The 56103-nt window shown below is 68.3% G+C and carries 55 protein-coding genes (2 of these 55 running past the window's edge); 28 read left to right on the top strand and 27 right to left on the bottom strand.

Annotated features, from left to right (window positions below; genetic code table 11):
- Positions 1-229, top strand: the end of a protein-coding gene (locus HWX08_RS18365) for a helix-turn-helix domain-containing protein (RefSeq protein ID WP_069257784.1). Its footprint begins 539 nt before the window's first position; the window shows 229 of its 768 coding nt (coding positions 540-768); its start codon lies beyond the left edge, outside the window; it ends in the stop codon at positions 227-229.
- Between the two features lie 46 nt (positions 230-275).
- On the opposite strand, the gene HWX08_RS18360 is transcribed toward HWX08_RS18365, so the two are convergent.
- The 4 genes from HWX08_RS18360 to HWX08_RS18345 form a co-directional block, all read right to left on the bottom strand.
- Positions 276-1517, bottom strand: a complete 1242-nt coding sequence (locus tag HWX08_RS18360; RefSeq protein WP_174922834.1) for a multifunctional CCA addition/repair protein — start codon at positions 1515-1517, stop codon at positions 276-278.
- A complete protein-coding gene (locus tag HWX08_RS18355) occupies positions 1514-2161 on the bottom strand; it encodes a glutathione S-transferase family protein (protein ID WP_069257786.1) in 648 nt (215 codons plus the stop codon). The genes HWX08_RS18360 and HWX08_RS18355 overlap by 4 nt, the downstream gene beginning before the upstream one ends.
- Positions 2162-2208: 47 nt before the next feature.
- Positions 2209-3168 (bottom strand): complex I NDUFA9 subunit family protein, encoded by a 960-nt coding sequence (locus tag HWX08_RS18350; protein WP_174922833.1) that lies wholly within the window; start codon positions 3166-3168, stop codon positions 2209-2211.
- A 146-nt stretch (positions 3169-3314) separates the two neighbouring features.
- The gene (locus HWX08_RS18345; protein ID WP_174922832.1) at positions 3315-5267 is read right to left on the bottom strand and encodes a lytic transglycosylase domain-containing protein; all 1953 of its coding nucleotides are present in this window, start codon (positions 5265-5267) and stop codon (positions 3315-3317) included.
- 47 nt (positions 5268-5314) lie between these two features.
- Between HWX08_RS18345 and HWX08_RS18340 the strand changes: the two genes are divergently transcribed.
- A complete protein-coding gene (locus HWX08_RS18340) occupies positions 5315-5884 on the top strand; it encodes a 5-formyltetrahydrofolate cyclo-ligase (RefSeq protein ID WP_174922837.1) in 570 nt (189 codons plus the stop codon).
- A gap of 71 nt (positions 5885-5955) precedes the next feature.
- Here HWX08_RS18340 and HWX08_RS18335 read toward each other — a convergent pair whose 3' ends face one another.
- On the bottom strand, positions 5956-6468 hold the full coding sequence (locus tag HWX08_RS18335; protein ID WP_006483173.1) for a winged helix DNA-binding protein: 513 nt from the start codon (positions 6466-6468) through the stop codon (positions 5956-5958).
- A gap of 148 nt (positions 6469-6616) precedes the next feature.
- Between HWX08_RS18335 and pxpB the strand changes: the two genes are divergently transcribed.
- From pxpB to pxpA, 3 genes are all read left to right on the top strand, one after another.
- On the top strand, positions 6617-7273 hold the full coding sequence (gene pxpB, locus HWX08_RS18330) for a 5-oxoprolinase subunit PxpB (RefSeq protein WP_069257790.1): 657 nt from the start codon (positions 6617-6619) through the stop codon (positions 7271-7273).
- Complete coding sequence (locus tag HWX08_RS18325; protein ID WP_069257791.1) at positions 7270-8337, top strand: 5-oxoprolinase subunit C family protein; 1068 nt, start codon at positions 7270-7272, stop codon at positions 8335-8337. The genes pxpB and HWX08_RS18325 overlap by 4 nt, the downstream gene beginning before the upstream one ends.
- A gap of 73 nt (positions 8338-8410) precedes the next feature.
- Positions 8411-9175, top strand: a complete 765-nt coding sequence (gene pxpA, locus HWX08_RS18320) for a 5-oxoprolinase subunit PxpA (protein ID WP_069257792.1) — start codon at positions 8411-8413, stop codon at positions 9173-9175.
- A 556-nt stretch (positions 9176-9731) separates the two neighbouring features.
- Here pxpA and HWX08_RS18315 read toward each other — a convergent pair.
- The 7 genes from HWX08_RS18315 to HWX08_RS18285 all read right to left on the bottom strand — a co-directional run bounded on the left by HWX08_RS18315 (position 9732) and on the right by HWX08_RS18285 (position 18186).
- Positions 9732-10877, bottom strand: coding sequence for a TraB/GumN family protein (locus HWX08_RS18315; protein WP_174922831.1), 1146 nt, complete (start codon positions 10875-10877; stop codon positions 9732-9734).
- Positions 10870-11886 carry a peptide ABC transporter ATP-binding protein gene (locus HWX08_RS18310; RefSeq protein WP_174922830.1) on the bottom strand — a complete coding sequence of 339 codons (1017 nt, stop codon included), beginning with the start codon at positions 11884-11886 and terminating at the stop codon, positions 10870-10872. Before HWX08_RS18310 ends, HWX08_RS18315 begins: the two co-directional genes overlap by 8 nt.
- A complete protein-coding gene (locus HWX08_RS18305) occupies positions 11883-12878 on the bottom strand; it encodes an ABC transporter ATP-binding protein (RefSeq protein WP_069257795.1) in 996 nt (331 codons plus the stop codon). Before HWX08_RS18305 ends, HWX08_RS18310 begins: the two co-directional genes overlap by 4 nt.
- A gap of 2 nt (positions 12879-12880) precedes the next feature.
- Positions 12881-13798, bottom strand: coding sequence for an ABC transporter permease subunit (locus HWX08_RS18300; RefSeq protein ID WP_069257796.1), 918 nt, complete (start codon positions 13796-13798; stop codon positions 12881-12883).
- Positions 13799-13802: 4 nt separating this feature from the next.
- The gene (locus HWX08_RS18295) at positions 13803-14813 is read right to left on the bottom strand and encodes an ABC transporter permease subunit (RefSeq protein ID WP_174922829.1); all 1011 of its coding nucleotides are present in this window, start codon (positions 14811-14813) and stop codon (positions 13803-13805) included.
- Between the two features lie 110 nt (positions 14814-14923).
- Complete coding sequence (locus HWX08_RS18290) at positions 14924-16552, bottom strand: ABC transporter substrate-binding protein (protein ID WP_069257798.1); 1629 nt, start codon at positions 16550-16552, stop codon at positions 14924-14926.
- A gap of 326 nt (positions 16553-16878) precedes the next feature.
- Positions 16879-18186: an MFS transporter gene (locus tag HWX08_RS18285; RefSeq protein WP_069257799.1), complete on the bottom strand. Its 1308-nt coding sequence runs from the start codon at positions 18184-18186 to the stop codon at positions 16879-16881.
- Between the two features lie 407 nt (positions 18187-18593).
- On the opposite strand from HWX08_RS18285, the gene HWX08_RS18280 reads away from it, so the two are divergent.
- Positions 18594-19802 (top strand): DUF6402 family protein, encoded by a 1209-nt coding sequence (locus HWX08_RS18280; protein ID WP_244122773.1) that lies wholly within the window; start codon positions 18594-18596, stop codon positions 19800-19802.
- Positions 19799-20314, top strand: coding sequence for a hypothetical protein (locus tag HWX08_RS18275; RefSeq protein ID WP_069257800.1), 516 nt, complete (start codon positions 19799-19801; stop codon positions 20312-20314). The genes HWX08_RS18280 and HWX08_RS18275 overlap by 4 nt, the downstream gene beginning before the upstream one ends.
- A 206-nt stretch (positions 20315-20520) precedes the next feature.
- On the opposite strand, the gene HWX08_RS18270 is transcribed toward HWX08_RS18275, so the two are convergent.
- The 3 genes from HWX08_RS18270 to HWX08_RS18260 form a co-directional block, all read right to left on the bottom strand.
- Positions 20521-20832 (bottom strand): high-potential iron-sulfur protein, encoded by a 312-nt coding sequence (locus HWX08_RS18270; RefSeq protein ID WP_069257801.1) that lies wholly within the window; start codon positions 20830-20832, stop codon positions 20521-20523.
- Between the two features lie 160 nt (positions 20833-20992).
- Positions 20993-22102: an NAD(P)/FAD-dependent oxidoreductase gene (locus HWX08_RS18265; protein WP_174922828.1), complete on the bottom strand. Its 1110-nt coding sequence runs from the start codon at positions 22100-22102 to the stop codon at positions 20993-20995.
- Positions 22103-22256: 154 nt separating this feature from the next.
- Positions 22257-23237, bottom strand: coding sequence for an AAA family ATPase (locus HWX08_RS18260; RefSeq protein ID WP_069257803.1), 981 nt, complete (start codon positions 23235-23237; stop codon positions 22257-22259).
- A 228-nt stretch (positions 23238-23465) separates the two neighbouring features.
- Between HWX08_RS18260 and HWX08_RS18255 the strand changes: the two genes are divergently transcribed.
- From HWX08_RS18255 to HWX08_RS18215, 9 genes are all read left to right on the top strand, one after another.
- Complete coding sequence (locus tag HWX08_RS18255) at positions 23466-24185, top strand: nitroreductase (RefSeq protein WP_174922827.1); 720 nt, start codon at positions 23466-23468, stop codon at positions 24183-24185.
- 146 nt (positions 24186-24331) lie between these two features.
- The gene (locus HWX08_RS18250; RefSeq protein ID WP_069257804.1) at positions 24332-24820 is read left to right on the top strand and encodes a hypothetical protein; all 489 of its coding nucleotides are present in this window, start codon (positions 24332-24334) and stop codon (positions 24818-24820) included.
- Positions 24821-24825: 5 nt separating this feature from the next.
- Positions 24826-25641: an endonuclease/exonuclease/phosphatase family protein gene (locus HWX08_RS18245; RefSeq protein WP_069257805.1), complete on the top strand. Its 816-nt coding sequence runs from the start codon at positions 24826-24828 to the stop codon at positions 25639-25641.
- A gap of 141 nt (positions 25642-25782) precedes the next feature.
- Positions 25783-26430, top strand: a complete 648-nt coding sequence (locus tag HWX08_RS18240; protein WP_174922826.1) for a LysE family translocator — start codon at positions 25783-25785, stop codon at positions 26428-26430.
- Positions 26431-26664: 234 nt separating this feature from the next.
- Positions 26665-27435, top strand: a complete 771-nt coding sequence (locus HWX08_RS18235; protein ID WP_069257807.1) for a ferredoxin--NADP reductase — start codon at positions 26665-26667, stop codon at positions 27433-27435.
- A gap of 415 nt (positions 27436-27850) precedes the next feature.
- Positions 27851-28666: a quorum system sensor histidine kinase RqpS gene (gene rqpS, locus HWX08_RS18230; protein ID WP_069257808.1), complete on the top strand. Its 816-nt coding sequence runs from the start codon at positions 27851-27853 to the stop codon at positions 28664-28666.
- 7 nt (positions 28667-28673) lie between these two features.
- Entirely contained in the window at positions 28674-29330 is a 657-nt protein-coding gene (gene rqpR / locus HWX08_RS18225; protein ID WP_107312671.1) for a response regulator transcription factor RqpR, read from the top strand.
- A 252-nt stretch (positions 29331-29582) separates the two neighbouring features.
- Entirely contained in the window at positions 29583-30989 is a 1407-nt protein-coding gene (gene bcaP, locus HWX08_RS18220; RefSeq protein ID WP_174922825.1) for a branched-chain amino acid transporter BcaP, read from the top strand.
- 166 nt (positions 30990-31155) lie between these two features.
- Positions 31156-32181 carry an XdhC family protein gene (locus HWX08_RS18215; RefSeq protein ID WP_174922824.1) on the top strand — a complete coding sequence of 342 codons (1026 nt, stop codon included), beginning with the start codon at positions 31156-31158 and terminating at the stop codon, positions 32179-32181.
- A gap of 102 nt (positions 32182-32283) precedes the next feature.
- Here the strand turns inward: HWX08_RS18215 and HWX08_RS18210 are convergent, their stop codons facing one another.
- The 6 genes from HWX08_RS18210 to fliE all read right to left on the bottom strand — a co-directional run bounded on the left by HWX08_RS18210 (position 32284) and on the right by fliE (position 36770).
- Complete coding sequence (locus tag HWX08_RS18210; RefSeq protein WP_174922823.1) at positions 32284-33018, bottom strand: PepSY-associated TM helix domain-containing protein; 735 nt, start codon at positions 33016-33018, stop codon at positions 32284-32286.
- Positions 33019-33287: 269 nt separating this feature from the next.
- Positions 33288-33605 (bottom strand): EscU/YscU/HrcU family type III secretion system export apparatus switch protein, encoded by a 318-nt coding sequence (locus tag HWX08_RS18205; RefSeq protein WP_006477526.1) that lies wholly within the window; start codon positions 33603-33605, stop codon positions 33288-33290.
- Complete coding sequence (fliK, locus tag HWX08_RS18200) at positions 33602-34963, bottom strand: flagellar hook-length control protein FliK (RefSeq protein WP_175807104.1); 1362 nt, start codon at positions 34961-34963, stop codon at positions 33602-33604. The genes HWX08_RS18205 and fliK overlap by 4 nt, the downstream gene beginning before the upstream one ends.
- Positions 34964-35398: 435 nt before the next feature.
- Positions 35399-35731: a flagellar protein FliT gene (locus HWX08_RS18195; RefSeq protein WP_069257814.1), complete on the bottom strand. Its 333-nt coding sequence runs from the start codon at positions 35729-35731 to the stop codon at positions 35399-35401.
- On the bottom strand, positions 35728-36162 hold the full coding sequence (gene fliS / locus HWX08_RS18190; RefSeq protein ID WP_069257815.1) for a flagellar export chaperone FliS: 435 nt from the start codon (positions 36160-36162) through the stop codon (positions 35728-35730). Before fliS ends, HWX08_RS18195 begins: the two co-directional genes overlap by 4 nt.
- Before the next feature lie 263 nt (positions 36163-36425).
- Positions 36426-36770 (bottom strand): flagellar hook-basal body complex protein FliE, encoded by a 345-nt coding sequence (fliE, locus tag HWX08_RS18185; protein WP_069257816.1) that lies wholly within the window; start codon positions 36768-36770, stop codon positions 36426-36428.
- A gap of 249 nt (positions 36771-37019) precedes the next feature.
- On the opposite strand from fliE, the gene fliF reads away from it, so the two are divergent.
- From fliF to HWX08_RS18155, 6 genes are read left to right on the top strand one after another with little or no spacing between them, the layout of a single operon-like run.
- Positions 37020-38783 (top strand): flagellar basal-body MS-ring/collar protein FliF, encoded by a 1764-nt coding sequence (gene fliF / locus HWX08_RS18180; protein ID WP_069257817.1) that lies wholly within the window; start codon positions 37020-37022, stop codon positions 38781-38783.
- On the top strand, positions 38773-39768 hold the full coding sequence (gene fliG, locus HWX08_RS18175) for a flagellar motor switch protein FliG (protein ID WP_107313688.1): 996 nt from the start codon (positions 38773-38775) through the stop codon (positions 39766-39768). Before fliF ends, fliG begins: the two co-directional genes overlap by 11 nt.
- On the top strand, positions 39761-40444 hold the full coding sequence (fliH, locus tag HWX08_RS18170) for a flagellar assembly protein FliH (RefSeq protein ID WP_069257819.1): 684 nt from the start codon (positions 39761-39763) through the stop codon (positions 40442-40444). The genes fliG and fliH overlap by 8 nt, the downstream gene beginning before the upstream one ends.
- On the top strand, positions 40438-41985 hold the full coding sequence (fliI, locus tag HWX08_RS18165; protein WP_069257820.1) for a flagellar protein export ATPase FliI: 1548 nt from the start codon (positions 40438-40440) through the stop codon (positions 41983-41985). Before fliH ends, fliI begins: the two co-directional genes overlap by 7 nt.
- A 5-nt stretch (positions 41986-41990) precedes the next feature.
- Complete coding sequence (fliJ, locus tag HWX08_RS18160; RefSeq protein WP_174923252.1) at positions 41991-42449, top strand: flagellar export protein FliJ; 459 nt, start codon at positions 41991-41993, stop codon at positions 42447-42449.
- Positions 42450-42480: 31 nt separating this feature from the next.
- Entirely contained in the window at positions 42481-43839 is a 1359-nt protein-coding gene (locus tag HWX08_RS18155) for a flagellar hook-length control protein FliK (RefSeq protein ID WP_175807105.1), read from the top strand.
- Positions 43840-43866: 27 nt separating this feature from the next.
- Here HWX08_RS18155 and HWX08_RS18150 read toward each other — a convergent pair whose 3' ends face one another.
- Positions 43867-45507 (bottom strand): GMC family oxidoreductase, encoded by a 1641-nt coding sequence (locus HWX08_RS18150; protein WP_174923011.1) that lies wholly within the window; start codon positions 45505-45507, stop codon positions 43867-43869.
- A gap of 729 nt (positions 45508-46236) precedes the next feature.
- Here HWX08_RS18150 and HWX08_RS18145 point away from each other — a divergent pair.
- Entirely contained in the window at positions 46237-47679 is a 1443-nt protein-coding gene (locus tag HWX08_RS18145; RefSeq protein WP_174923010.1) for a coniferyl aldehyde dehydrogenase, read from the top strand.
- Positions 47680-47749: 70 nt separating this feature from the next.
- On the opposite strand, the gene HWX08_RS18140 is transcribed toward HWX08_RS18145, so the two are convergent.
- Both HWX08_RS18140 and HWX08_RS18135 read right to left on the bottom strand, forming a co-directional pair.
- Positions 47750-48772 carry a serine/threonine protein kinase gene (locus HWX08_RS18140; protein WP_157126768.1) on the bottom strand — a complete coding sequence of 341 codons (1023 nt, stop codon included), beginning with the start codon at positions 48770-48772 and terminating at the stop codon, positions 47750-47752.
- Positions 48773-48830: 58 nt separating this feature from the next.
- A complete protein-coding gene (locus HWX08_RS18135) occupies positions 48831-49043 on the bottom strand; it encodes a hypothetical protein (protein WP_004198969.1) in 213 nt (70 codons plus the stop codon).
- Positions 49044-49832: 789 nt separating this feature from the next.
- Here HWX08_RS18135 and HWX08_RS18130 point away from each other — a divergent pair.
- Positions 49833-50714, top strand: coding sequence for a DMT family transporter (locus HWX08_RS18130; protein ID WP_069258094.1), 882 nt, complete (start codon positions 49833-49835; stop codon positions 50712-50714).
- Positions 50715-51017: 303 nt separating this feature from the next.
- Entirely contained in the window at positions 51018-51203 is a 186-nt protein-coding gene (locus HWX08_RS18125) for a hypothetical protein (RefSeq protein ID WP_011353526.1), read from the top strand.
- Between the two features lie 109 nt (positions 51204-51312).
- Here HWX08_RS18125 and mgrA read toward each other — a convergent pair whose 3' ends face one another.
- Positions 51313-52356 (bottom strand): L-glyceraldehyde 3-phosphate reductase, encoded by a 1044-nt coding sequence (mgrA, locus tag HWX08_RS18120; protein ID WP_174923009.1) that lies wholly within the window; start codon positions 52354-52356, stop codon positions 51313-51315.
- 193 nt (positions 52357-52549) lie between these two features.
- Between mgrA and HWX08_RS18115 the strand changes: the two genes are divergently transcribed.
- Positions 52550-52756 carry a DUF3185 family protein gene (locus HWX08_RS18115; protein WP_107312557.1) on the top strand — a complete coding sequence of 69 codons (207 nt, stop codon included), beginning with the start codon at positions 52550-52552 and terminating at the stop codon, positions 52754-52756.
- A 148-nt stretch (positions 52757-52904) separates the two neighbouring features.
- Here the strand turns inward: HWX08_RS18115 and HWX08_RS18110 are convergent, their stop codons facing one another.
- On the bottom strand, positions 52905-53678 hold the full coding sequence (locus HWX08_RS18110; protein ID WP_069257828.1) for a phytanoyl-CoA dioxygenase family protein: 774 nt from the start codon (positions 53676-53678) through the stop codon (positions 52905-52907).
- A 353-nt stretch (positions 53679-54031) separates the two neighbouring features.
- Between HWX08_RS18110 and HWX08_RS18105 the strand changes: the two genes are divergently transcribed.
- Positions 54032-54370 (top strand): hypothetical protein, encoded by a 339-nt coding sequence (locus HWX08_RS18105; RefSeq protein WP_069257829.1) that lies wholly within the window; start codon positions 54032-54034, stop codon positions 54368-54370.
- Between the two features lie 123 nt (positions 54371-54493).
- Here the strand turns inward: HWX08_RS18105 and metK are convergent, their stop codons facing one another.
- Positions 54494-55681, bottom strand: coding sequence for a methionine adenosyltransferase (gene metK / locus HWX08_RS18100; protein ID WP_006482984.1), 1188 nt, complete (start codon positions 55679-55681; stop codon positions 54494-54496).
- 266 nt (positions 55682-55947) lie between these two features.
- Here metK and lpxL point away from each other — a divergent pair, with 266 nt between their 5' ends.
- Positions 55948-56103, top strand: the start of a protein-coding gene (gene lpxL, locus HWX08_RS18095) for a lauroyl acyltransferase LpxL (RefSeq protein WP_069257830.1). 729 nt of this gene lie beyond the right edge of the window; the window shows 156 of its 885 coding nt (coding positions 1-156); it begins with the start codon at positions 55948-55950; its stop codon lies beyond the right edge, outside the window.

Genomic DNA, 56103 nt, shown 5'->3' with positions numbered 1-56103 from the left:
GCCGCTGTTCGACGACCGCAGCGCCAGGTTCGTGTCCGCGACGATGGATCCCGGGAAAGCGGCGCCGGGCGAACCGCGCGCGAAGCGCCGCGTGCCGGCGCCCAAACGGGCGGATCGCGATCGCGCCGCCACCGCAGCCGGAAAAGGAAAGAAAGCCGCGGCCAGGCCGCGCTCGTCCGCCGGCAAACGCCCGGCGGCCGCGAAGCCGGCGCGCAAGAAGAAGTCGTAACGATCGTCCGGCGGCAGGCGCGCGGCGCGCGCCCTCCCCGTCGACCCTATTCGCCGATCGCGAGCGCCTGCGCGACGGCTTCGATCCGTGCGCGATGCACGGCTTCCCGGATTTTCTCCGAATCGTTGCCGACGCCGCGCGCGATCGCGCCGGCGTCGACGCTGCGCGCGGCCGCGAGCGCGACGCGCAGCCGCTCGGCCTGCGGATACGGCTGCGCATCGAGCCCGAGCCGCCCGCGCGCATCCGACTCGCACGCCTGCAGCATCTCGGCGAAACGCGCCGGCTTGCGCAGCGCGTCGCTGCGCTCGAAGAGCCGCACCAGCGCGGCCGCGCCCATCTCCATCACGCGATGCAGGTTGCCGTGTTCGCGCGCGACCACCAGCGCGAGATCGCGGCATTCGTTCGGCACGCGCAGCCGCTCGCACAACGGCTTGAGCAGGTCGACGCTGCGCCCCTCGTGGCCGACGTGGCGCGGCAGCACGTCGGCCGGCGTCGTCGCCTTGCCGAGATCGTGCGTGAGCGCCGCGAAGCGCACCGGCAGCGAGTAGCCCTGCTTCGCCGCATAGTCGACGACCATCATCACGTGCACGCCGGTATCGACTTCCGGGTGGTAATCGGCGCGCTGCGGCACGCCCCACAGCGCATCGACTTCGGGCAGGATGCGCGCGAGCGCGCCGCATTCGCGCAGCACCGCGAACATCCGCGACGGCTTCGCCTCCATCAGCCCGCGCGCGACTTCCTGCCATACGCGTTCGGGCACGAGCGCGTCGACTTCGCCCGCGTCGACCATCCGCCGCATCAGCGCGAGCGTTTCGTCCGCGATCGTGAAATCCGCGAAGCGCGCGGCGAAGCGCGCAATCCGCAGAATCCGCACCGGGTCCTCGACGAACGCGTCGCTCACGTGCCGGAACACGCGTGCGCGCAGGTCGGCCTGCCCGTCGAACGGATCGATCACGGGCCCGACGAGCGCGCCCTCCGGGCTCACTTCGCGCGCCATCGCGTTGATCGTCAGGTCGCGCCGCGCGAGATCCTCGTCGAGCGTCACGTCCGGCGCGTAGTGGAACTGGAAGCCGTGATAGCCGGCCGCCGTCTTGCGCTCGGTGCGCGCGAGCGCGTACTCCTCCTGCGTGCGCGGATGCAGGAACACCGGAAAATCCTTGCCGACCGGCCGGAAGCCCTGCGCGGCCATCTGCTCGGGCGTCGCGCCCACCACCACGTAGTCGCGGTCCTGCACGGGCACGCCAAGCAATTCGTCGCGGATCGCGCCGCCTACTGCGTAGATGTTCATGGCGTCGGCTCGTATTCGGCGATCACGTTCGTTTCGCGGCGCGCGCCGTCGATCCAGCGCTGCACGGCCGGCAGCGCCGTCACGCGGGCCGCATAGCCGGCCGCTTCCGTCGACAGGCCCGGCGCGTACGTGTTGAAGCGCATCACGACGGGCGCGTACATCGCATCGGCGATCCCGAATTCGCCGAACAGGAACGGGCCGCCCGACGCTTCGAGACACTCGCTCCACAGCGCATCGATGCGCGCGACGTCGGCGAGCGCATCGGGCGTCGCGCCGCGCCCCGGCATCGACGCGCGCACGTTCATGCCCATCTGCGTGCGCAGCGCCGCGAAGCCCGAATGCATCTCGGCCGCGACGCAGCGCGCATGCGCGCGCTCGAGCGGATCGGCGGGCCACATCGGGAACTGCGGATAGCGCTCGGCGAGCGTCTCGGCGATCGCGAGCGAATCCCAGATCGCGACGCCGTGGTCGTCGATCAGGCACGGCACCTTGCCGGACGGCGAATACTCGCGGATGCGCGCGTCCGTGTCGTCGCGGCGCAGCTCTATCGCGATCTCGTCGAACGGGATGCCGAAATGCGCGAGCAGCAGCCACGGGCGCATCGACCACGACGAGTAGTTCTTGTCTCCAATGACGAGTTTCATGACGGTGTTCCGGAAAACGCGAAGGTGAAAAGGAAGACGCTGCCGGCCTAGCGGCGCGAGCGGAACCAGTCGAACCGGGAGCGCTGCGCGGCGTGGCCGAGATACGCGGGCGCGATGCTTTCGAGACTCGCGGGCGTGATCCCGAGTTCCGGCACGAGCGGCCCCGACAGCACGTTCGGCACCGACATCGACGCGAGATTGTCGCGCGTGAGCACCGGCTCGCCGGGCAGGCACTCGAACACGCTCGCCTGCACCCGCGCGAGCGCGTCGGGCAGCCGCACGATGCGCGCCTGCCGGCCGACCAGCGTGCCGCAATAGCGCACCAGTTGCTCGAGCGTGTAGACGGTCGGGCCGCCCAGCTCGTAGGTCTTGCCGTGCGCGGCCGCGAGATCGAGCGTGTTGACGAACGCGCGCACGACGTCGCCGACGAACACCGGCTGGAAGCGCGCGTCGGGCATCGCGAGCGGCAGCACGGGCGCCGTGCGCTGCAGGTTCGCGAACGTGTTGAGAAATGCATCGCCGGGGCCGAACACGACCGACGGGCGGAAGATCGTCAGCGCGAGCGAGTCGGTCGCCGCGATCGCATGCAGCGCGGCCTCGCCGTCGCCCTTCGAACGCTGGTACATGCTCGCGCCGTGCGAATCGGCGCCGAGCGCGCTCATGTGCAGCACGCGCTGCACGCCCACCTGGGTGCAGGCGGTCGCGAGCGCGGCCGGCAGCGCGACGTGCGCGCGCTCGAAGCCGGGCCCGTACGGCGTGCCGCGGCCGCCGTGCAGCACGCCGACCAGGTTGATCGCCGCATGCGCGCCCGCGACGAAGCGCGCGAGCGTGCGCGTGTCGAGCGCGTCGAGTTCGACGATTTCGACTGGCAGCATCTGCAGGTGGCGCGCGTGGTCGCGCCGCCGCGTGGCGATCCGTACCTGCTTGCCGGCATCGATCAGCGCATTGACGAGCCGGCTGCCGATGAAGCCGGTGCCGCCCAGCAGCGCGACGGTCTGGCGATCCATGATTCGAGGCTCCTGGGGCCTGTTCACGCTAATGACACACGCTCGCCCGACCACGAAGAAATCACAACCGGGGTCTGGCCGTTATCAGCGTGAACGGGCCCTTAAGCGCACTGCCGCGTCTCGCGCGGCAGTGTGAAGATTGCGGATCAGGGCGAGATCATGCCTAGACGCTTCTTCAACGACTGCGGTTTGCCCTCGAAGAGCGCCGCATAGTAGACGGTGTTCGACAGCACGTTCTTCACGTAGTCGCGCGTCTCGTTGAACGGAATCGTCTCCGCGAAGATCGCGCCTTCAACCGGTTGCGTCAAGACCTGGCGCCACTGGCGCGGCCGGCCCGGGCCCGCGTTGTAGCCGGCCGTGGCGAGCACCGGCGAGCTGTCGAAGTTGTTGTAGATGTCCGCCAGATACCAGGTGCCGAGCTGGATGTTGGTATCGATGTCGTGCATCTGCGCGCGCGAGATCGTGCCCATGCCGAGCTTCTTCGCGACCATCTGCGCGGTGGCCGGCATCAGCTGCATCAGGCCGCCCGCGCCCACCGACGAACGCGCGCTGATGATGAAGCGCGATTCCTGGCGGATCAGCCCGTACGCCCATTCGACGTCGAGGCCGGTCGACTGCGCATAGCGCTCGACGGTGCTGCGATACGGCGACGGGTAGCGCAGCGTGAAGTCGTGCTCGGCCTTCGTGCGATCGGCCGTGTTGACCGTGCGGTCGAGCAGCTCGACGCGCTTGCCGTATTCGGCTGCGGCCAGCAACTGGCGATCGGTCATCCCGCGCAGCGGCCAGTTCCATTCGCGGTTGCCCTCGAGGCGCAGGTTCAGCGCATAGAAACGCTGCGCGAGCGCGAAGCCGGGAATCTTGCTCATCGCATCGATCTCGGCGTCGCTCACCTTCGTGCGCGGCGGGATCGCCGTGCGCTGGCCGAGCTCTTCGCCGGCGAGCTGCCCGTAGAAGTTGAACTGGCCGGCGACCTGCTCGAATTCCTGGTTCGCCTGCAGCGTGTCGCCGCTCTGCTTGAGCGCGCGCGCATGCCAGTAGATCCAGGCCGGATCGTCGCGCAGCGACGGCGGCATCTGCTCGATCGACCAGCGCACCATCGGCCAGTTGCCGGCGAGCAGCGCGGCGCGCGTGCGCCATTCGTAGCCCGGGTTCGACAGCGGCGCATTCGCGGATTTCGCATACCAGACCGAGGCGAGCGGCGAGCGCTTGATCGCGCCCTGGTAACCGATCGCACCCCACGCGATCGCCTGCTCCTGTTTGGTCAGCGACGGCGCGACCGTCGACAGCATCCCGGCCGCGGCGTCCGGATCGTTGCGCGCCATGCGGCCGAGCGCGATCAGCGCGAGCTGGTGCGACGCGGCATCCGCGCCGACGCCGCGCGCGAGGTACAGCGGTGGCGCGCTCGTCGCCTGGTCGAAGCCGACCGGGCGCGCGCCGAGCGCGTCGACGATCTTGCCGCCGAGCGTCGTGTAGTTCTGTTCGTACGCGAGGCGCGCCTGCTGCCACACGTCGTCGCTCCTGAACTGCTGGTTGACGGTGAGCGCGGTGATCAGGTCGACGCACGCGTCGCCGTAGTTCTTCGGCTCGACGAGCAGCGCACGTGCGGCGTCGGCGACGTTCTCGCCGCGCGACGCGCGCGATTCGAGCGCGTAGCACTTCACCTGCGTGTCGTCGTCGAGCACGAAGCGCTTGTACTGATCGTCGAAGTTGCGCCAGTCGTGGCGCGCGCCGAGTACGAGCAGGTAGTCGTTGCGCATGCGGTCGGCGATCGCCTGGCCGTCGTAGCGCTGCAGGAACGACTGCACGGGCGCGTCCGGCGCGTCCACGCGCGCGCGGCCCGTCGAATCGAACAGCTGCGGCTTGATCTGGAAATACTCGACGTAGGACGGGACCGGATAGTTCGGGATCATCGACGCGAGCTGCGCGGCTTTCGCGGCGTCGTTGCGGCGTGCGGCTTCGCGAAGCTGCACGAAGATCTGGTCATCCCCGGGGAGCGTGTCGTCGTTCGGTGCGGCGCACGCGGCCGTGCCCGCGACGAGCGCGGTGGCGGAAAGTGCCAGCGCGACCGCGCGATATACTCGGAAAAGGCTGTTCGACATCGTATTGACTGGAGCACGAAGTGAGCGAAAGCATAGCACGCAACCCTGTGCCGAACCCGAAGGTTGCGCTGCGCAAAACGCTGTCCGGCGCGCGTCGCGACGCCGCGTCGCAACCCGCCGCGAACGCCGCGCTCGACGCGCGGCTGCGCTCGCTGCTCGACCGGCTCGCGCCGCGCACGGTCGGGTTCTACTGGCCGCTGCCGGGCGAATTCGATGCGCGCGACGCGGTGCTCGCCTGGTGCGCGGCCGGTGCCGGCAGGCAGGCCGCGCTGCCCGTGATCGGCGAGCCGCACACGCCGCTCGCGTTCCATGCATGGGATGCGCACACGCCGATGCGCGAAGGTCATCACCGGATTCCGGAACCGGCGTCGGGCCTCGTCGTCGTCCCTGATTTGTTGCTGATTCCGTGCGTGGGATTCGATGCGCAGCGCTACCGGCTCGGCTACGGCGGCGGCTATTACGACCGCACGCTCGCCGCGTGGCCGGGCAGCGCATTGCCCGTGACGGTCGGCATCGCGTATGAAGCGTGCCGCGTCGACGCGCTGCCGGCCGAAGCGCACGATCTCGCGCTGCAATGGATCGTGACCGACGGCACGCTGTACCCGGCCGCCGGATGACGCGGCGGGCCGCGCCGCATCCGCCGTCCCGCGCCCGTCAGCGCAGTGCCGCGCGCCGCCGGCGCAACCGTTTACAGCGACGCCGCCGCGCGCGCAGCCGTGTCGTACAGGCCCGATGCGTGGCGCAGCAACTGCGCGGCGTCGCCGATCTGCTCGTTGGTGAGCCCGCTGTCCTTCAGCGTCTCGATCAGGCAGTGCTCGCGCACCTCGCGGTACTTCAGGCACAGGTCGCGGCCCGCGTCGGTCGCGAAGAAGAACACTTCCTTGCCGTTCTTCTCGCTCTTCACATAGCCGCGGGCGATCAGTTTTTTCAGCGCATAGGTCGCGACATGCGTATCCTCGATATTGAGCACGAAGCAGATGTCGGCGAGCTTCTTCTTGCGTTCGCGATGGCTGACGTGATGCAGCAGCGACACCTCGACCGCCGTCATGTCCTTCGCGCCGGCCGCCGACATGCAGCGCACCATCCACCGGTTGAACGCGTTGCCTGCCATGATGAGCCCGTATTCGAGCTCCGAGAGCTCCGCGCTCGAATCGGAAACGAGGTGTTCGGATGACACGATCTTGGTCGCAGGACGCTTCATGGAAAGGCGGAGCAAGCCGGTTGACAGGGTGTGCCGAGTGTACGCCAGAAGCCCCGCCATACGGGCTAGGCGAAAACGCTTATTGGGAAGTTGTCGATATTTTATTGACAATGTGCGCTAACATTGCCGTCCGAACCGTGCCAGTCCGATGACGCAACCCCGCTTTTATCCGCTCGGCGATGCCGCCCTCGTCTGCGAGGTGCCGCCGCCCGCCACGCTCGATTGCCAGCGCCGCGTCTGGGCCGTTGCCGAGGCCGCGCGCGCGTGGCCCGACGTGATCGACGTCGTGCCCGGGATGAACAACCTGACGATCGTGTTCGACGCGCTCGCGACGACCGCCGATTCGCTCACGCCGGCGCTGCGCGACGCGTGGGAGACGGCCGACGTCGAACACGCGGACGGCCGCGAAGTCGAGATTCCGGTCGAGTACGGCGGCGCCGCCGGCCCCGACCTGCCGGCCGTCGCCGCGCATACCGGCCTGTCGGCCGACGAGGTCGTCGCGCGCCATGCGGCCGGCGCCTACGTCGTGTTCTTCGTCGGCTTCCAGCCGGGTTTCGCGTATCTCGGCGGCCTCGACGCCACGCTGCACACGCCGCGCCGCGCGGCGCCGCGCCTGGAGGTGCCTGCCGGCTCGGTCGGCATCGGCGGCGCGCAGACGGGCATCTACCCGGCCACGTCGCCCGGCGGCTGGCAGCTGATCGGCCGCACGTCGCACGTGCTGTTCGATCCGGCGCGGCCGCAGCCGACGCTGCTGCTGCCCGGCGACCGCGTGCGCTTCACCATTGCGGGAGTCGACGCACGATGACCCAGAGCAACGCACCGGGCACCATCGAAGTGGTGCGGGCCGGCCCGCTGTCTACCGTGCAGGATCTCGGGCGCCGCGGCGCACGCCATCTCGGCGTCGCGCAGGGCGGCGCGCTCGACGGCCTCGCGCTCGAGGTCGGCAACCGGCTGGTCGGCAACCGCGCCGACGCGGCGGCCGTCGAAATCACGATCGGCCCGGCCGCGTTCCGCTTCACGCGCGCGACCCGCATCGCGATCACCGGCACCGAGTTCGGCGCGACGCTCGACGGCCGGCGCGTCTTTTCATGGTGGAGCCTGCCGGTCGAGGCCGGGCAGACGCTCGTGCTGCCGGCCGCGAAACGCGGAATGCGCGGCTACCTGTGCATCGCCGGCGGCATCGACGTGCTGCCGATGCTCGGCTCGCGCAGCACCGATCTCGCGTCGCGCTTCGGCGGCCTTGGCGGCCGCGCGCTGCGCGACGGCGATCGCCTCCCGGTCGGCGTGCCGCCGGCCGGCATCGGCTGCCTCGCGGCCGATGCGCCGGAATTCGGCGTGAAGGCGCCGGCGTGGTGCGCGTTCGTGCGCGTCGACGAGCCGCCGCGCCGCCACCGACCCGCGCATGCGCCGTGGGCGATGCCCGTGCGCGTGCTGCCGGGCCCCGACTACGCGTCGTTCGCCGCCGATTCGCAGCAGGCGTTCTGGGATGAGGAATGGCTCGTCACGGCGAACAGCAACCGCATGGGCTACCGGCTTGCCGGCGTCGAACTCGTGCGCGAAAAGCCGGCCGAGCTGCTGTCGCATGCGGTGCTGCCCGGCACGATCCAGGTGCCGCCGAACGGCCAGCCGATCGTGCTGATGCACGATGCGCAGACCACCGGCGGCTACCCGAAGATCGGCACGGTGATCCGGGCCGACCTGTGGAAACTCGCGCAGGCGCGGCTCAACCTGCCGATCCGCTTCGTGCGCACGACGCCCGACGCCGCGCGTGCCGCCCTCGCCGCGGAGCGTGCGTATCTACGGCAGATCGACGTGGCGATCGACATGCGCGAGGAAGCGCGCCGCCGCGCGCAGTCGCAAGCGGCGTGACAATGACGGTGGACGTACCGAAGTCAGTAGCAGGAGCCAAGACGCGCCACGCAATCAGTGGACGAGGAACATCATGGAAATCGATCTGAATGCCGATCTCGGCGAAGGATGCGGTTCGGACGAGGCGCTGCTCGACCTCGTGACGTCCGCGAACATCGCATGCGGGTGGCATGCGGGCGGCGCGAACGCGATGCGCGACTGCGTGCGCTGGGCCGTGCAGAAAGGCGTGGCGATCGGCGCGCACCCGAGCTTTCACGATCCGGAGAATTTCGGCCGCAAGGAAATGCAGCTGCCGGCCGGCGACATCTACGCGGGCGTGCTGTACCAGCTCGGCGCGCTGTCGGCGATCGCGCAGGCGGAAGGCGGGCGCATCGCGCACGTGAAGCCGCACGGCGCGCTGTACAACCAGGCCGCGCGCGACCCGATGATCGCCGATGCGGTGGTGTCCGCGATCCGCGATTTCGATCCGTCGCTCGCGGTGTTCGGGCTCGCGAACAGCGTGTTCGTCGCGGCCGCGCGGCACGCGGGGCTCGCCGCGGTGGAAGAAGTGTTCGCCGACCGCGGCTACCGCGCCGACGGCTCGCTCGTGCCGCGCAACCAGCCCGGCGCGCTGATCGACGACGAGGACGCGATGATCGCGCGCACGCTGGACATGGTGCGCAGCCGCCAGGTGCGGGCGATCGGCGGCGAATGGGTGATGCTCAATGCGCAGACGGTCTGCCTGCACGGCGACGGGCCGCACGCGCTGGCGTTCGCGAAACGGATTCGCGCGGCGCTCGAGTCGGTGGGCGTCGACGTGGTCGCGCCCGGCGTGCTGCAGGCCGACGAACGCACGTAATCCGGCCGGCCGCGCAAGCGGATACAAATCCGTCGCACCAAAGAAAAAAGCGCCCTCGTGGCGCTTTTCCGTTGGCGCAATCGCCGCGGCTTCGCCGTCTGTCGATTCGCCCCCCGAAACCGTCTTGCGACGGTGACCGGAAAAACATTCCGGATTAAAAAACGTCCGCCGCCGCCCGTTTACTGCCTTTCCCCGGTTGGACGACGGAACGTCGCTTATTCGCAAGTCGGCCTGCATGCATTGTTGTTGTCCGACGATGATTGGCCCCGCCGTACATGCAGACACTTCCGCGGCCGGCACGTGCATCACGTGCCGGCAACGCGCTCACCCCGCGCTTTTTTCTGCTACCCCGTAGAACTTATCTATTCTTTTCATTTTTTCAACTTGTGGATCGAAGAATAGAGATTGGCAGATCGGGATGTCAATCGTTTGAAACGCTATTTTCTGACGATTCGAGGGTTTTCCTTATCGAATAGCCTGCCCATACAGGCGTTTGACGCCGCCGGCGCGACGTCGATCAAACAGGGGAGGATCGGTTCGAACGCGCTGACGGCGATCAGTTCGCGTCGACGTTGTAACCTTGTTGACGCAACAATTCGAGCACGCCGCGCGGGCCGCCCAGGTGCAGCGCGCCGATCGCGACGAACAGCGGCCGGTTCGGTGCGGCGATTGCCGTCATCCGTGCAACGAAGCGCCGGTTGCGCTCGTACACGATCTTGTTGTCGAGCGACGCCGACAACGCCTTCGAACGCGCGAGCCGTTCGCTCTTCGCGACCGCCCAGGCCGAGATCGCATCGGCGTCGCCAATTCGCCACAGTCGATGCAGCGCCTTGATGTCGTCGGCGTTCTGCGCCGGGGTCTGCACCATGTCCTGCGCAAGCATCTCGCGTTGCTCGGCCAGCGTGAGCCCGGTGAACGCGCGCATCTGTTCGGCGGGCGTCTCCAGCCCGATCACGCGGCCGCCCTTCTTCTTCAGGAAGACGTTCTGCAGCTGCGCCTCGGTGCCGTACTCGGTCTGCAGGCCGGCCGACAGCGAATCGTAGGTCTCGACGACGAGCGCCGCGAGCCACGGCCGCATCTTGCGGATCTCCGCGAGCGCGGCCGGGTTGCCGCGCAGACGCGCAGCGAGCCGCTGCCACAGCGGCTCCGGCAGCAGGCGCTGCAGGCACGGATAGCGGCAGACGCCGTACTTCGACACGTCGTCCTGCGATTCGAGCAGGTCGTCGGGCGACAGCTCGAGCGCGAGCGTCGGCGACGCGGCGAGCGCCGCGAGTATGCGCGGCCGGAACGGCTGCGCGCTCGGGTAATCGGACGGATCGCCCGTATGCAGCGTGCCGAGCACGTACAGCGTGACCTTGCCCTTGGTCGCGACGTAGAACGGCATGCGCGCGGGCTGCACGCGCACGGTGCCGCGCGATACCGTGCCGTCGGTCACGGCGGGCGCATGAAAGCCCGGCAGGCTCATGCCGGGCGGCGGGACTTGCGACGGGCGAATCGGTGAAGTGGCCGGCGCGCGCCCTTCGGCGCGCGCGGATTCGACGGGAACCACGAGGCTGGCCGCCACGCACGCGCCGGCCAGCGCCGCGCCCGTGACGGTACGCACGCTCCAGCGCCGCGCGTAGCGGTACGCGCGCATCACGCGCGCACCGCCGGCCCCCGCACGGCGCACGCCACACGCGCGCGCCGCCAACGCTTCAGGCATTCGCCTCCCCTACGTCCTCGGCCCGATGGCAGGCCACGCGCCGGCCATCGACCTCGCGCAGCTGCGGCTCCTCCGCACGGCAGCGCTCGACCGCATACGGGCAGCGCTGGTGGAACGCGCAGCCCGACGGCGGATTGAGCGGCGACGGCAGTTCGCCCTGCAGCTTGATCTGCACGCGGCGGTCTTCCTCGAAGATCGCCGGCGTCGCCGACATCAGCGCGCGCGTGTACGGATGGCGCGGCCGCGCGTAGATCGTCTCCTTGTCGCCGAGCTCGGCGACGCTGCCGAAGTACATCACCATCACGTCGTCCGCGACGTGCTCGACCACCGACAGGTTGTGCGAGATGAACACGTAGCTCGTCTTGAACTGCTCCTGCAGATCCATGAACAGGTTCAGGATCTGCGCCTGGATCGACACGTCGAGCGCCGACACCGGCTCGTCGGCGACGACGATGCGCGGATCGAGGATCATCGCGCGCGCGATCGCGACCCGCTGGCGCTGGCCACCCGAGAACATGTGCGGATAGCGCTTCGCGTGCTCGGGCCGCAGGCCGACCGTGCGCATGATCTGCGCGATGCGCGCCGCGCGCTCCGCGGCGGTCAGGTTCGCGTTGATCTCGAGCGGCTCGGCGAGCGTCTGCTCGACGGTCTTGCGCGGGTTCAGCGACGCGAACGGGTTCTGGAACACCATCTGCACGCGGCGGCGCAGGTCGGCGACCGTCTCGCGGCTCGCCCCGGCGACGTTCTTGCCGTCGATCGTCAGGCTTCCCGCGGTGGGCGTCTCGATCATCGTCAGCTGGCGGGCGAGCGTCGACTTCCCGCAGCCCGATTCGCCGACGACGGCGAGCGTCTTGCCGCGCTTGAGCGAGAACGACACGCCGTTCAGCGCCTTCACCGTGCCCTGCCCGAACATCCCGCGCTTCACCGAATAGTGTTTCGCGAGTCCGTCGGCCACCAGCACGGCTTCCTCGTCGTGCGGCGTGGCACGCGTTTGATTGACTGCATTCATCGTGCGCCTCCCGTCAGGTCGAGGTTGGAAACGTTGAGCGGCTTGATGCAGCGTGCGCGCATCGCATCGTTGCCGGACACCAGCGTGTCGAGCGCCGGCCGCGCCTTGCGGCAGTCGTCGACGACGTACTTGCAGCGCGGCGCGAACAGGCACCCGGACGGGCGATCGTCGCGCCCCGGCACCATGCCGGGCAATGCGGCAAGGCGACGCGCCCCCTTATTGTGCTCGGGAATCGCCGCGAGCAGCGCTTCGGTGTACGGATGATGCGGCGCGCGGAAGATGTCGGGCACGCGGTTGGTCTCGATCACCTCGCCCGCGTACATCACCGCCACGCGCTGCGCGACCTCGGACACCACGGCCAGGTCGTGCGAGATCAGCACGAGCGCCATCCCGCGCTCCTTCTGCAGCTTCACGAGCAGATCCATGATCTGCGCCTGGATCGTCACGTCGAGCGCGGTGGTCGGCTCGTCGGCGATCAGCAGCTTCGGGTTGCATGCGACGGCCATCGCGATCATCACGCGCTGGTTCATCCCGCCCGACATCTGGTGCGGGAACGACGCAATGCGGTTCTTCGCATCGGGAATGCCGACCTGGTCGAGCAGTTCGAGCGCGCGCCGGTGCAGCGCGTCGCCGCGCAGGCCCTCGTGCAGCTTCAGCACCTCCTTGATCTGGTAGCCGACCGTGTAGCTCGGGTTCAGGCTCGTCAGCGCGTCCTGGAACACCATCGCGATGTCCTTGCCGACGATCTTGCGGCGCGCCTTCGGCGACGCCTTCAGCAGATCGACGCCGTTGAACGTCACTTCGTCGGCCGTCACCTTGCCCGGCGCGTCGATCAGGCCCATCAGCGCCATCATCGTCACGCTCTTGCCCGAGCCCGATTCGCCGACGACGCCCACCACCTCGCCCGGCGCGATCGACAGGTTGATCCGGTCGACGGCGGGCAGGCCGTTGAAGTTCACCGCGAGATTGCGGATGGTCAGAAGATTGTTCATGGTCACGCCATCCGTTTCAGCTTGGGATCGAGCGCGTCGCGCAGCCCGTCGCCGAGCAGGTTGATCGCGAGCACCGAAATCAGGATCGACAGGCCGGGCATCGTCACGATCCACCACGCGTTGTCGATGTAGTCGCGCGCGGACGCCAGCATCGCGCCCCACTCCGCGGTCGGCGGTTGCACGCCGAGGCCGAGGAAGCCGAGCGCGGCCGCGTCGAGAATCGCCGACGAGAAGCCGAGCGTCGCCTGCACGATCAGCGGCGCCGTGCAGTTCGGCAGCACCTGCGAGAACATCAGGCGCAGCGTGCCGGCGCCGGCCACGCGCGACGCCGTCACGTACTCCTTCTGCAGTTCGCCGAGCGCCGACGCGCGCGTGAGGCGCACGTAGGCCGGCAGCGCGACGATCGCGATCGCGAACATCGTGTTGGTGAGGCCCGGGCCGATGATCGCGACGACCGCGACCGCGAGCAGCAGCGACGGCAGCGCGAGCAGCACGTCCATGATGCGCATCACCGGCGTGTCGGCCCACTTCTGGAAGAACGCGGCGACGAGCCCGAGCACGATGCCGGGGATCAGCGCGAGCACGACCGACACGAAGCCGATCCAGAACGACATCCGCGCGCCGTACATCAGGCGCGAGAGGATGTCGCGGCCCGCTTCGTCGGTGCCGAGGATGAATTTCCAGTTGCCGCCGTCCAGCCACGCGGGCGGGATCTTCACGAAGTCGCGGTATTGCTCGACCGGGCTGTGCGGCGCGAGCAGCGGGGCGAACAGCGCGACCAGGATCAGCACGAGCACGACGATGCCGGCGCCGACGGCGCCGCGGTTGCGCGAGAAGTTGGCCCAGAACTCGCGCAGCGCGAGCGCACGGCCGCCGGCCGGCGCGGATTCGCTCGGCAGGGTGTTTTGCAGGTTGCTCATGGGATTACCTCGTGTGGCGGATGCGCGGATTCAGCACGCCGTACAGCAGGTCGACGACCAGGTTCACGACGATCACGAGCGTCGCGATCAGCAGGATGCCGCCCTGGACGACCGGATAGTCGCGGCGGCCGATCGCATCGATCAGCCACTTGCCGACGCCGGGCCACGAAAAGAGCGTCTCGGTCAGCACGGCGCCCGCGAGCAGCGTGCCGATCTGCAGGCCGATCACGGTGACGACCGGGATCAGCGCATTGCGCAGCGCATGCACGACCACCACGCGCGCGGGCGACAGCCCCTTCGCGCGGGCGGTGCGGATGTAGTCCTCGCGCAGCACTTCGAGCATCGACGAGCGCGTCATCCGCGCGATCACCGCGAGCGGGATCGTGCCGAGCACGATCGAGGGCAGGATCAGGTGGCTCACCGCCGACTTGAACGAGCCTTCGTCCGGCGCGAGCAGCGCGTCGATCAGCATGAAGCCCGTCGGGTGCGGAAAGTCGTATTCGACGGCGATGCGCCCCGACACGGGCGTCCAGCCGAGGTATGACGAAAACACCATGATGAGGATCAGCCCCCACCAGAAGATCGGCATCGAATAGCCGGTGAGCGCGGTGCCCATCACGCCGTGATCGATGACCGAGCCGCGCCGCAGCGCGGCGATCACGCCGGCCGGCAGCCCGACCGCGAGCGCGAACACGAGCGCGCACAGCGACAGCTCGACCGTCGCCGGGAAGCGCGCGAAGAACTCGCCCGCGACGCTCGTGTTGGTGATGATCGACGTGCCGAGGTCGCCGTGCAGCGCACGGCCGATGTAGTGCAGGTACTGCATGGGCAGCGGCTGGTCGAGCCCGAGGCGTTTCATCGCCTCCGCATGCATCGCGGGATCGACGCCGCGCTCGCCCATCATCACTTCGATGGGGTCGCCCGGTATCAGGTGAATCAGCGCAAACGCCAGGATGGTGATGCCGATGAAAGTCGGGATCACCATGCCCACGCGGCGCAACACGAATGTGAACATGATGCGTCTCGGATTTTCTTGTGGGAAATGTGCGACCGGCGACGGGAAGCTTTTGGCCTCCCGCCGCCGGATGAATTGGCCGGTCTTCTCGACAGCTTACGACAGGCGCGTTACTTCACGCTAACACCGTCGAAACGGGCATAGCCGAGCGGCTCGATACGCATGTCGACCACGTTCTTGCGAACCGGCTGGTAGACCGTCGAGTTCGCGATCGGCGAGAACGGCAGCTGTTGCGCGAAGATCTGCTGGGCCTGCGTGTAGAGCTTCGTGCGCGCATCCTGGCCCGTCGTCGTGCGGCCCTTCTGGACCAGCTCGTCGAACGGCTTGTAGCACCAGTGCGAGAAGTTGTTGCCCTTGATCGCCTCGCAGCCGAGCAGCGTGCCGAGCCAGTTGTCCGGATCGCCGTTGTCGCCCGTCCAGCCGATCAGCATCGTGTCCTGCTCGCCCGTGTGCGCACGCTTGATGTACTCGCCCCACTCGTACGTGACGATCTTCGCCTTCACGCCGATCTTCGCCCAGTCGGCCTGGATCATCTCGGCCATCAGACGCGCGTTCGGGTTGTATGCGCGCTGCACGGGCATCGCCCACAGCGTGATATCGAAACCGTTCGGATAGCCGGCCTTCGCGAGCAGCGCCTTCGCCTTCGCGGTGTCGTACGCGGCCATCTTCAGGTTCCTGTCGTACGACCATTGGGTCGGCGGCATCGGCGCGTTCGCAGCCTGGCCGGCGCCCTGGTAGACGGACTCGAGGATCGCCTTCTTGTTGATCGCCATGTCGAGCGCCTGACGCACTTCGAGCTTGTCGACCGGCTTGTGCTCGACGTTGTACGCGAGGTAGCCGAGGTTGAAGCCGGCCTGCGACGGCATGTCGACGCCCGAATCGGCCTTCAGCGTCGCGATGTCGGCCGGACGCGGATAGCTCATCACCTGGCATTCGTTGCGCTTGATCTTCTGCACGCGCACGCCCGGGTCGGGCGTGATCGAGAAGATCAGCTTCGAGATCTTCACTTCGCCCTTCTTCCAGTAATCAGGATTGCCGTCGAACCGGATCGTCGCGTCCTTCGTGTAGCTGCGGAAGATGAACGGGCCCGTGCCGACCGGCTTCTGGTTGATGTCGGCGGCCTTGCCTGCCTTCATCAACTGGTCGCCGTATTCGGCCGACAGGATCGACGCGAATTCCATCGCCATGTTCTGGATGAACGGCGCATTCGGCTCGGCGAGCGTGAATTTCACGGTGTACGGATCGACCTTCTCGACCTTCGTGATCAGCTTGTCGAGGCCCATGTCGGTGAAGTACGGGAACGACACCGGGTACGCCTTGCGGAACGCCTGGTTCGGATCGAGCATGCGCTGGAACGTGAACAGCACGTCGTCCGCATTGAATTCACGCGTCGGCTTGAAGAAGTCGGTCGTGTGGAACTTCACGCCGTGGCGCAGGTGGAACGTGTACACCTTGCCGTCCGACGACACGTCCCACTTCTCGGCGAGGCCCGGCTCGACCTTCGTGCCGCCGCGCTCGAATTCGACGAGACGGTTGTAGACGGTGAACGTGGCCGCGGTGAAATCGACACCGGTCGTAAATTGCGCGGAATCGAAACCCGCCGGGCTGCCTTCTGAGCAGTAGACGAGCGTTTTGTTCGGGATCTGTGCGAATGCAGAACCCGCGATGCCGAGCGATGCCGCTGCCACGCCTGCAATGGCGGTAACACGCAGGGTGTGCAACAGACGGTTGTATTCCATGTTTCCTCCAGGTCTCCAGATCGGAACCGGCCCGCCCGGGGCCGGCGTACGCGGATATTACTTGAGCTAACGATGTGGCAACAAGCTGGAGAAAAAACTCTTCTAGACCCCCGCGCGGGTTTTTGCCGATGTTTAGTGTGGGTAAAAAATGCGACAACGCGCGCGAGCGACAATTTCGTTCATCTCGCGCAAGTTTCGTTCGACAACTAAACAATTCGGGCGCGAACACGAAGGCGCGATGCGCCGCTTTCCCGTGTTCTGCAGCACATCATTGCGTTTTGCGAAACGATCCGTCGATCGTCGTCGAATCGTCATGGGGCGCGTCGTCACGCCGGCGCGTCGAGATCGGCGCTGCGCGCGGGCACGAACGCGACCGCGACGATCGACAGCGCGATGCCGGCCATCACGTAGTAGGTCGGCGCGAGCGGCGTGCCGGTGACCTTGATCAGCCACGTGACGATGAACTGCCCGAAGCCGCCGAACAGCATCACCGCGACGTTGTACGCGATCGACAGCCCGGTCGAGCGCACGTTGGCCGGAAACAGCTCGGCGATCATCGCGCCGAACGGCCCGTAGTAGCCCGCGAGCGTGACCGACAGCACGGCCTGCACCGCGATCAGCCGCGCGATGCTCGGCGCCGCATCGAGCCACGCGAACAGCGGATACATCAGCGCGAGCGTCAGCACCAGCGACCACAGCGACAGCCCCTTGCGGCCGATGCGGTCGGACCACGCGCCCGCGATCGGCGACAGCACCATCAGCAGCAGGTTGCCGACGATCACCGCGTAGAACGATTCCGCGTAGGGCAGCTTCAGCTGCTTCACCGCGAAGGTCGGCAGATAGCTGATCAGCACGTAGATCGTCACCGTCAGCGCGATCACCGAGCCGAGCCCGCACAGCACTTCGCGCGGGTGGCGCGTGAACACTTCGCCGAGCGTCGCGCGGCGCGCGCTTTGCTGCGCATGCAGGAACGCTTCGGAATCGGCGAGATGGCGGCGGATGTAGAAGCCGATCGGGCCGATCACGAGCCCGAGGATGAACGGCACACGCCAGCCCCAGCTGCGCAGCGCATCGTGCGACAGCCCGCGCGTGACGGCTGCGCCGACGAGCGCGCCGATCAGCAGCGCGGCCGCCTGGCTCGCCATCTGCCAGCTGCCGTAGAAGCCGCGTTTCGAGAACGGCGCGGCCTCGATCAGCAGCGCGGTCGCGCTGCCGAATTCGCCGCCCGCCGAGAAGCCCTGCAGCAGCCGGCCGAGCACGATCAGGATCGGCCCGCCGATGCCGATCGCCGCATACGGCGGCGCGATCGCGAGCAGGAAGATGCCGGCCGTCATCAGCAGGATCACGAGCGACAGCGCGGCCTTGCGGCCCGCGCGATCCGCGTACAGCCCGAACACGATGCCGCCGATCGGGCGCATGAAGAACGCGACGCCGAACGTCGCGGTGGTCAGCAGCAGCGACGAGTATTCGCTCGAGGTCGGGAAGAACAGCTCGGCGATCACGACCGTCATGAAGCCGAACACCGTGAAGTCGTACCACTCGAGCGCGTTGCCGATCACGGCCGCCACCACCGCGCGCCGGTTCAGCGCACGCTCGGGCCGGACCGTTTTGGTTGAATTCGCAATCGTCGCCATGCGTGCCTCGTCCTCGTCAGTTCGCCGTGTCGGGCGGCGCGGCATGCGGGGGCCCCGCGGCGCGCTGGTTTGCAGCGAGTGTAGAAAGCGACGGAACCGTTTTCAAGCAATAAAAAACGCCCGCCATCTTTCGACGGCGGGCGTGTTGCGGTTTGCGCCGCAATGCGGCATCGCACGATCGCGTGTGAGCGCGACACCTGGGGACACGGGCCCAGCGATACCCCCACCCGTTCGCCTTGCACGTCATTCGCGTTGTGACGGCTGAACCTTCGACTTTGTCTGATTTCCCGCCTTATTTCTTTCCATTAACTTTCATCCGATGCCGTTCCGCCTCGTCAGATCGCATGGCATCCGGCCGAGGCGCCGGAACGTTGGTCTGTCGCAACATATCTTTCTCGGACACCGCCGTGGGCAATAACAAGATTCCCTATTACAAGGCAAATAGGCTGCTGTGGAAATGGGCTCGATGCGAAGGCATCGACGGCTGCGAAATCGTTCGCGAAACCAAGCTGTCGATGGACCAGGCACCACCGCCTTTGCCGGCCACGCCGAACCCCCCCGAACCCGCCAGGCAGTCCGTCAAACGCCTGACTCACAAGGATCGTGTGAACAAATCGCTCGACGATCTTCTGGCCGTTGCAGAAGCGCTCGCGCGATTCAAAAAGTGGCTCGACACGCCGGACACGCCGAAACATTCCGAACCCACACCGACAGCAGAGCGCGAAAAGAAACAAGCAATCGCACCGCTGGATATCCAGGAGATCCCCGGGGCGATGCGGAAACTCTCGATGCCGGTATCCGCGCGGCTGATGGAACGATGGTTTGCCGGAGCGCTGAACTATTCACCGACCGACAAGGACGAGGCACTATGCATCAATCAGGACGGTCAGCCCTATCCAGCCGACATGTACGACATGAGATCCATCAAGCTCGAATGGATTCTCAACTACCCTCGTGCAAAGGTGCAATATTTGGCACTTCAACAAAGGCAGCGGTTGATCACACCCAGAGCCGTCGAAGCGCTTCGCAAGTGCCTGTCTCGTGTCCGAACCCCGGACGCGACGATCGATGCGTTGTCGCTTTGCAATGGAAACCTCGTGGAATTGCACAACCGCTTCCAGTTCCAGTTCGCAGGCGTTGAAAGTACGTTCGGTCAAAAACTCGACGAGTTCATCCTGAAGCGCCTGACCAACAGTGGAATCCCAGATGACCTGACGGGAGCGCTGGGGTCGTTCAATATCTATGCGGCAGTCGCGTATGCCGAATTCAACCGGGAGGCACGTCGCGCAACGGTCACATCGATTTACCTTTACGTGCGCGACAACTATACATTTTCCGACAGGAGCGACAATCAGTCGCAATATCTCGGGCATTGGAACCACAAGCGTGTCGTCCTCGTCCCCGCAGCGGGCGCAGCCGGAATTGCCGGCATTCCCTGGCTGGACTATCCCGTTGTCGTCGAAGGCAAACGATCTCGAGACAACATCTACTATCCGGTCAGAAACAAGTCGTTTCGCGAGTGGCAGCGACGGCATCGGCGCGGCGGCGACTTCATTATCTTCTCTGACTATCGCTGCGTAACCCTCCCCCAACCTATCGAGATCGTGTTTTCGTGAGTACCGCCGGAGAATCCACAAGTATCGGTACGCTCGTCCTGTTATTGGCGAGCATGGTTATCGTGATTGCATCGATCTCGATGATTCGCGTGCTACGTTTCATCTGGTCGGGTCACGATGGCCGACCGCAGCGGGCCAGGCAAATGCTCTGCGTCTCGATCCGACGCATCGTCGTCACGCTCGCTGCCCTGATCATGCTCGGTATTGCATGGCGCTACTGGCAGGACGCGCGACTGCGTGCGGCCTGCAGCCCGCGAGACCAGGTGACCGAATACTCGCCTGACGGTCGCTATGTCGCGAAATACTGCTACTTCAGAGATACGATCATTCTGAGGCTGTATGGCAAAGACAATATGCGGCTTCGTGCCGAGCGAACCTACCGGGACACGTCGGGGGTCCTCGTCAGCCTGACTTGGACAGAGAACTCATTGACCTATCCCGACGGCGATGTCCTCAAGACGATCAATCTCCCGCCTTCTCTTTACGATCGAATCCTGACGCAACTTCCATAAGTCACGCGAGACACGCCAAAGAGACGGTCACATCACCCTCGCCCCTGGCAAAGCGCTTCGGGCCGGCATCGACCTGCCCTGTGTACACGTAACGAGGCCGCCCGCACAGAAACCGTTTTCAAGCAATAAAAACGCCCGCCGTCTTTCGACGGCGGGCGTGTTGCGGTTTGCGCCGCAATGCGGCATCGCACGATGCCGCACGGGGCTCAACCCATCTTCGAGAAGGCGCTGCACCAGCCCTTCGCCGACACCTGCTTGCCGGGGAATGCGCCGCACGGGCCCGAGGCCGAGCCCTTCTTGCCCTGGTACAGCATGCAGGCCGCGCAATCCTGGCCGGCTGCGTATTTCGGGTACTTCGTCTTGTCGACCTTCGTGGCGTCGGCCTTGTAGCCGAGTGCCGTCGCGGTCGGATCGCTCTCCGCGAGCATCGGCGCATCGGCCAGCGCTTCGCGCGACAGCGCCAGCGCGGACACCGCACCAATGCTCGTAATCAGGAAACTCCGACGGGTTGTTTTCATGGGGGACTCGCTCCAACGTTATCGATTTGAAAGCTGTTCTGGCGACAGCCGTTCGACAGAATAACGCTGCGGCGAATAAATGTGCGCGCAGAAATTCCGGAGATAAGGAATTTCGCACGGCGTCTCGTGCGGCCCGCCGTGCCGGCGCGAGCCGCACGCGTCACGCATGCGACGCCATGTCGCCCACGCGCTGCGCGAGCGCGAGCGACGCGGTGAGCCCCGGCGATTCGATGCCGAACAGGTTCACGAGCCCGCGCACGCCATGCTGCGCGGCGCCTTGCACGACGAAATCGGCCGGCGGCTCGCCCGGCCCCGCGACCTTCGGCCGGATGCCCGCGTACGCCGGCTGCAGCGCATCGTCGGGCAGGCCCGGCCAGAAGGCGCGAATCGACGTATAGAACGCGCTCCCGCGCGCGGGATCGACTTCGTAGCGCAGCGCATCGATCCATTCGACGTCCGGGCCGAAGCGCGCCTGCCCGCCGAGATCGAACGTCAGGTGCACGCCCAGGCCCGCGCGGTCGGGCATCGGGTAGATCAGGTGCGAGAACGGTGCGCGGCCCGACAGGCTGAAGTAGTTGCCGCGCGCGAGATAGAGCGGCGGCACCCAGCGCGGGTCGAGGCCATGCGTGCGGCGCGCCAGCGCCTGGGCGCCGAGGCCCGCGCTGTTGATCACGCACGCGGCCTCGATCTCGGTCGGCGCGTCGCCGCCCGTGCGCACGATGAAGCGGCCGCCGCGCAGCACGTCGATCGACTCGACCGGGGATTTCAGCGCGCACACGGCGCCGTCGCGTTCCGCGTCGCCGAGCAGCGCGAGCATCAGCTGGTGGCTGTCGACGATGCCGGTGGACGGCGAAAACAGCGCCTCGACGCATTCGAGCGCGGGCTCGAGCGTCTGCGCCTCGGCACGCGTGAGCGGCATCAGGTCGAGCACGCCGTTTTCGGCCGCGCGCGCGGCGATCGCCTTCAGTTGCTTCACCTGCGCGGCGCTGGTGGCGACGAGCAGCTTGCCGACACGCCGGTGCGGCACGTGATGCGTGTCGCAGAATTCGTACAGCAGGTCGCGCCCGTGTACGCACGACGTCGCCTTCAGCGACCCGCGCGGATAGTAGAGCCCCGCGTGGATCACTTCGCTGTTGCGCGAACTCGTACCGGTGCCGATCGCGTCGGCCGCCTCGAGCACGAGCGTTTCACGCCCGCGCGCGGCCAGTTCGCGCGCAATCGCCAGACCGACGACGCCCGCACCGATCACGACACAATCCATCTGCTCCATGACGTTTCGCGCCGCTAGCGCGTCGAGGGGAGAGAAAACGATTGTACGTCCCGGTTCACCCGCGTGCCGAAGGTCGTGCCGCCGATGGCGGCGACGCCGTGCATCACGCGGGACGCACGGCCTGCCCGGCCGCCGTCGGGCGCGCACCGCCGCTTCAGAAGCCGATCGGCCGGCGCTTCGCGGCGCCCTCGTCGGCCCGGATGTCGCCCGGCCCGATCGCATCGCGGCCGTCGAGCCGCGCGGCGCCGAATGCGTGCAGCAGCGCGCGGCGCATCGTGCGCGGCGGCGTCGCGGCCAGCACGTCGAGCGCGTCGTCGCCGAGGAGGTCGGGGAAGCGCCGCCCCCACGCATGCGACGTGCGGATCTCGTCGTAGATCGTCTGCGCGATCCGGCGCGCGCCGGCCGCATCCGGCGGCTCGATCTCGTACACGTTCATCCGGTTGAGCAGCGGCTCCGGAATCGCGTGCGCATCGTTCGCGGTCGCGACCCAGATCACGTTGCCCGCATCGATCGGCACTTCCGCGAATTCGTCGATGAACGCGCGCGCGGTGTCGTGCTCGAGCAACGCATACAGCGCGCCGAGCGGATCGTACTGCGCATCGCTGCCGGCCTTGTCGATTTCGTCGACCGCGATCACCGGGTTCGCATAGCTGCCGTTCACGAGCGCGTCGAACACCTTGCCGGGCTTCGCGTTCTTCCATTGCGACGACGCGCCCGACAGGATCCAGCCGGCCGTCAGCGAACTCATCGGCACATAGTGGTAGGCGGTGCCGAGCAGTTGCGCGAGCGCCTTCGCGAAGTGCGTCTTGCCGATGCCGGGCGGCCCGAGCAGCAGGATCGGCATCAGTTCGAGCCGGTCGTCCGTTTCGAGGCACAGCGCGACCTGCTTGCGCACGTCGTCGAGCGGTTCGGCGAAATTGGGCAACGTCTCGCCGAGCGCGTCGAACGACGGCATCCGGTTCGGCTTCACGCAGAAACGCAGATTCCCCGTCTTGAGCATTTTTTCGTAGGTGGCGCGCAGTGCGTCGCTCGCGCTCTCGTTCAGGTCGCCCAGCGCCGCCTCGACCTGCTCGAGGTCGTACACCGTGCTGAAGGATGCCACCGCCAGTTCCTGTTTCACCATCGCCGTCGTCATACCAACCTCGCTGCTGCTTGCCGTCACACGATCATCAGACCCTTACGATTTCAGTGTAGCGATCCCGCATCCCCGCGCAAGCAAGCAGCCGCGTGCGTCTGCTGCTAACACCCGCGCGCGCTGCACGCCGGCGCGCCGCGGCGTATGATCGTCGGTTCAACCCGCCCGCCGCACCGGCCTGGCCGGCCGCGCGCGCGGCGCTGTCGCACCCGTCCCGAAGGTATGCCGATGTCCGTCCCCACTGCCTTGCCGCGCGTCGATGCCGATGCGGCCGCCGCCGTCGACGCGGCGCTCACGTCGCGCCGCGCGATTCGCGCGTTCCTGCCGACGCCCGTGCCGCTCGACACGATCGAGGCAATCCTCGAAGCCGCGAGCCGCGCGCCGTCGGGCACCAACATCCAGCCGTGGCGCGTGTACGTCGCGACGGGCGCCACGCGCGATGCGCTCGCCGCCGCGCTCACCGCTGCCCACGACGATCCCGCACGCGACGAGAAATACGTCGCCGAGTACGACTACTACCCGCGCGAATGGGTGTCGCCGTACATCGACCGGCGCCGCAAGGTCGGCTGGGACCTGTACGGGCTGTTGAACATCGGCCGCGACGAGAAGGCGCGCATGCATGCGCAGCACGCGCGCAACTTCCGTTTCTTCGATGCGCCCGTCGCGCTGTTCTTCACGCTCGATCGCGTGATGAGCTACGGTGCGTGGCTCGATTGCGGGATGTTCCTGCAGGGCGTGATGACGGCCGCGCGCGCACGCGGGCTCGATACCTGCCCGCAGGCCGCGTTCGTGCCGTTTCACCGGATCATCACCGAGCACCTCGGCATTCCCGCCAACGAACGGTTCGTCTGCGGGATGGCGCTCGGCCATGCGGACCCGGCCGCGATCGAGAACCGCCTCGTCACCGAGCGCGCGCCGGTCGCCGAGTTCACGCGCTTTTTCGCTTGAAAACGCATGACGCGACCCTACCTTTCGGACAGGAACGCATCGTGCGCCGAACCTGCCGCGTCGCGTCCCGTCACATCGCGACCGAAATCGATCGGGCGTAAGATGTGCGTCCGTTCCCCGCTATTGCGCGTTTCCGGAGACGTTTCATGCTGAAACACGGCCTGGCCGTCCTGCTCGCGAGCGTCGCGCTCGCCGCCCATGCGCAGAGCCCCGCGCCGGCTTCCGTCGCATGGGAGATCCAGGTGGTACGCGACGGTCAGACCATCGACACGTTCCAGCAACGCACCACCGTGGGTCAGTCCCGTACCGACACCCATCGCTACCCGTCCGCGGTGCCGGTCGGCTGCGGCAACGCCGCGCGCGTCGTGCCCACCGAGCGCTCGCGCTCGGTGACGGTCGCGCCGCTCACCGTCGATGCGGGCGCGAACACCGTGTCGCTCGCGCTCGACGTGCAGGAAACGCTCGACGACGAAAACGCGAAGCCGGCCGATCCGTGCGTGCCCGCGTCGCCGCGGCAAATCGTCGCAAGCCACCCCGGGCTGACGGTCGGCGCCGACGCATGGACCGACTGGACGCTCGTCGAGCAGCATCCGCACCTCGTGTACCGCGTGCGGGCGCACGTCGCGAAGGATTGAGCGTCATGTCCGCCGACGCCCTGTCCCTGCCGTTCGCCGAACCGCACGCCGCTCCCGACGAAATCACCGCGGTGAGCTGGAATCTGCACAAGGGCCGCTCGCCGCTCGGCTTCACCGCGTGGAACGCGATGCGCAACTGGATGCAGTCGACGCACGCCGACGTGTATTTCCTGCAGGAAGCGATGGCGCGCCGCATGCCGCGCCCGGTGCTCGCGACCGGCTTCGGTGCGCCGATGGACGACGCGGTCGACGACGTATGGCACTGCCAGGCCACCGAGATCGCGCATGCGCTCGACTGGCAGATCGCGCTCGGGCCGAACGTGTTCAAGCCGTCGTGGCGGCATGGCAACGCGATCCTGTCGCCGCATCCGCTCGACCTCGGCGGCCGCTGGGACATCTCCGCACACCGCTTCGAACGGCGCGGGCTGCTGGTCGCGCGCGCGACGCTCGCGGGTGCACGCCCGGTCACGCTGCTGTGCGCGCACCTCGCGCTCACGCGCGCCGCGCGGCTACGCCAGATGCACTGGATCGCGCACTGGATCGTGCGCAACGCGGGCGACGGCCCGCTGATGCTCGCCGGCGACTTCAACGACTGGCGCAACGATTCGGTCGCGCTGTTCGGCGAGATCGGGCTGTCCGAGGTCGCGACGCTGCTCGGTGAATCGGGCCGCACGTTTCCCGCGTTCTCGCCGGCGCTCGCGCTCGACAAGATGTTCGTGCGCGGGCTGACGCCGCTCGAATGGCGCGCCCCGTCCGGCGAAGCCGCGTGGCTGTCGGACCATCTGCCGTACATCGCGCGGCTGCGCCTCGACCCGCAATAACGTTCCGGCAATCGGTCGCTTTCGGTCCGCAATCGGCCCGACGTGGGCGCGATAGCGGCCCGGTTGCGGCCCGGTTGCGCGGCGCGCGCTACATTAACGGCTTGCCCATTCCGCCAGCGCCCGCCGCCGGGCCGCGCCGCCATGACCTGCCTGCCGATCCTGCTGCAAATCGCCGTCGTCTATCTCGTCGCGGCGATCACCCCCGGCCCGAATTTCTTCATGATTTCGCAACTGTCGCTCGCGGGTCGGCGCAGCCTCGGCGCCGCATCGGCGCTCGGCGTCGGCACCGCGTCGGTCGCGTGGGCGACGCTCGCGATGCTCGGCCTCGCGGCCGTGCTGCACCAGGTGGAATGGCTGTACGAGGCGATCCGGATCGGCGGCGCCGCGTATCTCGTGTATTTCGGCTTCAAGCTGCTGCGCGCGGGCGTGCGCCGCGACGCGGCGCCGGCCGACGCGCCCGACACCCGCGCACCGGCTGCCGCGCCGCACGCGCGCGACTACCTGCGCGCGTATCGCAGCGGCCTGTTCACGTGCCTGACGAACCCGAAATCGTGCGCGTTCTGGACCAGCGTGTTCGCGGCGATGCTGCCCGCGCACGTGCCGCTGTGGTTCAACGGCGCGGTGCTGGTGACGATCGGCGTGCTGTCGGCCGGCTGGTACTCGTGCGTCGCCTGCCTGTTCGCGAGCCCGCGCGCGCAGCGCGGCTACCGGCGCGTGCGGCGCCCGCTCGACGCGCTGTGCGGCGTGGCGCTCGTCGGCCTCGGCGCGAAACTCGCGGCCGAGCGCTGAAAACCGAAAGTTTATTGAAAGGATTCGTTGCGCCAAATCCGCGCGGCCACGGGGGTCAAGCCCGCGATCCGCGCCAACAGGGTAAAATAACCAGTTCCTCAAACGTCTGTCATCGAGAAGGCGCGTGTCCGACGCGCCGGCCGGCCGATCCGCGATCGGGCCGACGCACTCGGTTTTTTTGCCCGTTTTTGGGCCCGTTACTCGCGTTCGCCACGCGCGTCCGTTTTCAAAGCCATGAGCAAATACGACACCGCCACCGTCCAATCCGTCCATCACTGGACCGACACGCTGTTCAGCTTCACCTGCACCCGTGAGGCGAGCCTGCGCTTCAACAACGGCGAATTCACGATGGTCGGCCTCGAGGTCGACGGCAAGCCGCTCGCGCGCGCCTACTCGATCGTCAGCCCGAACTACGAAGAGCATCTCGAATTCTTCAGCATCAAGGTGCAGAACGGCCCGCTGACGTCGCGCCTGCAGCACCTGAAGGTGGGCGACACGGTGCTGATCGGCAAGAAGCCGACGGGCACGCTGGTTGCCGACAACCTGCTGCCGGGCAAGACGCTGTGGATGCTGTCGACGGGCACGGGCCTCGCGCCGTTCATGTCGATCATCCGCGATCCGGACATCTACGACCGCTTCGACAAGGTGATCCTCACGCACACGTGCCGCCTGAAGGGCGAGCTGGCGTACATGGACTACATCAAGCACGACCTGCCGGGCCACGAGTACCTCGGCGACATCATCAAGGAAAAGCTCGTCTACTACCCGACGGTCACGCGCGAAGCGTTCGACAACGAAGGCCGGATCACCGACCTGATCGCCACGGGCAAGCTGTTCACGGATCTCGGCGTCGCGCCGTTCTCGCCGGAAAACGACCGCGTGATGCTGTGCGGCAGCACCGCGATGCTGAAGGACACGACCGACCTGCTGAAGCAGGCCGGCCTCGTCGAAGGCAAGAACAGCGCGCCGGGCCACTACGTGATCGAGCGCGCGTTCGTGGACTGATCGATCCCCGAATTTGCGCGTCATCAAGGACCGGAGCGAAAGCTCCGGTTTTTTTTCGTCCACACTTGGCGAATTCGTAACAAATTGGGATCATCCCACATCAAATAGTTACATTTGGATACGCCATCGGACGGTGCTTGGGCGTCAGTGTTTTTCCTACAACAGGTTCATTCGGATTATTCACATTTACCCTTAAATGTCCGCCCGACATGACCTTTTCGGAATTTTTGAGATATTATTCGCCGCGCGTGGTTGCCGTTCGGATGAGGGTGGAAGGGTCGGATGCAAGTGTTACAGAATGTAACTTTTGTTACCTCGGCAGAGGGCGATTCTCTGGCGGCGACCGTCATCGAAACGGCAGCCGATCCACGCAGCCAGCCGGTGTCTGAACCGCTTTCTGACAGCAGGGAGAGTCATGGATACGTCGCTTAACGCGCCTTCGAGCGCCCACGCCCCGTTCCCGTCGCAACAGCTCGTGCCGGGCTGCGCCGCGACTCCGCCCATTGCCGGCGCCGCGTCGAAACGCGACGCCTCCGCCGCGCGGATCGCCGTGCTGTCCGCCCAGTTGCTCGCCGCCGACGAAGCGGCTCGCCGCCATCTGGCCGGCGAGTTGCACGACGGGCTCGGCGCCGAACTCACCGCTGCGCGGTTCGCACTCGCAAACGTTCAAACGTGGCTGCCGGCCGATGCGCCGGACGGCTGCTTGCGCGCGCTGGCGCTAGCGCAGCAGGCGCTCGACGCCGCGACCGACGCGAATCGCCGGCTGATCGACGAGCGCGCCGCGCCGGCGCTCGACGCGGGCGTGGTCGGTGCGCTGTCGTCGTGGGTCGACGCCCATGCGGCCCGCACGGGCCTGCGCACCAGCTTCGTGTGCGCGGCCGACGCGCGCCTGACGCAGCTCGCCGGCGCCGGTGCGCTTGCGGTGTTCCGCGTCGCGCAGGAAGCCTTGTCGAACGTCGCGAAGCACGCGCGCGCGACGTCGGCCGACGTGCGGATCGCCACCGACCGCACGCATCTGTCACTGATCGTCTCCGACGATGGGACCGGTTTCTCGCGCAGCCGCCGCGCCGGCTACGGGCTGGCCGGCATGCGCGCGCGCTGCGAGGCGTTCGGCGGCCGCTTCGAGACGGCCACGCCCGAAACCGGCCGCGGCACGCGCGTCACCGCGCGCTTCGCGTGGGATTCGCTGCTCGCGGTGCCCGTCGCGGCCCGCCGCGCGTCGCTTTCGTGAGGTCGTCATGAGCCTGAACATCCTGCTCGTGGACGATCACGCGATCGTCCGGCAAGGGATCCGCCAGTTGCTGATCGACCGGGGCGTCGCACGCGACGTCACCGAGGCCGAGAACGGCGGCGACGCGATGGCCGCTGTCGACAAACAGGAATTCGACGTGATCCTGCTCGACATTTCGCTGCCGGACACGAACGGCATCGAGGTGCTCAAGCGCCTCAAGCGCAAGCTGCCGCGCACGCCGGTGCTGATGTTCTCGATGTACCGCGAGGATCAGTACGCGGTGCGCGCGCTGAAGGCCGGCGCCGCCGGCTACCTGTCGAAGACGGTCAACGCCGCGCAGATGATCGGTGCGATCCAGCAGGTGGCGGCCGGCCGCAAGTACGTGAGCCCCGCGATGGCCGAGGCGCTCGCCGAATACGTGTCGTTCGAGAACGAGCCGCTGCCGCACGAGAAGCTGTCCGACCGCGAATACCAGACGCTCTGCATGCTCGCGTCGGGCAAGCGCCTCACCGACATCGCGAACACGCTGTCGCTGTCCGTGAAGACGGTGAGCGTGTACCGGTCGCGGCTGCTCGAGAAGATGCGGCTGTCGAACAACGCGGAGCTCACGTTCTACGTGATGAGCAACCGGCTCGTCGACATGGCGCCCACCGCCGGCGCGTGATGTTCCCGCCGGGCCCGAATCGTCCGGTTCGGCCCGGTTCGCCCCGTTCGTCCGATTCGTCCGCGCCCGCGGCGCGGCGCCTGCCGCGTCGCCGTCCGTGGCGCCCGCCGCGCGCGCAAGCGCTTGTTTTATCGGACGATTTCGCAGCATTGCGCTGCGCCGCAGCAGGTTTTACTCGTCAAATCGGCTAAAATTGCGGGTTTTCACTCAGTCAGCGCTACCGCGCCCGCGCGCGCCGGCGATTCCTCCTCAATGTCTCTCTTCCGCAAGAAAAACGTCGATCGCATGATCGCCGGCGCACATGCCGCCGGGCTCAAGAAAGCGCTCGGCGCGATCGATCTCACCTTCCTCGGCATCGGCGCGATCATCGGCACCGGCATCTTCGTGCTGACCGGCACCGGCGCCGTGCAGGCCGGCCCCGCGCTGATGCTGTCGTTCGTGATTGCCGCGATCGCGTGCGGCCTCGCCGCGTTGTCGTACGCGGAATTCGCGTCGACGATCCCCGTCGCCGGCTCGATCTACACGTATTCGTACGCCACCCTCGGCGAGCTCGTCGCGTGGATCATCGGCTGGGACCTGATGCTCGAATACGGCCTCGCGTCGTCGGCCGTGTCGGTCGGCTGGTCGGGCTACCTGCAGTCGCTGCTGCAGGGCTTCGGGCTGACGCTGCCCACCGTGCTGACGGCCGCGCCCGGCGCGGTGCCCGGCGTCGTCACGTGGTTCAACCTGCCCGCGTTCCTCGTGATGATCGTGATCACGACGCTGCTGTCGATCGGCATCCGCGAGTCGACCCGCATCAACAACATCATGGTGTTCATCAAGGTGTCGGTCGTGCTGCTGGTGATCGCGGTCGGCCTGTTCCACGTGACGCCGGCGAACTGGAAGCCGTTCATGCCGCACGGCTGGAACGGCGTGTTCGGCGCGGCGGCCGTGATGTTCTTCGCGTTCATCGGCTTCGACGCGGTGTCGTCGGCCGCCGAGGAAGTGAAGAATCCGAAGCGCGACCTGCCGATCGGCATCATCGCGTCGCTCGCGGTGTGCGCGGTGCTGTACGTGACGGTCGCCGCGGTCGCGACCGGCATCGTGCCGTCGGCCCGGTACGCGAACATCTCGCACCCGATCTCGTATGCGCTGCAGATGGCCGGCGAGACGTGGGTGGCCAGCTTCATCGATCTCGGCGCGGTGCTCGGCATGCTGACCGTGATTCTCGTGATGAGTTACGGCCAGACGCGCGTGATCTTCGCGATGTCGCGCGACGGGCTGCTGCCGGCGACGCTGTCGCGCGTGCATCCGCGCTACGCGACGCCGTTCCTGACCACCTGGCTCGTCGGCCTGTTCTTCGGGCTGATCGCCGCGCTCGTGCCGCTCAACGTGCTCGCCGAGCTGATCAACATCGGCACGCTCGCGGCGTTCTCGATGGTGTCGATCGCGGTGCTCGTGCTGCGTCGTACGCACCCCGACCTGCCGCGCGCGTTCCGCTGCCCGGGCGTGCCCGTGGTGCCGATCCTCGCGGTCGCCGCGTGCCTGTTCCTGATGCTGAACCTGCAGCCCGTCACGTGGGCCGCATTCGGCATCTGGCTCGTGATCGGCCTCGTGATCTACTTCCTGTACTCGCGTCACCACTCGAAGCTCGCGCACGGTCACCACGACGCGCACTGAGCGCCGCCGTGCCGCATGCGGCACGGTGCGCATCCGCGGGGCCGTGCATCGGCCCCGCGCCCTCTTCCGCCTTCCAGCCCCCTGCACGCTTGCCGCGGCCGGTTCATAATCGCGCCATCGAACGGCGGCCCCGCATCGGCGGGCGCCCGGCAACAGGAAGAAGATGATGGAAAGCGTCGATCTCGATGTATTGAAATCCAGCGCGCGCTGGCTCGAAGAAGGCCGCCGCGTGCTGCTCGTGACGGTCGTGAAGACGTGGGGCTCGTCGCCGCGCCCCGAAGGCGCGATGCTCGCGGTGCGAGAGGACGGGCTCGTGGTCGGCTCCGTGTCCGGCGGATGCATCGAGGACGACCTGATCGCCCGCGTGCACGCGAGCGGCATCGCGGCCGATGCGCGCCCGGAAGCGCTCAAGTACGGCGTGACGGCCGAGGAAGCGCACCGCCTCGGGCTGCCTTGCGGCGGCACGATCCAGCTCGTGCTCGAACCGCTCACGCGCGACAGCGGGATTGCCGCGCTGTGCGCGGAAGTCGAGGCCGGCCGCCTCGTCACGCGCACGATGACGCTCGCGACGGGCCGTGCGTCGCTGTCGCCCGCGCAGGCGGCCGACGGACTCGCGTTCGACGGCGAGCGGCTCGTGACGATCCACGGGCCGCGCTACCGGATGCTCGTGATCGGCGCCGGCCAGTTGTCGCGCTATCTGTGCCAGATCGCGGTCGGGCTCGACTACCAGGTGACGGTGTGCGATCCGCGCGACGAATACACGGATGCGTGGGACGTGCCGGGCACGCGCGTCGTGCACACGATGCCCGACGATACGGTGCTCGACATGAAGCTCGACGCGCGTTCGGCCGTGATCGCGCTCACGCACGATCCGAAGCTCGACGATCTCGCGCTGATGGAAGCGCTGAAGACGCCCGCGTTCTACGTGGGCGCGCTCGGCTCGCGGCGCAACAACGCGGCACGACGCGAGCGGCTGCGCGAATTCGATCTGAACGAAGCGGAACTGGCCCGGCTGCACGGGCCGGCCGGCATCTACATCGGCAGCAGGACGCCGCCGGAAATCGCGATCTCGATCCTCGCCGAGATCACCGCCGCGAAGAACAACGTGTCGCTGCCGACGATCCTGCAGGTCGAGGGCGCGAAGGCCGCGCGCGAGATCGCCGCGAACAGCGGCGCGGCCTGCGGGCTCTGAGCCGCACCCGCGCGGGGGCGCCCGGTCTGCGGGCGCCACGCGCAAAGCGGGCGATGCCGACCGGCCGCCTCGCGCCGGCGTGAGGCCGGCGCGAGGCGTCGATCAGGTCAACCCGGCGGCGAGCGCCGCGGCGACCGAACCGACCACCAGCACGACGCCGACCGTCCGGCGCTTGTTCAGCTCGGTCCACAGCAGCACGCCGGTCAGCGACAGCAGGATCAGCGAACCCGCGATCGTGTCCATCAGCAGCACCCAGCCGAGATTCATCCCGACGCCGCGATGCAGGTTGTTCAGCGTCGTCAGGAACGTGTTGCCCGTGCGCTTCACCGCGACGTAGCCGTTGCCGACCCAGTATTCGGCCTGCAGGTTCTGGTGCGGGCCGAACAGGCCCATCTGCCAGTGTTCCGGCTGCATCACGCGCTTGTCGCCCCACGCGACGGGCTGCGCGGGCTCCTTGCGCACGCGGCCCGGCTTGCCGTCGAAATGGAGTTCGTGCTGCAGCCATTTCGTCATCGCGGCGGGCGTCTTCGGCGCCGGGTCCGGCAACGCGATCTGCATCTCCTCGACCTGCGGCTCGCCGGTCGAAATCTTCAGCGGCGGCGCGCGGTGATTGAGCAGCACGCCCGTCACGCCGAACAGCAGCCCGAGCACCGCGCCCCACAGCCCGACCCAGCCATGCACCTTGCGCAGCCACTTGATGAAGGTCGCGCGGCGCGAACGCTGGCGGCGCGCGGCCAGTTCGTCGTCGCTCAGCGGGCGGGCCGCCGGGTGCAGCACGGTGACGCCCGCGCGGGCAATACCCGCATCGGGCGGATTGATTGTTTCGGGCGCGTTCACGCGAGAGGTTCCATTCGTTCAAAACAACGGGCGGCACGCAGGGAGTGCGCGCCGCCCGGCAACATGAAAATGAGAATGGATATCATTACATAAATCAATCGGTGGCTCAATCCGCCGGCGTACGCAGCGGCAGGCACGATCAGCGGAGAAATTCGGACGAAGTGCGCAGGTTGCGCAACGATGCCGACCGATGAACGGAAAATGCCGACGAAATACCGTTGCAAGACAAGGACAGCATTTCGTAAGAAGTCGCGCGTCGCCGGCGCCGCTCAGCGCAGCGGCGGCAACGGAAAGCGCGGTGCGGCGTCGTCCGGCGCGGGCTCGGTGCGGTCGAGCGCGTACAGCCACGCGAGCAGGTCCGCGACCGCCTGGTAAAGCTGCGGCGGAATCCGGTCGTCGAGGTCGACCTGCATCAGCAGCGACACCATCTCCGGCGCCGTATGCACGTACAACCCCGCATCGTGCGCGCGCGCGACGATCATCTCGGCGAGTACGCCATACCCCTTCGCGACCACGCGCGGCGCCGCATCGCCGCCTTTCGGATCGTAGACGAGCGCGGCCGCGCGCTTGCGGGACGTCATGCTCATTGCAGCGCCTCGTCGTCGGTGTCCCGCGCATGCGTCGCCGGGCCGCCGGCCGGGGCCGCACCGCGCGCATACGCGGCAGCGGCCGCCTGCGCAGCAAACAGGTCGAAGCTATCCGGGCCGTCGTCGACCGCGCGGATAGACAGCCCGCCCACCCGCAGCCCCGACACCTCGAGCCGCTGTCGCAACGCCGCCTCGTGCCGCGTGAGGCGCTCGGCGCCCGTCTGGTTCGCCCGCAGGCGCGCGACGAGCTGCGTGCCGTTCAGCACCAGGTCCGCATCGACCGTGCCGAGCGACGGCAACGTCAACGTGAGACGCGTGCGCCACGCGATGCCGTCGCCTGCACCGTCGTCGCCGCGCGGCGCGCGGCTGCCCGGATCGTCGGGCTCGATCGTCCAGTCGAGCCGGGCGCCGGGCCACGCCTCGCCCGTCCAGCGGAACTGGTCGGTCGCGAGCGCGTCGAGCTGCTGCCTGACGAGCGGCACGGCGGCCGGGTGCACGGGCGCGAGCGTCTGCGCCGGCGTATCCGGCGCGGCGGCGGCCGGTTCGGCCCGCGCGGGCGTCCAGCGCGGATCGGAACGCTCGCCGAGCAGATCGGCCGTATCGGGCGGTAGCGACGCGCCCTGCCGTGCGCCTGCCGGCAACGCCTGCGCGGGGTCGCGGGTCGGCGCGCCGCCCTGGGCCGGCGTACCCGGCTGCGCGGTGGCGCGCGCGCCCGCCGGCAGCGGCGGACGCTGCGCGAGCAGCTCGTCGAGCACGTCGGTCGCGACGTGCTGCGCGGCCTCCGGGTCGGCCGGCGCGAGCGCGGCCGCGAGGCGCGCCTGCGGCTCGCGCAGCAGCGCCGCGAGCGGACGCTGGCCGGCCAGCCACTGCGCCAGATGGGATTCGTAGAAGAGGCCGCTTTCGCTCACGGCCTGCGCGAGCGCCGCGCGCAGCGCCGCGACCGGCAACGCGGCGGCCGCTTCACGCGCCGCCGCCGCGGACGACGCCGCAGCGGACGCCGGCGTGGAAGGCGCCGCCGGATCGGCGGCGGCCGGCGCGCGGGCCGGCACGGCGGTGTCGGTCAGCAGCACGGTGGGATCGGCGAGCAGCGGCACGCGTCCGGCGATCGCCGGCGTCGTATCGCCGCCCGCGCGCGAGATCGCGTCGAGCACGCGCCCGACATCCGACAGCGCGGTCTGGGTGGACGCCGGCGGCGCGGCGGGCGGGCTGCCGGCCGACGGCGTGGACGACGCGCCGGTGCCCGGCGTGCCGACCTGCGAGGTCGCCCCGCCGCCGGCGGGCGCCGACACGGTGCCGGTCAGCAGGCTGTCGAGGCGGCTCGCCAGCAGCGCGGCCGCAACGGAGTCGATACCGGTCATGATCGGAGCCTGCTCATCTCAGGGTCTGTTTCCAGAGGGCCGCATAGGCGGTGCCAAGAGAACGACCGCTCGCGACGACCCACGCAAGTCCTCGCGAGACGCCGCGAAGACCGACGACGTGTTTGCAAGGCGCGCAACGCGGCGAGCGGCCGTTCTCGCGAAAACGCCCAATAAAAAATCATTCCACGGGAATGCGCGCAATCGCCCGCATGGCGGCGGCGTTCGTCGCCTGTCCTCCAAGGCCACTTCGTTCGGCGCGCTTGGCTCGGCCAGACGGCGCGCGTCACGCGTTGCCTGCACTCGGCAAGGAAGTCCCCTTGGGAGACGAGCGACTTCGGGCATTCGCACGTGCATTCCATATGTAAAACAGGCCCTGCACATCGTTGCGAATCCGGGAACGGCGCGCCCCCGCGCCCGTTTCTCCGGAAACGGGTGCTACCCGCGCGCGCGGTAGAGATCGGTCAATACCTGGGTCGAGCGCCGCGCCTCGAACAGCGCGGACAACCGCGCGACGTCGGGGCTCGCGAGATCGCGGATCGCGGCGTCGTCGGCCAGGATGCGGCGGATCAGGTCGAGCTTGCGGCCGAGATCCGATTCGTCGAGCACGACGCCGGAATCGGCTTCCTTCAGCCTGTCGACCAACTGCATGAATTCGGCCTGCAACCCCGGCAACGCGCTCCAGTCGGCGCTGCGGGCGGCGCCCAGCATCCGGCCCGACACGGCGGCGAGCGCCTCGTAACGTTCGAAGTATTCGGCCTTGCGATTCATCGTGATGCTTCCACTGCCTGTTGCGCGGCCATCCGCGCGACCTCCGGGGCGATCCCCGTCCATGCTTCCTCGAGCGTCGCGAGCAGCCGGTCGACCTCGACCAGCATCGCGTCGCTCGCCTGCGCGTTCGCTTCCAGCAGACGCCGGCCGATATACGCATACAGCGCGTCCAGCCGCTCCGCGATCTCGCCGCCCGCGTCGCGGTTCAGCGACGCCTTCAGCCCGCTCTCGACGATCCGGATCGCCTTGCCGATCGCATCGCCCCGCGCGGATACGTTGCCCTGCTGCAAATGCATGCGCGCCAGCGCGATCGCCTGCCGCGCGCCCTGGTACAGCATCGCGATCAACCGGTGCGGGGAGGCGCCCATCACCCCTGTCTCGACGCCGACACGCGCGTAGGCACTGGCTCCAGCGTGTCCTGGGGAAAACATGCGCTTCTCCTTGTTCTGCCTTGGCTATACGGGAACCGCCGCCGTGCATCGCACGACGCGGCCTTCACCGGAGTTATCGGAAGGGATCGCGAAAGCTTTAGGCAAGCGTGCCTGCTGCCGGGCGCCGAGGCGCCGGTCCGCCGGCGAGCCCGGCGGCGCTTTGCGAATGGCCGTGGCCGGATAACGGTTCCGGGATGGGCGGGTTCGGATAGCGGCCAACCGGATAGCCGTCCCCGGATGGCCGGCCCCGGATAGCCGGCCCGTCACACCGACATCTGCATGATGTCGTTGTAAGCGCTCACGAGCTTGTTGCGGACCTGGAGCCCGAACTGGAAGCCGATGTTGGCTTTCTGCATGTCGACCATCACGTCGTTGAGCGACACGTTCGGCGCGCCGACCTCGAACGCCTGCGCCTCGCCGAGCGCGTGCTGCTGGTCGCCGCTGATCTTGTCGAGCGACGCCTTCATCGCGCTCGCGAACGTGCCGGCCGTCGCCGCGCCCGAGCCGGCCAGCGCCGCCGTCGGGCTCGCGACGCCGCCGGACGCCTGCGCGGCCATCGACTGCATCTGTTGCAACACCGAACCGATTCCGCTGACGTTCGCAGCCATGCTGTCCCCAAAACCGAGAGAAGAGACCCGGACGTGCCGGGAGATCCGCCGGCGCCGCACCACGCGCGCCATGCCGGATTCCGAAAAAGGATAGCAGCGCGCCGCGCGTCAAAGCCGAGAAAGTACGGGGGAAACCCCGTTCTTTTCGGTCGATCGGAGTGCGGCCCGGGTCACGATAATCGCATCGTGTCATTGTCCGCCCGCTCGTCCGAGCGAGCTCAGTCGTCCCGCTCCGGAGAAACTCGACGCATGGATTCGCAGGCCAACTCGCTGATCAACCCAGACGCCCGCGCGGGCCTCGCCAGCCCGGCGCCCGGCGCCGCCGCGGCCGCCGCGCTGCCGGGCGCGGGTGGCGCAGGCGCAGACTTCGGGCTGGGCGGCTTCGCGGAACGCATTCCCGGCATCTCGCGGATGAAGGGCAACCCGAAGCTGCCGTTCGTGATCGCCGTCGCGTTCGCGGTCGCCGTGATCACCGCGCTCGTGCTGTGGAGCCGCGCGCCCGACTATCGCGTGCTGTACAGCAACCTGTCGGACCGCGACGGCGGCGCGATCATCGCCGCGCTCCAGCAGGCAAACGTTCCCTACAAGTTCGCCGATGCCGGCGGCGCGATCCTCGTACCGTCGAGCCAGGTGCACGAAACGCGCCTGAAGCTCGCCGCGATGGGGCTGCCGAAGGGCGGCTCGGTCGGCTTCGAGCTGATGGACAACCAGAAATTCGGCATCAGCCAGTTCGCCGAGCAGATCAACTACCAGCGCGCGCTCGAAGGCGAGCTGCAGCGTACCATCGAATCGATCAACGCCGTGCGCGGCGCGCGCGTGCATCTCGCGATCCCGAAGCCGTCGGTGTTCGTGCGCGACAAGGAAGCGCCGAGCGCGTCGGTGTTCGTCGACCTCTACCCGGGCCGCGTGCTCGACGAGGGCCAGGTGCAGGCGATCACGCGGATGGTGTCGTCCGGCGTGCCCGACATGCCCGCGAAGAACGTGACGATCGTCGACCAGGACGGCAACCTGCTGACCCAGACCGCGTCGGCCTCCGGCCTCGACGCGAGCCAGCTCAAATACGTGCAGCAGGTCGAGCACAACACGCAGAAGCGCATCGACGCGATCCTCGCGCCGATCTTCGGCGCGGGCAACGCGCGCTCGCAGGTCAGCGCGGACCTCGATTTCTCGAAGATCGAGCAGACGTCGGAAAGCTACGGCCCGAACGGCACGCCGCAGCAGGCCGCGATCCGCAGCCAGCAGACCAGCAGCTCGACCGAGCTCGCGCAGGGCGGCGCGTCGGGCGTGCCGGGTGCGCTGTCGAACACGCCGCCGCAGCCTGCGTCCGCGCCGATCGTCGCCGGCAACGGCCAGAACGCGCCGCAGACCACCCCGGTGAGCGACCGCAAGGACCAGACGACCAACTACGAAGTCGACAAGACGATCCGCCATCTCGAGCAGCCGATGGGCAGCGTGAAGCGGCTGTCGGTCGCGGTCGTCGTCAACTACCAGCCGGTCGCCGACGCGAAGGGCCACGTGACGATGCAGCCGCTGCCGCCCGCGAAGCTCGCGCAGGTCGAACAGCTCGTGAAGGACGCGATGGGCTACGACGAGAAGCGCGGCGACTCGGTGAACGTCGTGAACAGCGCGTTCTCGACCGCGAGCGATCCGTACGCCGACCTGCCGTGGTGGCGCCAGCCCGACATGATCGCGATGGCGAAGGAAGCCGCGAAATGGCTCGGCATCGCGGCGGCCGCGGCGGCGCTCTACTTCATGTTCGTGCGCCCGGCGATGCGCCGCGCCTTCCCGCCGCCCGAGCCGGCCGCGCCGGCGCTCGCCGCGCCGGAAGACCCGGTCGCGCTCGACGGCCTACCGGCGCCGGAGAAGGCCGAGGAGCCCGACGCGCTGCTGCTCGGTTTCGAGAGCGAAAAGAACCGTTACGAACGCAACCTCGACTACGCGCGCACGATCGCCCGCCAGGATCCGAAGATCGTCGCCACCGTCGTGAAGAACTGGGTGTCCGATGAACGCTGAAGGCTTGACCAAGAGCGCGCTCCTGCTGATGTCGATCGGCGAGGAAGAGGCCGCGCAGGTATTCAAGTTCCTCGCGCCGCGCGAGGTCCAGAAGATCGGCGCCGCGATGGCCGCGCTGAAGAACGTCACGCGCGAGCAGGTCGAGGACGTGCTGCAGGAGTTCGCGAAGGAAGCCGAGCAGCACACCGCGCTGTCGCTCGATTCGAGCGAGTACATCCGTTCGGTGCTGACCAAGGCGCTCGGCGAGGACAAGGCCGGCGTGCTGATCGACCGCATCCTGCAGGGCAGCGACACGAGCGGCATCGAGGGCCTGAAGTGGATGGACTCGGGCGCGGTGGCCGAACTGATCAAGAACGAGCATCCGCAGATCATCGCGACGATCCTCGTGCATCTCGACCGCGACCAGGCGTCCGAGATCGCGTCGTGCTTCACCGAGCGGCTGCGCAACGACGTGATGCTGCGGATCGCGACGCTCGACGGCATCCAGCCGGCCGCGCTGCGCGAACTCGACGACGTGCTGACGGGCCTGCTGTCCGGCAGCGACAACCTGAAGCGCAGCCCGATGGGCGGCATCCGCACCGCGGCCGAGATCCTGAACTTCATGACGAGCGTGCACGAGGAAGGCGTGCTGGAGAGCGTGCGCCAGTACGATGCCGATCTCGCGCAGAAGATCGTCGATCAGATGTTCGTGTTCGAGAACCTGCTCGACCTCGAGGATCGCGCGATCCAGATGGTGCTCAAGGAAGTCGAGTCGGAAACGCTGATCATCGCGCTGAAGGGCGCGCCGCCCGCGCTGCGCCAGAAGTTCCTCGCGAACATGTCGCAGCGCGCGGCCGAACTGCTCGCCGAGGATCTCGACGCGCGCGGCCCGGTGCGCGTGTCCGAAGTCGAGACGCAGCAGCGCCGCATCCTGCAGATCGTGCGCAACCTGGCCGAGAGCGGCGCGATCGCGATCGGCGGCAAGGCGGAAGACGCGTATGTCTGATTCGGCGAGCGATCGCGCGGGCACCCTCACCGCGTACCAGCGGTGGGAGATGGCGTCGTTCGACCCGCCGCCGCCCCCGCCGCCGCCCGACGACGCGGCAGCGGCCGCCGCCGCGCTCGCCGCGGATCTGCAGCGCGTGCGCGACGCCGCGCACGCCGAAGGCCATGCGGCCGGCCACGCCGAAGGCCACGCGCTCGGCTACCAGGCCGGTTTCGAGCAGGGCCGCGAACAGGGTTTCGAGGCCGGCCGGGCCGACGCGCGCGAACAGGCCGCGCAGCTCGCGGCGCTCGCCGCGTCGTTCCGCGAGGCCGTGTCGAGCGTCGAACACGATCTGGCCGCCGACCTCGCGCAACTCGCGCTCGACATCGCGCAGCAAGTCGTGCGCCAGCACGTGAAGCACGACCCGGCCGCGCTGGTGGCCGCCGTGCGCGACGTGCTCGCGGCCGAACCCGCGCTGTCCGGGGCGCCGCATCTCGCGGTGAATCCGGCCGACCTGCCCGTCGTCGAAGCGTATCTGCAGGACGATCTCGATGCGCTCGGCTGGAACGTGCGCACCGACGCGTCGATCGAGCGCGGCGGCTGCCGCGCGCACGCCGCGACCGGCGAGGTCGACGCGACGCTGCCCACCCGCTGGCAGCGCGTCGCCGCCGCGATCGGCAAGGTGAGCACGTGGTGACGCCCACGCCCGATTCGCTCGCGCACGACGGCATGACGCCGCTCGAGCGCGAACTCGCGCTCGCGTCGTTCGGCCCGGACGCCGCGCGCGACAGCGCACGAGACCCGCGCCGGCACGCCGCCGCGGCAGCGGCCGACGGCGCCGCGCCGCGCGCGCCGCACAATCCGCATCTCGCACACTGGCGCACCCACCTGAACGGGCTCGCCGCACGCAGCCACCGCGCGCTGCCGCTGCGGCCGTGCGGGCGCCTGACGCGCGCAGCCGGCCTCGTGCTCGAGGCGATCGGGCTGCGCCTGTCGGTCGGCGCCGAATGCACGATCGAACTGCCGCCCGGCAGCACGCTGTCGCACGCGGAAGCCGAAGTCGTCGGCTTCGCCGGCGATCGCCTGTTCCTGATGCCGACCACCGACGTCGCCGGCGTGCTGCCCGGCGCGCGCGTGTGGCCGCGCGAAAGCGCGCCCGTCACCGATCCGCTCGCGGGCGCCAAGCGCCTGCCGGTCGGCTGGGAAATGCTCGGGCGCGTCGTCGACGCGTCGGGGCGCCCGCTCGACGGCCTCGGCCCGCTCGCGTCGAAGGTCGACGCGCCGCTGTCGGCGCCGTCGATCAACCCGCTCGAGCGCGAACCGATCCACCACGTGCTCGACGTCGGTGTGCGCGCGATCAACGCGCTGCTCACCGTCGGCCGCGGGCAGCGGATGGGCCTGTTCGCGGGCTCCGGCGTCGGCAAGTCGGTACTGCTCGGCACGATGGCGCGCTACACGAGCGCGGAAGTGATCGTGATCGGGCTGATCGGCGAGCGCGGCCGTGAAGTGAAGGAATTCATCGAACAGATTCTCGGCGAGGACGGGCTCGCGCGCTCGGTCGTCGTCGCGGCGCCGGCCGACGTGTCGCCGCTGCTGCGGATGCAGGGCGCCGCGTACGCGACGTCGCTCGCCGAGTATTTCCGCGACCAGGGCAAGCACGTGCTGCTGCTGATGGATTCGCTGACACGCTATGCGATGGCGCAGCGCGAGATCGCGCTGGCGATCGGCGAGCCGCCCGCGACGAAGGGCTACCCGCCGTCGGTGTTCGCGAAGCTGCCCGCGCTCGTCGAGCGCACCGGCAACGGGCCCGAAGGCGGCGGCTCGATCACCGCGTTCTACACGGTGCTGACCGAAGGCGACGACCAGCAGGACCCGATCGCCGATTCGGCGCGCGCGATCCTCGACGGCCACATCGTGCTGTCGCGCGCGCTCGCCGAGGCCGGCCACTATCCGGCGATCGACATCGAGGCGTCGATCAGCCGCGCGATGACCGCGCTGATCGACGAAACGCATCTCGACCACGTCCGGCAGTTCAAGCAGATGCTGTCGCGCTACCAGCGCAATCGCGACCTGATCGCGGTCGGCGCGTACGCGCCCGGCCGCGACGCGCAGCTCGACCGCGCGATCGCGCTCTATCCGCGCATCGAGGCGTTCCTGCAGCAGGGCTTTCGCGAATGCGCGCCGTTCGCGTCGAGCCTCGCCGGGCTCGATGCGCTGTTCGACGCTTACGGAGGCTGACCCCGATGGCACACGGCTTTCCGCTTCAGTTGCTGCTCGATCGCGCGCAGGAGGATCTCGATTCCGCCGCGAAGCAGCTCGGCACCGCGCAGCGCGAGCGCACCGCGGCCGCCGAGCAGCTCGACGCGCTGCTGCGCTACCGCGACGAATACCACGCGCGCTTCTCGCAATCCGCGCAGCACGGGATGCCGGCCGGCAACTGGCGCAATTTCCAGGCATTCATCGACACGCTCGACGCCGCGATCGCGCAGCAGCGCAGCGTGCTGGCCGCGGCGGAGGTCCGCATCGACGAAGCCCGCCCGAACTGGCAACAGAAGAAACGCACCGTCGGCTCGTTCGAAATCCTGCAGGCGCGCGGCGCCGCGCAGGATGCGATGCGCGACGCCCGGCGCGAACAGCGCGACGCCGACGAACACGCCGCGACGATCCTGCGCATGCGGGCCGACGCGGCCCGTTCGTCGTAACCGACCACCGCATTCGAACGAGAGAATCGCCATGCCTCCCCTGCCCCTGCTCGGCGCGCTGCTCGACACCGCCGGCACAGCACTCAAGGCCGCCCGCGGCGCGGCTGCGTCCGGCGCCGCCGGCAACGATGCAGCGACCGCCACGGCCGCCGTCCCGTTCGCGCAGACGCTGAAGCAAAGCGTCGCCACGCGTCACGACGCGTCGAACTCCGGCGTGCCGGATGCGTCGCCGAAACAGGCTGCGTCGAAGCCGGCCGCCGGCACGAAGCCGTCCGCGGCCGATGACGACGACGCGAACGACGATACGACCGCGAACGCCGCCACCAACCCCGACGCCGCCGCGCTCGCGGCCGCCGCGGCGTTGCAGGCGCAACTGCAGGCGCGCACGGACAACGCGACGCCGGCCGATGCAACGGCCGCCGCCGCGGCGCAGAAGACGGCCGTGTCCGGCCAGCCCGATGCCACGGCCACGCTGGCGGATCACGCGACCGGCGACGCGAGCGCAGCCTCCCCGCCGGCCGCGCCGGCGTCGGGCCGCGATGCGCTGCAAACCGCGCTCGACAGGCTGACGGGCGGCGCGGGCGCGATCGCGATGCCCGCGACCGGCGCGACGGCGACGGCGTCCGCACCGGCCTCCGCCGCAGCGACCGGCGCCGCCGCACCGCTGACACCGAAGGCGCCGAGCTTCGACCGCACGCTCGCCGACGCGAAGGGCGCGCTTGCCACCCAGCAAACGCCGACGCCGGCCGCCGCGCAGGCGCTGCAGGCCAGCGCGAACGCGCAGTCGGGAGAACAGCACGCGCTCGCGGCAGCCGGCGCCGCGACGGACCCGGCCGCCAGCGCGACGCTCGCGGCCGGCGCGACGGCCGCTGCCGCCGCACAGGCGAACCTGCAGCTGTCGCCGGCCGCGGGGGCGATCGCCGCCGCGAACGCGCACGTGCTCGCGCCCCACGTCGGCACCCCTGACTGGACGGACGCGCTGAGTCAGAAGGTCGTGTTCCTGTCGAATGCGCACCAGCAGAGCGCCGAGCTGACGCTCAATCCGGCCGATCTCGGGCCGCTGCAGGTCGTGCTGCGCGTCGCGGACAACAACGCGCACGCGCTGTTCGTGTCGCAGCACGCCCAAGTGCGCGAAGCGGTCGAAGCCGCGCTGCCGAAGCTGCGCGAGGCGATGGAAGCGGGCGGGCTCGGGCTCGGCAGCGCGACCGTCAGCGACGGCGGCTTCGCGTCGCAGCAACAGAACCCGCAGCAAACCTTCGCCGGCGGCCAGTCGTCGTCGCGGCGCGGGAACGGCGGACAGTCAGCCGTCGAGGCACCGGCCGGCGCTGCGCAATCCGCACCGGCCGCCGCGAGCGTGAGCCGCGCCGGCCTCGTCGATACGTTTGCCTGAGCATGATCGCCGCCGTGCGCGCGCCGCTCAGCGGCCGTGCACCGCCGCGGCTGCCTCGCCGCGCGTCGCCGTGCCCTTGCGCGCGGCGACGATGAAGTCCGCCGCGCGTTCGCCGATCATCACCGACGGCGCATTCGTGTTCCCGCCGACGAGCGTCGGCATCACCGACGCATCCACCACGCGCAACCCTTCGACGCCGCGCACGCGCAGTTGCGGATCGACGACCGCGCGCGCATCCGAACCCATCCGGCAGGTGCCGACCGGGTGATAGATCGTGTCGGCATGTTCGACGATCGTCTGGCGCAGCTCTGCCTCGCTCTGGTCGGCCCGCGTGTACAGCTCGCGCCCGCCCTGCGACGCGAGCGGCGCCTGCGACAGAATCCGGCGCATCGCCTGCGTGCCGCGCACGAGCAGGTCGAGATCGCGCGCATCGCTGAAAAAGCGCGGATCGATCAGCGGCGCGTCGCGCGCATCGCCGCTCGCGAGCGCCACCGTGCCGCGGCTGAACGGCCGCAGCGCGCACACGTGCAGCGAATAGCCGAAGCCCCAGTGCATCTTGCGGTTGTGGTCGTCCACGAGCGCCGTGCAGAAATGTAGTTGCAGGTCGGGGCGCTCCAGCGACGGATCGCTCTTGATGAAGCCGCCCGCCTCTGCGACGTTGCTCGTCATCATTCCGGTGCGGCTCGAGAAATAGCGCGCGAGCGCCGGCGCCATCTTCGCGAGTCCGCGCAGACACACGCCGACCAGCTCCGACGAATTCACGCGCGTATTGATGATGAAATCGATATGGTCGATCAGGTTCGCGCCGACGTCCGGCGCATCCTGCACGACCGCGATCCCGTGCCGACGCAGTTGCTCGGCCGGGCCGATCCCCGAGCACATCAGCAGTTGCGGCGAATTGAACGCGCCGGCCGACAGGATCACTTCCGCACGCGCGTCGAGCGTCTCGACCCGCCCGTTGCGTGCAAGCGCGACGCCGACTGCGCGCTTGCCTTCGAACACCACCCGCAGCACCGTCGCATCGGTGATCACGTGCAGGTTCGGCCGGTTGCGGCCGTAGATGTATGCGCGGGCAACACTGCAGCGCGAGCCGTCGCGGTGCGTGACCTGATAGAAGCCGACGCCTTCCTGCGTCGCGCCGTTGAAATCGTCGTTCAGCGGATAGCCGGCCGCATGCGCGGCCTGGATGAATCGTTCGGAGAACGGATTGCGAAAGCGCAGATCCGACACCGACAGCGGGCCGTCCGCACCATGCCATGCATCGGCGCCGCGCACGTTGCCTTCCGCGCGGCGGAAATACGGCAGCACCTCCTGCCAGCTCCAGCCCGTCGCGCCGAGCTGCGCCCATTCGTCGTAGTCGCCCGGATGGCCGCGCGTGTAGATCATCGCGTTGATCGCGCTCGAGCCGCCCATCCCGCGCCCGCGCGGCTGGTAGCCGCGCCGGCCGCCGAGGCCCGCCTGCGGCACCGTCTCGTAGCCGTAGTTCGTGCCGAGCTTGAACGGCACCAGCGCGGCGATGCCGACCGGCATGTTGACGAGCAGGTTGCGCTCCGTATGCGAGCCGGCTTCGATCAGCGCGATCGTCGCATCGGGGCAGGCATCGGCGAGCCGGCCGGCCAGGCTCGAGCCGCCCGAACCGCCGCCTACGATGATGTAGTCGTATTGCATGTCACGTCTCCTTCGTGTCATGGAAGGCGCCCGGCATCGCCGCGCGACCGCGTCCCCTCTTGTAATGTTCGGGCATTGTAGGAATGGCGGTCGCGCGCGCGGCGCGCCGATTCAAGAGCGATTCCTCTAAACGCCCGCGTGAACTAAATTTAAGATGTATCGATTCGCTTTGCGCGACGTGCCGGCCACGAGAAGCCGAGCCGTCGCGAAACGGGAGTGACGACGATGCAGCGCCAGGTTCTGCAGGCCGCGTGCCGACCGGGTGGTCCGGATGCGATGCGCGCAACCCGCATTTCATTTCAAACGGCTGCCTGCGCGAAGAGGCTCGACGTCGTGCGCGCAGTCGATCGAAATCGAACGGCCTGCGTCGTCGCCGACCGTTTGGACGGTTTGTCGCTGCAGCGGCGAAGTGCGCTGCGGCACGATTCGGCGGACTCGTCGCGCCGCCCTGCTTCGGTGCCCCGGCAGGCGCGCGCGACACCGCACCGCGTGCCGGTCGGCCATCGTCTCGCGCGACATGCCCGCGCGTGTCGGCCAGGTTGGCGGATGCGCACACCGTCGCGCGGATGCGACGCCCGTTGCACGCTTCAACCGGTTTTCGAGCACCCGTCGCAGCCGGCCTCGCGCCGCGCGACACGCACCACCCCGATCCGCGTCGCCGCGCTCGCCGAGCGTGCGCGTGCGGCGTGACGGCCGGCCGACCAGCCCGGCCCAACTGGAGGAGACGACATGAAGAACGACCTGCCCGAACTGGCCCCGCAAGCCGTGCCGTCGGCCGACGCGCTGACGGCGCTGCTGCGCGACCAGCGTGCGGCGTACCTGCGGGCGCCGTACCCGGCTTGGGACACGCGGGCCCAGCACCTGCGTGCGCTGCGCACGATGCTGATCGACAACACGGACGCACTCGCCGAAGCGATCAGCGCCGATTTCGGTCATCGCTCGAAGCAGGAAGTGCTGCTGTCGGAAATCTGGATGGCGAAAGAAGAGATCGACGACGCACTCCGGCACGGCAAGCGCTGGATGAAACCGGTCCGCAAGCCGATGAACAAGTGGCTGCGCCCGGCGCGCGCGAAGGTGATGCCGCAGCCGCTCGGCGTGGTCGGCATCGTCGTGCCGTGGAACTACCCGGTGCTGCTCGCGGCCGGCCCGCTGATCTGCGCGCTCGCCGCCGGCAACCGCGCGATCATCAAGATGTCCGAACTGACGCCGCGCACGTCGGCGCTGTTCGAGCAGCTCATCGGCAAGACCTTCGCGCGCGACCACGTCGCGGTCGTGAACGGCGATGCGGAAGTCGGCGCCGCGTTCAGCGCGCTGCCGTTCGATCATCTGCTGTTTACCGGCTCGACGCACGTCGGCCGCCACGTGATGCGCGCGGCCGCCGACAACCTCACGCCCGTCACGCTCGAACTCGGCGGCAAGTCGCCGGCGATCGTCGGCCCGAACGCGCGCTTCGATGCGGCCGTCGACGCGATCGTCACCGGCAAGACGCTGAACGCGGGCCAGACCTGCATCGCGCCCGACTACGTGCTGCTGCCGCGCGGGATGGAAGCCGCGTTCATCGAGCGCGCGCGGGCACGCTTCGCGAAGATGTATCCGGACCTGTCGACCAACGGCGACTACACGACGATCGTATCGCCGCGCCACTACGCACGGCTGCAGCAGCTCGCGAGCGACGCGCAGACGGCCGGCGCGCAACTGCATCCGCTGTCCGACGCGCCATCCGACCCCGCGTCGCGCCGCTTCGTGCCGTGCGCGGTCACGCAGGTGCCGGCCGCGTCGCAACTGATGCAGGAGGAGATCTTCGGGCCGCTGCTGCCGCTCGTGCCGTACGAACGGCTCGACGAGGCGATCGCATACGTGAATGCGCGCCCGCGTCCGCTCGCGCTGTACCTGTTCGACGAGGACGGCGGCACGGTCGAGCGCGTGATGCGCGAAACGATCTCGGGCGGCGTGACGGTAAACGATGCACTGCTGCACATCGCGTGCGGCAGCTTGCCGTTCGGCGGCGTCGGTGCGAGCGGGATGGGCGCGTATCACGGCTACGACGGCTTCGTGACGTTCTCGAAGATGAAGCCGGTGCTCACGCAGGCGCGCCTGAATACGCGCGGGCTGATCGCGCCGCCTTATGGCAAGCGCTTCGCCGCCGTGATCAAGATGATGCTGAAGTTCTGAGCGAAACGGGCCGCGGATGCGCAGCGGCCCGCGCTGAACCTGCCGCGCGGCGAAGCTGCCGCGCGCGCCGTCACACGGGCCAGAGCGGCCCTTCCTGCATCGCGCCGATCTGCTCGCGCAACTCGAGCACGCGCGCTTCCCAGTAACGATGCGTGTTGAACCACGGAAACGCGGCCGGAAATGCGGGATCGTCCCAGCGCCGCGCGAGCCAGGCCGCGTAGTGGATCAGCCGCAGCGTGCGCAGCGCTTCGACGAGATGCAGCTCGCGCGGCTCGAATTCGCAGAAATCCTCGTAGCCGGCCAGCAGGTCGGCCAGCGCACGCGACGCGCCTTCGCGATCGCCAGGCAGCAGCAGCCACAGATCCTGGATCGCGGGCGCCATCCGGCTGTCGTCGAAATCGACGAAGTGCGGGCCGGCATCGGTCCACAGCACGTTGCTCGGATGACAGTCGCCGTGCGTGCGCAGCAGGCGGATGTCGCCCGCCCGCTCGAACGCGGCCTCCACGCCTTCGAGCGCGAGCGTGACCGCCGTCTCGTACGCGGGCCTTACGTCATCCGGAATGAAATCGTGCGCGAGCAGGTAGTCGCGCGGCTCGTAGCCGAACGTCGTGATATCGAGCACCGGGCGCGCGGCATACGGCTCGGTCGCGCCGACCGCATGGATCCGGCCGATGAAGCGGCCCAGCCATTCGAGCGTGTCGCTGCGATCGAGGTCGGGCGCGCGGCCGCCGCGCCGCTCGAAGATCGAGAAGCGGAAACCGTCGAACGTGTGCAGCGTGCGGCCGTCGAATGCGCGCGCGGGCACCGCCGGAATCTCGCGCGCGGCGAGTTCGGCGACGAACGCGTGCTCTTCGAGGATCGCTTCGTCCGACCAGCGTGCCGGACGGTAGAACTTCGCGACGACCGGCGGGCCGTCTTCGATGCCCACCTGGTACACGCGGTTTTCGTAGCTGTTGAGCGCGAGCAGGCGCCCGTCGGTGCGCAGCCCGGCCGGCATCAGCATGCTGTCGAGCGCGTCGAGCACGCACTCGGGCGTGAGTCCGGCGAACGGCGGGCCGGCGGGAGAAGCGGGAGCGGAAGTGGCGTCTTTCATGCCCCGCATTGTGCCGCCTGCGGGGCCGAAAGACGAGCGCCGGCTGCGGCGTGTGCGTTCAGTGAAGCGCCGCGCCGGCCGGCAGCACGGATTCGCCGGTGTCGATCAGGTCCTCGAGAAAGAACGGCTCGGTGTTGAGTTCCTTCGACTCACCCGGTACGCCCGCGTACCAGGTCACCATGGCCATGTCGCCCAGGATGCGCTGGACGATGCCGCGCGCGCCCTTCGGCACCGCGATATGGGTAGTGCAGACAATCGACCCGACATGCATGATGGTTCCCCACTCTTGAATCTTGAAACCCGGCTCGCTGGCGAGCCGGCAAATGCACGATCCGCGCGCTCTCGTCGGAGCGTTGCGCGTGATCCCATTGTTCACGGTTTATCGAAGCGCGAAAAGAAGAAGAAGCGGGCGAAGTGCCGCGAATTCGTCGAATGTCTCCAATCAACCACTGCGCCGGGCCGGCGCTTGCCCGCCCGGTTACCCCCATCATACCCTGTCGAATGTGTCCGTCCGCCGAATCCGCGGCATCACTGCGGCGCGCATGTGGCGGGCGCCGCTCACGCGTCGCGGGTGGGCACGCGGTTCGCGGCAACATGACGCGTGATGGGGGCACCCGCTCGACGCGGCATCCTCATCGCCTTCGCGTGCGTTGAACGCGGCCGGCACAACGCGCGGTCGCGCGCACCCCGCCCTTCGTTCGTCATACGATGCCGCCGACGAATGTTGCGCCCGATGCCGGCCTTGCGGTACCTTTGATGCTCATTCGCGTTCAAGCGCATTCCGCCACGATGCATCCGCTCACGTCCGCCCTCGCAAGATCCCGGCCGCAGTTCGACTCGCGGCCGCAGGCGTGCGTGCATCCGTCGGTCCTGCCTCCTCCTGTCGCACCGCCGCTCGTCGGCGCCGCGCCGCCCCCTCCGGCGGCACGCGCCGGCTGACCGGCCGGCTTTTCGTTCCGTCTTCCATTCGCCCGTCGGCCTGCATGCGTGCGTCGTGACGCACCGCGTGCCGCTGCGCGTGCGGATGGAACGTTCCGATCCGTTCGACAGGTGGATTCACATGGTTTCGTTCAAACGCGCGCTCGCCGCGCATGGCGCTACGTCGCTCTTCGTGCTGCTGTGGAGCAGCGGCGCGATCTTCGCTGAACTCGGTCTGCGTCACGCGTCCGCGTTCGCCTTTCTTACCGCACGCTTCGCCGTTGCCTCGCTCGTGCTGCTCGGGCTGGCCCTGGTGCGCAAACGCTGGCTGCCGCCGCGTGGCGAGCGGCGCATGGCCGCGCTCACCGGCCTGCTGATGATGGGCGGCTATTCGATCTTCTACCTGCTCGCGCTCGAACGCGGGATCGCGCCGGGCGTGCTCGCGACGATCCTCGGCGTGCAGCCGATCCTCACGCTCGCGCTCGTCGAGCGGCGCTGGCAGCCGGTGCGCATCGCGGGGCTCGCGCTGTCGCTGGCCGGCCTCGCGCTCGTCGTGTTCCGCGGCGCAGGGGACGGCGGCCTGACGCCGGCGGGCATCGCGTGCGCGCTCACTGCGCTCGTCGCGCTGACCGCCGGCTCGCTGCTGCAAAAGCGCGTACGCGCGGCGCCCGCCGACGTGCTGCCGCTGCAGAATGCGATCGGTCTCGCGCTGTGCGTGGCGATCGCGCCGTTCCGGCCGCTGTCGTTCGACCTGAGCTGGGCGTTCGCGATCCCGCTGCTGTGGCTCGGCATCGTGATTTCGGTGATCGCGCAACTGCTGTTCTACCGGTTGATGCAGCGCGGCGATCTCGTCAACGTGACGAGCCTGTTCTATCTCGTGCCCGTCGTCACCACGCTGATGGATGCCGTGTGGCTCGGCAACCGGCCCGAGCCGCTCGCGCTCGCCGGCATGGGGGCGATCATCGCGGGACTCGCGCTGGTGTTCCGCGCGCCGGCCGCCCGCGCGCAACCCGACCGCGCATGAGCGGGCGTGCCGCCGCGCCTGCGCGTGCGGCGGCACGCATCGGACATATACGACGAATTCGCACCAGTCGAAAGGCACGGGAAAGATACGCGCAAGGCATTCGTCGACCTGGCGGGGAAAATGCGGGATTTCGCGGGGCTTTCCGCTGATTTTTAATGGTTCGGATAGCGAAAAGCGCTGCCGGTTGCCTATACTCGAATTGACCGGCCCGCTCGCGATCGGGTCGGACCCACACTAGAAATACCCGGCATGGGGCCGGAGTAAGCGCTGAAGCGCCCACTCCGGCCGACACTGGAGACACGCATGACGACCTACTTCACGATCGGCGACTTCATCCTGTTGATTCCGATGGCGCTGGCCGGAGCGCTATTTCTCGGCGCGGTGCCGTGCGCAACCGAATTCCGTCACAACCTGCTGCGCGTACTGGGCGTGATCCTCGGCGTCGGCGTCGCGGTCTTGCTCGTCGAAGGCCTGCCTGCGCTAATCTAGCCGCGCAACCCGTGCGCGACGCGCATCGCTTGCATCGAAGCGATGCGCGGGTCTGCGTGCAAGCCGTCGATACGGCATGCGATGTTTCGCATCCCGTATCGAGTCCCGGTCAGATCGCCTGATCGGTGGACGGCTTTTCCCACAGATTGATGCCGCCTTCCGTCGCGTAACGATCGATCTCCGCGAGTTCCTCCGCCGAGAAGTCGAGGTTCTTCAGCGCGCCGACGTTTTCGCGCACCTGCTCCGCCCGGCTCGCGCCGATCAGCGCGGACGTCACGCGGCCGTTGCGCAGCACCCATGCGAGCGCCATCTGCGCGAGGCTCTGCCCGCGCCGCTCGGCGATCGCGTTGAGCTTGCGCACGTGCTCGAGGTTGTCCGCACTCAGGTGATCCTCTTTCAGCGAGCCGCCGCCGGGCTTGTTCACGCGCGCGTCGGCCGGCACGCCGTTCAGGTACTTCGACGTGAGCAGCCCCTGCGCGAGCGGCGTGAACGCGATGCTGCCCGTCCCGATCTCGTCGAGCGTGCCGAGCAGTTCGGTTTCGACCCAGCGGTTCAGCAGGTTGTACGACGGCTGGTGGATCAGCAGCGGCACCTTGTACTGCGCGAGCAGTTCGGCCATCTCGCGCGTCTTCGCCGCCGAATACGACGAAATGCCGATGTAGAGCGCCTTGCCCTGCTGCACGGCCGATGCGAGCGCGCCCGCCGTTTCCTCGAGCGGCGTGTGGGCGTCGAAGCGGTGCGAATAGAAGATGTCGACGTAGTCGAGCCCCATGCGCTGCAGGCTCTGGTCGAGGCTCGCGAGCACGTACTTGCGCGACCCGCCGCCGCTGCCGTACGGCCCCGGCCACATGTCCCAGCCGGCCTTCGTCGAAATCAGCAGCTCGTCGCGATACGGCCGGAAATCCTCCTTCAGCAGCCGGCCGAAATTGGTTTCGGCGCTGCCGTACGGCGGCCCGTAGTTGTTCGCGAGATCGAAGTGGTTGATGCCGAGGTCGAACGCGGTGCGCAGGATCTCGCGCTGCGTCGAGATCGGCGTCGTGTCGCCGAAGTTGTGCCACAGGCCGAGCGACAGCGCGGGCAGTTTGAGCCCGGATTTGCCGCAGGTGCGGTACTGCATGTCGGCGTAACGTTCGGAAGCTGCTTCGTAGGCCATGAGTCGGTTCCGTCAGGACATCGGGGAAAGGGACGCGCACGCGCCGCACCCACGGCGCGGCGATGGCGAAGGAGTCATACGACGACTATGGTAACGAAAGCGGCCGGCGTGCGCACGACGACGCGCCGATGGACGCGGCCGTGCCCGTCGCCTACACTGCGGCGTCTCGAATCACCGTTTCTGCGAGGTTGGTATGTCCCGGGTCATCTCGGTTGCGCTGCTCGTCGGCGGCGTCGTGCTGCTGTATTTCGGCGGCCAGTCGTTCCATTCGCTCAACGACAACATGTCGCGCTTCTTCACGGGCTCGCCCGCGACGAAGACGATCCTGCTGATCGTGGGCGGCGCCGTCGCATCGTTCATCGGCCTGATCGGTCTCGCGATGCCGGGCGGCAAGCGCTGAGCGCGTCGCCGCGCGACACGCGAACGGCCCGCGTCGCACGCCGGGCCGCGCCAGACGAAACGGGCGGCCAGGCCGCCCGTTGCTTCATTCTCCCGCGATGCCCGGCACCACGGCATCGCCGCGGCGTTGCCGGCCGCCCGCGCCGTGCCTAGAACGGCACTTCCGACTTCGACGCCGAGCGCGTGCCCGGCACCGGCCGGTTGCTCGCGCCGTGGTAGGTGTACACGAGCGAGAATTTCACCTGGTCGGAACGATTCTGCCCGGCCGAATGCAGCGTGTTGCTGTGGAAGAACACGACGTCGCCCGTCTGCAGCGACGGGCACGTGGCCGCGTCGATCATCCTGCGATTCTCCGGCAGGTCGCTGCGGAAGAACTTCGCATCGTCGAACGCTTCGGGCCCGAATTCGGCCGTATGCGACCCCGGCACGAGCCACAATGCGCCGTTCTCGTTCGTCTCCGGCCCGAGCGCGAGCCATACCGACACCATGTCCGGGCGCTCGAACGACCAGTAGCGAAAATCGCGATGCCAGCCGGTCAGGCTGCCGTACGCGGGATGCTTCGTCATCATGCAGTTGTGATGGGCGCGCGACAGCACGGGCTCTTCGCCGAAATACGCGCGCATCCACGCACCGATTTCAGGGGCGACCGCGCGCTCGGCGAAGGCCGGATCGCGCGAATACGCATCGAGCAGCCGTCGCACCGTATGCCCGCCCGGCGCATGTTTGGACTCGGGCGCGCCCGGATAGCGCAAATCCGCCTCGAACTCGATCGGCTCGGCCGCCTCCCGCAACTGGCGCTCGGCGATCTGCCTGAGCGCCGCGCACTGCTCGTCACTGACGAGGCCACGCGCGACGACGAAGCCGCGCTCGCGCAATTCCGCGACTTGCGCGCGGATCGATTCCGACTGCAATGGAGACGACATGGGATGCCAGATGCTTATTGTGTGAATGTGACGATTGTAAATCGGCGCCGGATTCGGCGAACAGCGCCATTGTCGTGCGCAGGGGCATGCCAATCGCGGATTTGATCCGGGTCAAGGGAACTGTGCGGCGCGGCGCCGGCCTCACCGACAGGCGGTATGCGGCACACGCGTTGCGGCACAAGGGTTTATCGCGACTTTTGCCGGTCATGTTTCCCCTGTAGCCTGTCGCGGCCCTGTCAATTCTGGCGGGCGCGGCGCGCAGCGAGTTTCGGTAAGATCCGTTGCGCCATCCGAGGCCGTTCATACCAGTGCGCTCCCAAGGGCGCCATCCATACAAGCGAAGCATCGTTCACATGCCATTCCGTCTGACTTCCCGTCTCAGCCGCGCTGCGAAGCGCGTCATGCCGCCCGCTCCTGCCCGCTCGCTGCGCCATCACCGCGCCCGCACGCAGGCGCTGGCCGAGCGTACGCCCGCACACAGCCGGCTGGACGGCATCCGTGCGTGGTTCCACGCATTTCTGATGATGAGCGCGCAGGCGTTCTCGCGCCGCGCGGGCCTGCGCTCGCTGCTGCAGAAGCCGTCGTCGCTGCGCGCGCTCGCGCTGCGCCGCACGCTCGGCCCGCAGCGCCGCATCAACCGCCCGCGCCGCCTCGCGGCCAGCAACGGCTGGTTCGGGTTCGGCGCGCGCTGAGCGCACGCCGGCGGGCACCGCGCGACGATCGCCGTCGCGCTGCCGTGCCCGTACCCACCGGCGATCGACACCCATAAAAAAACCCCGGCCAGGCCGGGGTTTTTCATGTCGGGCGAGCGACGCTTACGCGACGCGTGCCGTCGGCTCGACGCCGGCCGCTTCGGCCAGTGCGAGCGCCTTGTCGGTCGCTTCCCACGAGAATTCCGGCTCTTCGCGGCCGAAGTGGCCGTAAGCGGCGGTCTTTTCGTAGATCGGGCGCAGCAGGTCGAGCATCTTGATGATGCCCTTCGGACGCAGGTCGAAATGCTCGCGCACGAGCTTCGTGATCACTGCATCCGACACGCGGCCCGTGCCGAACGTGTTGACCATCACCGAGGTCGGCTCGGCCACGCCGATCGCGTACGACACCTGGATCAGCGCGCGCGACGCGAGGCCGGCGGCGACGATGTTCTTCGCGACGTAGCGGCCTGCGTACGCAGCCGAACGGTCGACCTTCGACGGATCCTTGCCCGAGAACGCGCCGCCGCCGTGCGGTGCGGCACCGCCGTACGTGTCGACGATGATCTTGCGGCCGGTCAGGCCGCAGTCGCCCTGCGGGCCGCCGATCACGAACCGGCCGGTCGGGTTCACCAGGAACTTGATGTCGCCCTTGATCAGGTCGGCCGGCAGCGTCGGCTTGATGATTTCCTCGATCACGGCTTCGCGCAGCGCCGGCAGTTCGATGTCCGGTGCGTGCTGCGTCGACAGCACGACGGTGTCGATCGAATCGGGCTTGCCGTCGACGTAGCGGACCGTCACCTGCGACTTCGCGTCCGGGCGCAGCCATTGCAGGCGGCCGTCGCGGCGCAGGCTGGCCTGGCGCTCGACGAGACGGTGCGACAGGTAGATCGGCAGCGGCATCAGTTCCGGCGTTTCGTCGCACGCGTAACCGAACATCAGGCCCTGGTCGCCCGCGCCTTGATCGAGGTTGTCGTCGTGCGCACGATCGACGCCCTGCGCGATGTCCGGCGACTGCTTGTCGTACGCGACGAGCACCGCGCAACCCTTGTAGTCGATGCCGTAGTCGGTGTTGTCGTAGCCGATGCGCTTGATCGTGTCGCGTGCGATCTGGATGTAGTCGATGTTGGCCGTCGTGGTGATTTCACCGGCCAGCACGACGAGACCCGTGTTGCACAGCGTTTCCGCCGCGACACGGGAATACTTGTCTTGCTCGAGGATGGCGTCGAGGATCGCGTCCGAGATCTGGTCCGCGACTTTGTCCGGATGGCCTTCGGAGACGGATTCGGACGTGAAGAGATAATCGTTTGCCACTTTTTTCAGGCTCCTGTGTGGTTACGGTTGGTTTCACGTAGCCAGCTTCGTTGGGCCTGAAGCGGCGACGCTTTAGCGGATTACCAGGACCGGGCAGCGTGTGTGACGCCAACCGGCTTCGCCCCGCAAGTTGTCAGTTAACTCGGCGAAGCCCGTATTATAGCGGCTTTCCTGAATTGTCACAGAGTGCCGCCCGTGCTGCATCTTCCGCTGTCTCACCCACCTGTTCGCAACGCGCCGGCCAGCCGGTTCCACGGAGGTTTCGCATGCTAGGTCGTCTCGGCACGCACCTCGCCATTGGCTTGCTGAAACTGCTCGCCCTGTTGCCGTACGGCCTGACCGCACGGTTCGGCGATGGTCTCGGCTGGCTGCTCTACAAGATCCCCAGCCGGCGAAAACGCATCGTACACACCAATCTGAAA

Origin of the sequence: Burkholderia metallica (assembly GCF_902832845.1) — a bacterium.
GTDB lineage: Bacteria > Pseudomonadota > Gammaproteobacteria > Burkholderiales > Burkholderiaceae > Burkholderia > Burkholderia metallica.
The sequence above is the reverse complement of the archived record's forward strand: the minus strand, read 5'-3'. Positions and strand labels throughout refer to the sequence as shown.

Bases quoted from the DNA above. Each gene is read 5' to 3' on its own strand.
- pxpA (WP_069257792.1), top strand. From the start codon at position 8,411: ATGGAAATCGATCTGAATGCCGATCTCGGCGAAGGATGCGGTTCGGAC.
- HWX08_RS18145 (WP_174923010.1), top strand. From the start codon at position 46,237: ATGAAGAACGACCTGCCCGAACTGGCCCCGCAAGCCGTGCCGTCGGCC.
- HWX08_RS18270 (WP_069257801.1), bottom strand. From the start codon at position 20,832: ATGAAAACAACCCGTCGGAGTTTCCTGATTACGAGCATTGGTGCGGTG.
- HWX08_RS18105 (WP_069257829.1), top strand. From the start codon at position 54,032: ATGCCATTCCGTCTGACTTCCCGTCTCAGCCGCGCTGCGAAGCGCGTC.
- HWX08_RS18115 (WP_107312557.1), top strand. From the start codon at position 52,550: ATGTCCCGGGTCATCTCGGTTGCGCTGCTCGTCGGCGGCGTCGTGCTG.
- HWX08_RS18290 (WP_069257798.1), bottom strand. From the start codon at position 16,552: ATGGAATACAACCGTCTGTTGCACACCCTGCGTGTTACCGCCATTGCA.
- HWX08_RS18150 (WP_174923011.1), bottom strand. From the start codon at position 45,507: ATGCAATACGACTACATCATCGTAGGCGGCGGTTCGGGCGGCTCGAGC.
- fliJ (WP_174923252.1), top strand. From the start codon at position 41,991: ATGGCACACGGCTTTCCGCTTCAGTTGCTGCTCGATCGCGCGCAGGAG.
- HWX08_RS18355 (WP_069257786.1), bottom strand. From the start codon at position 2,161: ATGAAACTCGTCATTGGAGACAAGAACTACTCGTCGTGGTCGATGCGC.
- HWX08_RS18245 (WP_069257805.1), top strand. From the start codon at position 24,826: ATGTCCGCCGACGCCCTGTCCCTGCCGTTCGCCGAACCGCACGCCGCT.
- HWX08_RS18235 (WP_069257807.1), top strand. From the start codon at position 26,665: ATGAGCAAATACGACACCGCCACCGTCCAATCCGTCCATCACTGGACC.
- fliS (WP_069257815.1), bottom strand. From the start codon at position 36,162: ATGTTTTCCCCAGGACACGCTGGAGCCAGTGCCTACGCGCGTGTCGGC.
- HWX08_RS18265 (WP_174922828.1), bottom strand. From the start codon at position 22,102: ATGGAGCAGATGGATTGTGTCGTGATCGGTGCGGGCGTCGTCGGTCTG.
- HWX08_RS18325 (WP_069257791.1), top strand. From the start codon at position 7,270: ATGACCCAGAGCAACGCACCGGGCACCATCGAAGTGGTGCGGGCCGGC.
- bcaP (WP_174922825.1), top strand. From the start codon at position 29,583: ATGTCTCTCTTCCGCAAGAAAAACGTCGATCGCATGATCGCCGGCGCA.
- pxpB (WP_069257790.1), top strand. From the start codon at position 6,617: ATGACGCAACCCCGCTTTTATCCGCTCGGCGATGCCGCCCTCGTCTGC.
- HWX08_RS18350 (WP_174922833.1), bottom strand. From the start codon at position 3,168: ATGGATCGCCAGACCGTCGCGCTGCTGGGCGGCACCGGCTTCATCGGC.
- fliE (WP_069257816.1), bottom strand. From the start codon at position 36,770: ATGGCTGCGAACGTCAGCGGAATCGGTTCGGTGTTGCAACAGATGCAG.
- fliK (WP_175807104.1), bottom strand. From the start codon at position 34,963: ATGACCGGTATCGACTCCGTTGCGGCCGCGCTGCTGGCGAGCCGCCTC.
- HWX08_RS18215 (WP_174922824.1), top strand. From the start codon at position 31,156: ATGGAAAGCGTCGATCTCGATGTATTGAAATCCAGCGCGCGCTGGCTC.
- HWX08_RS18250 (WP_069257804.1), top strand. From the start codon at position 24,332: ATGCTGAAACACGGCCTGGCCGTCCTGCTCGCGAGCGTCGCGCTCGCC.
- HWX08_RS18135 (WP_004198969.1), bottom strand. From the start codon at position 49,043: ATGCATGTCGGGTCGATTGTCTGCACTACCCATATCGCGGTGCCGAAG.
- fliG (WP_107313688.1), top strand. From the start codon at position 38,773: ATGAACGCTGAAGGCTTGACCAAGAGCGCGCTCCTGCTGATGTCGATC.
- fliH (WP_069257819.1), top strand. From the start codon at position 39,761: ATGTCTGATTCGGCGAGCGATCGCGCGGGCACCCTCACCGCGTACCAG.
- HWX08_RS18140 (WP_157126768.1), bottom strand. From the start codon at position 48,772: ATGAAAGACGCCACTTCCGCTCCCGCTTCTCCCGCCGGCCCGCCGTTC.
- HWX08_RS18300 (WP_069257796.1), bottom strand. From the start codon at position 13,798: ATGAGCAACCTGCAAAACACCCTGCCGAGCGAATCCGCGCCGGCCGGC.
- mgrA (WP_174923009.1), bottom strand. From the start codon at position 52,356: ATGGCCTACGAAGCAGCTTCCGAACGTTACGCCGACATGCAGTACCGC.
- fliF (WP_069257817.1), top strand. From the start codon at position 37,020: ATGGATTCGCAGGCCAACTCGCTGATCAACCCAGACGCCCGCGCGGGC.
- HWX08_RS18285 (WP_069257799.1), bottom strand. From the start codon at position 18,186: ATGGCGACGATTGCGAATTCAACCAAAACGGTCCGGCCCGAGCGTGCG.
- HWX08_RS18305 (WP_069257795.1), bottom strand. From the start codon at position 12,878: ATGAACAATCTTCTGACCATCCGCAATCTCGCGGTGAACTTCAACGGC.
- HWX08_RS18110 (WP_069257828.1), bottom strand. From the start codon at position 53,678: ATGTCGTCTCCATTGCAGTCGGAATCGATCCGCGCGCAAGTCGCGGAA.
- HWX08_RS18255 (WP_174922827.1), top strand. From the start codon at position 23,466: ATGTCCGTCCCCACTGCCTTGCCGCGCGTCGATGCCGATGCGGCCGCC.
- HWX08_RS18125 (WP_011353526.1), top strand. From the start codon at position 51,018: ATGACGACCTACTTCACGATCGGCGACTTCATCCTGTTGATTCCGATG.
- HWX08_RS18315 (WP_174922831.1), bottom strand. From the start codon at position 10,877: ATGCCTGAAGCGTTGGCGGCGCGCGCGTGTGGCGTGCGCCGTGCGGGG.
- HWX08_RS18345 (WP_174922832.1), bottom strand. From the start codon at position 5,267: ATGTCGAACAGCCTTTTCCGAGTATATCGCGCGGTCGCGCTGGCACTT.
- HWX08_RS18205 (WP_006477526.1), bottom strand. From the start codon at position 33,605: ATGAGCATGACGTCCCGCAAGCGCGCGGCCGCGCTCGTCTACGATCCG.
- HWX08_RS18360 (WP_174922834.1), bottom strand. From the start codon at position 1,517: ATGAACATCTACGCAGTAGGCGGCGCGATCCGCGACGAATTGCTTGGC.
- HWX08_RS18130 (WP_069258094.1), top strand. From the start codon at position 49,833: ATGGTTTCGTTCAAACGCGCGCTCGCCGCGCATGGCGCTACGTCGCTC.
- HWX08_RS18310 (WP_174922830.1), bottom strand. From the start codon at position 11,886: ATGAATGCAGTCAATCAAACGCGTGCCACGCCGCACGACGAGGAAGCC.
- HWX08_RS18195 (WP_069257814.1), bottom strand. From the start codon at position 35,731: ATGAATCGCAAGGCCGAATACTTCGAACGTTACGAGGCGCTCGCCGCC.
- rqpS (WP_069257808.1), top strand. From the start codon at position 27,851: ATGGATACGTCGCTTAACGCGCCTTCGAGCGCCCACGCCCCGTTCCCG.
- HWX08_RS18295 (WP_174922829.1), bottom strand. From the start codon at position 14,813: ATGTTCACATTCGTGTTGCGCCGCGTGGGCATGGTGATCCCGACTTTC.
- HWX08_RS18240 (WP_174922826.1), top strand. From the start codon at position 25,783: ATGACCTGCCTGCCGATCCTGCTGCAAATCGCCGTCGTCTATCTCGTC.
- HWX08_RS18155 (WP_175807105.1), top strand. From the start codon at position 42,481: ATGCCTCCCCTGCCCCTGCTCGGCGCGCTGCTCGACACCGCCGGCACA.
- HWX08_RS18335 (WP_006483173.1), bottom strand. From the start codon at position 6,468: ATGAAGCGTCCTGCGACCAAGATCGTGTCATCCGAACACCTCGTTTCC.
- HWX08_RS18260 (WP_069257803.1), bottom strand. From the start codon at position 23,237: ATGACGACGGCGATGGTGAAACAGGAACTGGCGGTGGCATCCTTCAGC.
- rqpR (WP_107312671.1), top strand. From the start codon at position 28,674: ATGAGCCTGAACATCCTGCTCGTGGACGATCACGCGATCGTCCGGCAA.